The organism is Parabacteroides sp. ZJ-118 (genome assembly GCF_011038785.1).
Taxonomy (GTDB): domain Bacteria; phylum Bacteroidota; class Bacteroidia; order Bacteroidales; family Tannerellaceae; genus Parabacteroides.
Map to the genome: position 1 here is coordinate 1 of NZ_JAAKDT010000005.1, position 57,671 is coordinate 57,671.

Sequence of the window (57,671 nt, forward strand, 5' to 3'; positions counted from 1 at the left end):
TCACGGATATAGTAGAACCGCTGAAGCCCGCTGATGTCTAACATAGCACCTCCAGCTTCTCTACCAGCGATAGAAGCTTGCGGTAGCTTAGGCCCTTCTGGAAAACATGTAACCCATTGGACATCCGGATATCCACCGTTATCCGGAGCGAGGAAGCCCCTGCCGGGACCACTTCCTCTACAGCCTCCTTTGACGAGGATACGTCCGCCTCCCCGAGCTGTCCTTCCGGACGGCCGGTAACAGCCACTTCCTTTATACGATGACGGGTATCGCGGTACCATTTGTTGAACAAGTTCCAGGACACCTTGTTGCGGATGCAATATTCCTGGATGGTGATCTTCTGCGGAAGACCCTCCGCCTTGTAGCGAATGTAAAAGTTTTCAAAATCTTCGTTGCTGTAATACATAATTTATCAAGATTAATGTTACAGCCGCGAATGTAGTCGGTTTTACTCAGGCTGTGCTTGGACGCTTACTACCCTTTTTCGTACAAACGTACGTTACTCCTCCTCTAAATCGTCTTCCTTCATATTGTGGAATACATTTTGAACGTCTTCGTCTTCCTCCAGCTTCTCGATAATCTTCTCGATAGTCTCACGCTGTTCCGGAGTAACCTCCTTCAGATCGTTCGGGATGCGTACGAACTCACTGCTCAAGATCTCGAAACCATTCTCCTCCAAATATTTCTGGATCGCTGAATTCTGCGCGAACTCACCATAAAGAACGATCTCGTCCTCGTCTTCCTCGACCTCGTCCACGCCGAAGTCGATCAACTCCAACTCCAGGTCTTCTAAAGAGAGATCCTCCTTTTTGGCGATATGGAATACGCATTTATGCTCGAACAAGAACTCCAAGCTACCGGATGTTCCCAAGGAGCCACCGTTCTTGTTGAAATAACTACGGACGTTGGCTACCGTACGGGTCGTATTATCCGTAGCGGTCTCAACGAAGATGGCGATACCGAAAGGACCATATCCCTCGTAGTTCATCTCCTTATAATCCGTGAATTCTTTCGATACGGCACGCTTAATGGCACGTTCTACGTTCTCCTTCGGCATATTCTCCTTTTTGGCGTTCTGCATCAACACACGTAAACGAGGATTGTTCTCAGGCTCCGGGCCACCCTGTTTTGCCGCGATCGTGATTTCCTTACCTAACTTCGTGAATACGCGGGCCATATTGCCCCAACGCTTAAACTTTCTCGCTTTACGAAACTCAAACGCTCTTCCCATATGTTTATCAGTTTATCTTTGTTTGTATGTGATTAAATTCTTATCTCAACTGAGCACCTAGCTTTTGTTCCAGATTCGTCTGGATCTTCTTCATGATCGCGTCGATCTGCCTATCGTTCAAAGTCTTGCTCTCATCTTGCATGAAGAAGCTTACGGCATACGACTTCTTGCCCGCCGGAAGGTTCTTGCCCTCGTAAACGTCGAACAAAGATACCGCCTTCAATAACTTGCGATCGCTATCCCTGGCGATTCTCTCGACCTCGCCAAACGGTACGCCCTTATCAAGCAACAATGCCAAGTCTCGTTTAACAGCCGGGAACTTGGATATCTCGGAGAAGGTTACTTTCGCCTTCTTGATCTCCTTCATCAATTGTGTCCACGACAACTCAGCGTAATAAACCTCCGTATCGATATCCAACATCTTACAAAGTTTCTTGCTTACGATACCCATCGTACCCAACTGACGTCCGGAACCGGTCGTGATGCTTAAGCCCGAAGAATAGATATCATTCGCCAAGTTACCGAAAATAACCCGTTTCATATCCACGCCCAAGCGAACCAAGGTATTCTCTACGCAAGCCTTCAACTCATAAACGGAAGATTTCTCGTTCGGATGCGCCCAGTTGTTTTCCACCCGGTTGCCGGCTATCCAAATACCGAGACGGTAATCCTCGCTGAATCGCGCCAAGGTCTCATCTTCCTTCTTGTTGTCCATGTCATAATCATAGCAATTGCCGAACTCATAGAAACGGACATTGCCATTCTTACGCCTCATGTTATACTCGATGTTCTCCAAGCCTCCGAATAACAAGGTCTGACGCATGCAGTTCAAATCCGCGCTCAACGGGTTCATCAACCTGACACAACGCGCTTCCGGATAAGTGGACAAGTCCGCATAATAAGCGGAACGCGTCAAGGAGTTGTTCATGACCTCATTGAAACCACAACCGCAAAGTTGCTCCGAGATCAAGTTCTGCAATTTCCAGCTACGATCCGTAGGAGTCCGATAACTTAAATTAGACTTCACGTTATCGCTGAACTCCACGTTATTATATCCGTAGATACGAAGGATGTCCTCGATCACGTCTACATCACGCCGCACATCGATACGATACACGGGAACGTGCAAAGTCAAGCCCTCGGCAGTCTCGGAAACGATCTCCATCTCAAGGCTTGCCAAGATACTTTTCACGGTCTCTACCGGGATCTCCTTACCGATCAACGCATTGATCTTCTGATACGCCAACTCGACCGTATACGGTTCCGCCACGGTGGGATAAACATCCTGCACGGCCCCCGTGATCTTGCCTCCCGCCAACTCTTGGATCAACAAGGCGGCGCGTTTCAATACATACATCGTATTGTTCGGGTCCAAACCACGCTCGAAGCGGAAAGAAGCGTCCGTATTCAACCCGAAACGACGGGCGGTCTTACGAATCCACGTCGGATGGAAACAAGCGGATTCCAAGAATACGTCGGTAGTCTCCTCCGTCACGCCAGAATCCAAACCGCCGAACACACCACCGATACACATCGGCTCCTCGACATTACAAATCATCAAGTCTCGATCGGTCAACGTACGCTCCACGCCATCCAAAGTAACGAATTTCGTACCAGCCTCAACCGCCTTGACGATCACTTTGTTCCCTTTGATCTTACCCGCGTCGAAAGAGTGCAAAGGTTGCCCCAACTCATGCAAGATAAAGTTCGTTACATCTACTACGTTATTGATTGGACGAAGACCGATCACACGCAAACGGTTTTGTAACCACTCCGGACTTTCCTTCACCGTAACACCCTTGATCGTAACACCGGAATAACGGGAACAAGCCTCCGTATTCTCTACCACGACCTCTACGCCCGGTGTCGTCTCGTCGTCGATCTTGAAAGCGTCCACCGAAGGGCGTCTCAATTCCGCGGACTTGCCATTTTGCTTCAAATAGGCGGCCAAGTCACGGGCGACACCGAAATGGGAAGTAGCGTCTACACGGTTCGGGGTGATGTCCACCTCCAACACATAGTCGCTCTCTACGTTATAGTAGTCTTTAGCTAACGTACCTACAACAGCGTCGGCGGGAAGTACGATAATACCGGTATGGTCTGTACCGATACCGATCTCATCCTCGGCGCAAATCATACCGTTGGACTCGACACCACGGATCTTGGATCGCTTGATAGTGACGCACTCATCTCCATCGTACAGTTTCGTGCCGTTCACGGCTACGACCACTTTTTGTCCGGCAGCCACGTTCGGGGCGCCGCATACGATTTGTAAAGGAGTCTCACCACCCACATTTACGGTCGTGATATGTAAATGGTCAGAATTCGGGTGTTCCTCACAAGTTAACACTTCTCCGATAACCAGTCCCTCAAGTCCGCCCTTAATCGTTTGAACTTCCTCTACCCCACCGGTCTCCAAGCCAATAGAGGTAAGCGCCTCAGCCACTTCTTCTGGCTTCAGATCGAAATCAAGATACTCTTTCAGCCAATTGTAAGATATATTCATCGCTATAAAATTTATTCCCTAAAGAGACGACCTCTAGTGATGCCGCCAAATTGACGGACAAAAGTACGAATAATAATTCAAACGATACAAAAAATCCGCATGAACTTCTACGAACTCTTCCGTCCGCCGCTCCGCCCGCCTTGCTACGGGAGATACGCTTACGTCTGTCGGACATATCTTCTTAATTTCTATCGCGAATTATAGATAATGAAGACCCATTTTACGATGAGTCGGAATAAAGATGTACCTTCGCGGGAGATTTTAACGTTACAACTACTTTTTATGCGTATAGATATACTTACCATACTTCCCGAGATGATCGAGGGGATGATTAATTGCTCTATCGTCAAGAGGGCGCAAGATAAGGGATTAGCGGAGATTCATTTACATAACCTACGGGATTACACCACTAATAAATGGCGGCGGGTGGATGACTATCCGTTTGGTGGCGAGGCCGGGATGGTGATGCAAATCGAACCGATAGACCGGGCGATCTCAGCGTTGAAAAACGAACGGGAATATGACGAGGTAATCTATACCTCACCGGATGGTGAGACTCTCAACCAGTCCATGGCCAACAGCATGTCTTTACTGAATAATCTGATCATCCTCTGCGGACACTATAAAGGGATCGACTATCGTATCCGCGAGCATTTGATAACGAAAGAGATATCCGTAGGAGATTATGTCCTTACCGGAGGAGAACTGGCCGCCGCTATCATAACCGACGCCGTGGTACGCTTGATACCGGGAGCTATCGGCGACGAGCAAAGCGCCCTCTCCGACTCCTTCCAAGATGACCTACTGGCTCCTCCCGTCTACACACGTCCGGCCGATTACAAAGGCTGGAAAGTACCCGAGGTACTATTATCCGGACATCAACGCAAGATAGATGAATGGCGCTTGCGACAAGCGCAAGAACGCACGGCACGTCTCCGGCCGGATTTACTGGAATAGCGGCGTCATAAAAACAAGGCCGGGGGATCATCCCCAGACGATACCCCGGCGGCTTCCCTTGTCCACAAACAATCAGGGCTGCGACATCACTCTTATTTATTGAAACGTTCTTTCAGCTTAGCTAACATGTCTTTTGTCATGGCATCCAAATCATACTCCGGCTTCCAGCCCCACTCCTGGCGGGCGCAAGTGTCATCCAAGGAGTTCGGCCATGACTCGGCGATAGCCTGACGCAACGGATCTACCTCATACTCCATTTGGAAGTCCGGCATATATTTCCTGATATTATTAAAGATGATCTCCGGATCGAAACTCATCGAGGCGATGTTGAAAGAGTTGCGATGAACGAACTTCGTAGAATCCGCCTCCATGATCTCGATAGCGGCACGCAAGCCGTCCGGCATGTACATCATATCCATGAAAGTACCGGCCGCGATCGGGCAAACGAATTTCTCGCCCTTAGCGGCAGAATAGTAAATATCGACCGCATAATCCGTCGTGCCACCACCCGGAGGTGTTACGTAAGAGATCAATCCGGGGAAACGAACCGAGCGAGTGTCCACGCCGAAACGGATATTATAATAATCACTTAACAACTCTCCGGATACCTTCGTCACGCCGTACATCGTACGAGGATTACGGATCGTATCTTGAGGCGTCTTGTCTTTCGGGGTATTGTTACCAAAAACGCCAATAGAACTCGGAGTAAATACAGCGCAGTGCATCTCGCGAGCCACCTCAAGCACATTGAACAGCCCTCCCATTCCGATCTTCCACGCCAACTGGGGTTTAGCCTCCGCTACAGCCGACAAAAGAGCAGCCAAGTTGTAGATCGTATCGATATTATATTTTGATACCGTCTCAGCGATCTGCTGCTCGTTCGTGATATCCACGATAGCGGAAGGTCCCGACTCTAGTAACTCGCCTTTAGGTTCCGCGCCCGGGATATAACCCGCTACTATGTTCCCACCGTATATACTTCTTAATTTCATGGTTAACTCTGATCCGATCTGACCGGTAGAACCAATTACCAATACATTCTTCATCGCGTTTAATGAGATTTAAGTTTTTTCTGTCGGCAAAGGTATGGAGAATAAAATAGTTTCGGCATGAATTTCTTATTTTTTAGTATTAAAATTCAAAAAAAAAACAGACCTTTGTCTGTCGCTTTGACAACGAAGCTACTACTCATATCTGAATACTAATAAAAAAACGAGGTTTTTATGTACGGAAAACTTAAAGAATTCTTGACAAATGAACTTGAAGGCATCAAAGCCGCAGGTTTATACAAGAACGAGCGTATCATTACTACGCCGCAGAGAGCCGACATCAAAGTAAATGCCGGAAGTGATGTTTTAAACTTCTGCGCCAACAACTATCTTGGTCTGTCCGATAACCAACGACTGATCAAGGCCGCGAAAGAAGCCATGGATACACACGGTTATGGCATGTCGTCCGTTCGTTTCATCTGTGGAACGCAGGATTTGCACAAGCAATTGGAGGCAGCCATCTCCGACTATTTCAAGACTGAAGACACGATCCTTTACGCCGCCTGTTTCGACGCTAACGGCGGTTTGTTCGAGCCGTTGTTTGGCGAGGAAGACGCTATCATCTCGGATGCCTTGAACCACGCCTCTATTATCGACGGCGTTCGTTTATGCAAGGCAAAACGTTATCGCTACGCTAACGCCGACATGGCGGACTTGGAGCGTTGCCTACAAGAGGCGCAAGCTCAACGTCACCGTATCATCGCCACGGACGGCGTGTTCTCCATGGACGGCAATGTCGCTCCGATGGACAAGATTTGCGAGCTTGCCGAGAAATATGACGCATTGGTTATGGTGGACGAGTCTCACTCTGCCGGTGTCGTAGGACCGACCGGTCGTGGCGTAGCCGAGCAGTTTGATGTTTACGGACGTATAGATGTCTTCACGGGTACGCTGGGTAAGGCATTCGGTGGTGCCATGGGTGGCTTCACGACTGGAAAGAAGGAGATTATCGATATGTTACGCCAGCGTTCTCGCCCCTACTTGTTCTCTAACTCCGTGGCTCCGGCCATTGTAGGCGCAAGCTTGGAAATGTTCAAGATGTTGAAGGAGAGCGACACTTTACATACGAAATTAATGAACAACGTAAGTTACTTCCGTGACAAGATGCTGGCAGCCGGTTTCGATATCAAGCCGACTCAGTCCGCGATTTGTGCCGTTATGTTGTACGACGCTAAGTTGTCTCAAGATTTCGCCGCTAAGATGCAGGAAGAGGGTATTTACGTAACCGGTTTCTATTACCCGGTAGTACCGAAGGGACAAGCCCGTATCCGCGTACAATTGTCCGCCGGCCACGAGACTGAGCATCTGGACAAGGCTATCGCCGCATTTATCAAGGTAGGAAAAGAGCTGGGCGTTATCAAATAACACCTCTCTCATTCACCATACAAGGCCACATCCGGGTAAGATGATCCGGATGTGGTTTTTTAATCACCAAGAACAATCATGCAACTCAGTAATTACCATAGTCATTGTACTTTTTGTGATGGGAGAAGCATTCCGGAGGATTTCGTGAGATTCGCCATAACACACGGGTTCCGTGCGTACGGTTTTTCCTCCCACTCACCGCTTCCGTTCGAGACCTTCTGGAATATGTCTAAAGACGATATGCCAGAGTATCTGCAAGAGATAAAACGACTGAAACAAAAATACAGCGATCAACTGGAGATATATGCCGGTCTGGAGATTGATTATCTGGACCAGACCTATAATGCCTCAATCCCCTATTTCCAAGAGTTGCCTTTGGACTACCGGATCGGTTCCATCCATTTCCTGCCCGTATCAGAACATCTGGTCGAAGAGAACATGGTCTGTATAGACGGCTCATTCAGGGAATACGCCCACTCTGTGGAACGTCATTTCGAGGGAGATATCCGGTTGCTTGTCAAGCGTTATTTCGATACCACGATGAAAATGATAGAGGCCGGAGGCATTGATATCGTCGGGCATATGGACAAGATCTATATGAACGGACAGAAATACGAAATCTTCAATTTTGAGGAGGATTGGTATCGGAAGCCTTTTGAGGCTTGTCTGGATCTGGTTAAGGAGAAAGGATTGATGGTCGAGGTCAACACTAAGAACTGGACCAAGAAAAAAGAGCTTTATCCCCGTACGGAATATCTCTCACGGATGCGGGAAATGAATATCCCTGTCTTGGTGAACTCCGATTGCCATTATCCGGATTTGGTGAACGACGGTCGCGGGGAGGCTTTTGAGCTGCTAAAGCAGGCTGGCTTCAAGTCTACCCGCGAGCTTGTGAAAGGCGAATGGCAGGATATCGCCCTCTAGGGTTTCTTTTCCCGCTTGTACAAGAAGGATTGCCAACGTTCCTCGGCGTTCCCTTGATGAAACAGGTCATAACGTGCCATCGTAAAGAACAGATCCGATAAACGGTTCACAAACGCCATGATGCCGGCAGGAACCGGGTCTTTCCGATTCAATGTCCACAAACGGCGTTCGGCCCTACGGGTTATCGTGCGGGCCAATTGGAGGTGGGCCGATACAGGTGTGCCCCCCGGAAGAATAAAATATCCGTTATCCTCCATTTGGTCGGATAGATCATCTATACGGGACTCACAAAAGAGGACCAAATCATCAGGGAGCGGGTTCGGATTCTTATCACGGATCGCCGAGGGTGTCGCCACATGAGACATCACGGTCATCATCTCCCGCTGTATCCTGCCCAACAACTCCTGCCATGCATGATCGGGAGGCAGCAACGTGCGGACAACGCCGATCTCGGCGTTCAACTCATCCAACGTCCCATTCGCCTCGATACGGATATCATCCTTATTGACACGCTCACCGCCATGTAAGCTGGTTTTTCCTTTATCTCCTCCGCGAGTATATATTCTCATAGGAAATTCATTTTATGACGTGTGCGTTAGTCAAAGAGGTGCTTAAACCTACTGAAGATTTTCTCTTTCATCGTCTTATCAGGCTGGAAGTTCGGTGAATTCTTCAATCCGTTCAGTGTCTCTTTCTCCGTAGACGACAAAGTCTCGGGGATATATACACTCACGTTCACCAATAAATCGCCCGTACCATAACTATTGATGGAAGGAAGCCCTTTATTACGCAAACGAAGCACCTTTCCCGGCTGTGTACCCGGCTCGATCTTCAATTTCGCCTTTCCATCGATGGTCGGGACCTCTACCGTGGCTCCCAAGGCTGCTTGCGGGACACTCAGCAGCAGGTTGTATAACAGATCGTTCTCATCACGAATCAACTCCGGATGCGGTTCCTCCTCGATAAGGATCAATAAGTCGCCGTTGATTCCACCATGTCGTGCGGCGTTGCCTTTACCATTCATGGAGAGCTGCATGCCCTCGGCTACACCGGACGGGATATTGATCGTGATAATCTCATCGTCACGAACGACACCCTCACCGTTACACTCCGTACATTTCTTGACAACGATCTTACCCTCGCCACCACAAGTAGGACAAGTCGTCTGCGTCTGCATCTGTCCTAGGATCGTGTTGGCAATACGGGTAACGACACCGCAACCTTTACACGTATCACATGTCTTCACACCATCCGAGCCTTCCGCCCCGCTACCGTGACAATGCGAACAAGGCACATACTTCTTTACCTTGATCTTCTTTTCCACGCCGTTCGCGATCTCTTTCAGGTTCAGCTTCACCTTCACACGCAAATCCGATCCACGGTTCACACGGCGTCCTCCGCGAGAACCGCCGAACCCACTGAAGCCTCCGAAACCACCAAAATGTCCACCAAAGATATCGCCGAACTGGGAGAAGATATCCTCCATGGACATTCCGCCACCGAAGCCGCCGCCTTGTGAAGCCCCGCCGACACCCGCATGACCGAATTGGTCATAACGCTGACGCTTTTGCGGATCGCTCAACACGTCGTATGCCTCGGCCGCCTCCTTAAAGTTCTCCTCCGCTTGCTTATCGCCCGGGTTCTTATCCGGGTGGAATTGTATCGCCTTCTTGCGATACGCTTTCTTTATCTCATCAGCTGAAGCATTCTTCTCAACACCCAGCACTTCATAGTAATCCCTTTTAGCCATCCTTGTATTTGTTATTTGCGATATTCCGATTATTCTCCCACTACTACTTTAGCGTGACGTATTACCTTGTCAAATAGGGTATATCCGGTTTGTACACAGTCCAACACCTTGCCCTTCAGATCCGATTCCGGGGCGGGGATCGTAGCGACGGCCTCAAACTCCTCCGTGTTGAACGGCTTGCCTACGGCCTCGATCGGCTTCACGCCCTGCTGAGACAGATAGCCTGCGAACTTACCGAAAATCAAGTCCACACCTTCTTTAACGGCCTCTACATCCTCGGCCGTTCGGACATTCTGTAAGGCACGCTCGAAATCATCGATAATGGGAAGAAGGTTCTTTAACGCACCCTCGCTGCCAGTCTTGATCAAATCGGCTTTCTCACGCATCGTACGTTTACGGTAATTGTCAAACTCCGCCATCAAGCGCAAGTGGGAATCGTTTAATTCATTATATTTCTTTCGCAGGGCTTCCAGTTCGCCCGACACATTGTCAGAACCGACAGTTTCATCTGCCGCGTTTGCCTGTTCTTCCTGCAAATTTGTCGCTTCTTCATTATTCACGTTCTCGTTTTTGGAAGCGTTTTCTTTTTTCTCGTTCGGATTCATCTTGCTCATAATCTATCTGATTTTCTTCATTACTAATTAATTGTAAGCGAAATACGATACCCTATAAACACCATTAAAAGGTATATACACAGCATCCCTATCAAGTTCGTACACTAGCACAGCTGCAAATATATTGCCAACTATTCCATCGCATCAAAAATATCTTTACCTTTGCCTATGTTTTAAACGAAACAGTTTTTTAGCGTAAATAAAATTCCAGAATATGATGAAAAGTGTGATTTTGCCAACGTTGCTATTCGTATTAGTGGTCTGTACGGCTTCCGCCCAAAACAGGAATGCATCCATCTGCCGACTAGGCTTCACATACGATATCAGCCAGAGCAAGAACTGGGGAAATAACAAGCCTGTCATTAAAAGTGTCATCCCTTATTCATCCGCCGAGCAAGCAGGTATTAAGAAATATGACGTGATCGAGGAGATCAACGGGGTTCCTGTGACAGAGATCTCTGTCGATGAGATCCCTCAACTGCTGAATCCCTCCGGAAGAAACGATGTCCTATTGACCATCAGCAACCTTTCCTCTCCTTCTAAACAAGTATTGGTAAAGAAGGATTGCAAGAAAAGTAACGCCATCACGGAAGACCAGCTGGCGTCCGCCTACTCGATGTACAGCCTGGAGACTACCCATGAGCAAGAATTCGTATGCCCGTTCAAGACTACCGTCACATCCGACAGCGTAGATTTCAGCGGCTTCAAGACATTCGCCTTCTCGACCATCGATGAGAATAACCGTAAATTGGAAACGGTCATCAACGAATGCATCGAGAACGAGTTGACCAAAAAAGGACTTACAGTTGATATCGCGAGGCCGGATCTATTGATACAGACTTTCTACTTTTTCGACAAGAACCCGAACTATCTGGGAGCGAATAAGGTGTTAATAAAAAAGGAACCGACTTACCGGTACAACTTCTCGCACAGCAAGATGGAGAAGTTCCCGTTCTTGAATTACGCCGCCGCCGAAGCGGAAGCCGAATATCTGCTGCAATTCGGTATCCGTATCATCGATCAAAAAGATATCCCCGGACGTGTGCTCTGGGAATGTGAGGCGAACGAGTTGCTGGAAGACTCTTATCGTTTGGACGAATACGCCCGGGTGCATGTCCCGTTGATGTGTATGCAATACCCATACACGAAATACGGACGTAACGTACCGTTCAAGGTGAGCAAGAAGACCTATAATTATACGGGTATCAGTTACGATATCGATAAATTGGATCAGGTGGTTGACGTAGATCGGAACTCTCCCGCTTACGCGGCAGGCATCCGCCCTCGTGACATTATAGAAAAGATCGGCCGTCATAAGATGGATCATTCGGCAGAGGAGTTCTCGTCCGCCTACAAACGCTTCATCACGAGCACGATGCCATATCGTGATCCGAAGACGATGTTTACGGACGCGAACGGTTTCAAGTACTGCATGTTCTGGGACGTATTCAAATATCCCCAAATCGCGGATGCGTCTCAAAGCTCCGATTACTTGCCGGCGTTCTCTTATTTATACTATTTCGCCCCTTATATTAATCCATCCGGCAACAACGCCTGTACATTTAATGTAAAGCGTGGCAAGACAAAATTAGAAGTAATTATCCGCCCTACCATTCGCGCTGAAGTGACGGTAGAGATCAAATAAAGATTTTACAAACACGTGATATATCCACAAAATTTTGAGCAAAAGACGGGATTTGATAAGATCCGTCACTTAATCACAGAAAAATGTTTAAGTCCGCTCGGAGAAGAGCGGGTAGCGGAGATGGGATTCTCCGATGAGTTCGAAGTCGTATCCAAGCGATTGGAACAAACCGACGAGTTTATCCGTATCCTACATGGAGACACGGAATTCCCCGCCAATTATTTCTTCGACGTGCGTTATTCCTTAAAACGGATTCGGCCGGAAGGTACTTGGCTGGATGAAAGGGAGTTGTTCGACCTTAAACGTTCCCTGCAAACGATCAATGACATTGTACGCTTCTTCAAGCCTACGGACGATCCGGAAACCAAATATCCAGCCTTGACAGAATTGGCGGGGAATGTCTTTGTCTTCCCCCAATTGATTGGAAAGATCGATAGCATCCTCGATAAATTCGGCAAGGTCAAAGACGGTGCTTCCTCCACCCTATCGCAAATCCGCAGGGAGATAACGATCACGGTGAGCGGTATTTCCCGTAGCCTGCAATCCATCCTCCGTGCGGCGCAATCGGACGGGGTTGTCGACAAGGACGTGACACCGACCCTGCGCGACGGCCGTTTGATGATCCCGGTAGCCCCGGCCTTCAAACGAAAGATAAAAGGTATCGTACATGATGAGTCCGCCAGTGGCAAGACGGTCTTTATAGAGCCGGAGGTTGTCGTGGAAGCAAATAACCGCATCCGGGAACTGGAGGGGGAAGAACGCCGAGAAATCATTAGAATATTGACAGAATTTACGAACGTGATCCGGCCTTTAGCCCCGGATATCCTGCGATCATACGAATTTCTTGCCGACATTGACTTCATTCGCGCGAAAGCGTTATTCGCGGAGCAAGTCAAGGCGATCAAGCCGATCGTGGAGGATAAACGACAAGTGGATTGGGCACGTGCCGTGCACCCGCTCTTATTCCTGTCTTTACAGAAACAGGGCAAGCAGGTAGTCCCCCTCGATATCGAGCTGACCGAGGGAAAACGGATCTTGATCATATCCGGTCCGAACGCCGGTGGTAAATCCGTTTGCCTGAAAACGGTCGGATTACTTCAATACATGTTGCAATGTGGTTTATTGATCCCTCTGCATGAGCGGTCAAGAACCGGGATCTTCGAGCATATATTCATCGATATCGGTGACGAGCAAAGCATCGAGAACGATTTGAGCACCTACAGTTCTCACCTTACCAACATGAAATATTTCGTGAAGAATTGCAACGAGCGGAGCATTATCCTAATCGATGAGTTCGGTAGCGGTACGGAACCCCAGATTGGCGGCGCCATCGCCGAGGCTTTATTGGATCGCTTCAACCGGAACCATAGCTTTGGCGTAATCACGACCCACTACCAGAACTTGAAGCATTTCGCCGAGGATACGGAGGGCATCGTAAACGGTGCCATGTTGTACGACCGCCATTTGATGCAGCCCCTGTTCAAGCTATCTATCGGAAACCCGGGTAGCTCGTTCGCCGTAGAGATCGCACGCAAGATCGGTCTGCCCGAGGAGGTGATAGCCGACGCTTCCGCGAACGTCGGAGCGGATTACATCAATATGGACAAATACCTGCAAGATATCGTGCGTGACAAACGGTATTGGGAAAGCAAACGGCAGAATATCCGTCAGCAGGAGAAAAAACTGGAAGAGGTCACCTCCCGTTACGAACAAGATCTGGAAGCCGTAAACAAGCAACGGAAAGAGATCATCCGAGAGGCAAAGACCGAGGCGCAACGTATTCTGGCGGAGGCCAACGCCAAGATCGAGAATACCGTCCGTGAGATCAAGGAAGCCCAAGCGGAAAAAGAGCAGACCAAACTGGCTCGCAAAGCTCTGGAAGACTTCAAGAACTCCGTCATGGAGACCGAAGAAGAGGACGATAAGATCGCACGCAAGATGGCCAAGCTCAAGGAACGAAACGAACGGAAGAAACAGAAACAAAAAGTGACGGCCCAACCAATATTCGATAAAGAGGTGATAGCGGCTGGCGACAATGTACGCCTGAAAGGGCAGGTTGCCGCCGGAACCGTTATGGAACTACAAGGGAAGCAGGCCGTAGTGGCATTCGGGATGATCAAAAGCACGGTTAAACTGGAGCAGTTGGAGAAGGTTAGCAAAGGTCAGATCAAACGGGAAATCCAGAAAAGCACGTTTGTCAGCTCCCAGACCACTGAAAATATGCATGAGAAGAAGATAAACTTCAAGCAAGAAATCGATGTGAGGGGAATGAGGGGTGATGAGGCATTGCAAAGCGTGACCTATTTCATCGACGATGCCATTCAAGTCGGGGCAAGTAAGGTTCGCATCTTGCATGGAACCGGTACAGGTATCTTACGTCAGCTAATCCGGGATTATCTGCGCACGGTTCCCGGTGTCCGCCGTTTTCAAGACGAGCATGTGCAGTTCGGAGGCGCCGGTATCACCGTTGTCGAGCTTGATTAGAGAGATCCCCCCGACTCACCGACAGATGGTTAAAGTCTTACCAAAAATGATTATCAAGTAGACACACGCACGCCGTGATGGAAACATGAGAAACAGGAAAGGAATCCATGTAAAATAAGAAAGCGCCGTGAGAACCGGGGAATATCCGCCTGGAATAGGGAGGCTAAGTCACTGGAATCCGTCTCGCGTTCCATTGACTTGGCGCCGTATCTCAATGGTTTTCCGGTCGGGTCTCAATGACAAAAAACGGGAGAGGCAGGTATCGCGGCGCTCTCTTGAAAATGGAAAGCGCGGGCATTCTTTACCTGGAAGACACCCGCGCTACCTTATTAAAGACTAGAAATTCATCTTATACTTTTTCACCTCGTCTGCGGGTTTGGAAAAGGACTTATCTTTTTTGCGATGAAAAACACATAGCCATAGAAAGCCTTATACTTGTGATACAGCTCATCCTCGACGGATTGAAGCGCACTGAATTCCTCGGCGATTTGATTTCCCGCATATTTATCAAGAAAAATCTTTTGGGCTTCGATCTTCAAGGCCAGGTAATGTTCTGTCCAGCAATTTTCCGGTAATATAAATGTAGCGACCGGAAGATAACCCGCTTTGTGTATCTTGGCTACTTGATTGGGAATCGTATCTATCTCAGGATACGCGTCCATCCAGAAGTCATTGATTTCCTTAGGACGCTCGTCGGTAAACCACGAGCTTTCGGAAACAGCGATATATCCTCCGGTCTTCAAGTACTTACGCCACTCGTTCAGCCCCCGCTCAAAGCCGATGTTGTAAATGGCCCCTTCCGACCAGATCAAATCCAATTCCTCTTCTTGAAAAGGAAGATTATCCATTGAGCCGACAATACCTTCTACCCTATCTTGCAAGCCTAACTTCCTCACGTTACGATTGAAGATATTGATAAAGCCAGGAAAAAGATCCAACCCGGTAACCTGCCCCCGTACATGTTGAGCCAATACCATGGTTTGGCCACCCGTCCCGCAACCGATGTCGGCTATCAAGGATTTATCGGTGAGGTTATCTATAAAACTCAGCGCTTTTAATGTCGCTTCAGGGCTTCCGGGTCCTTGCCGTTCCATACTGGAGAAAAAGTCACAAATTAAATTAAGTTCGAAATCGTGAATTGTTTTATTTTCAGTATTCATTTTCTTACGCTATTTCGCGTACACGGAAAGCCTTACAATGCTTTCATCGTACGCGGATTAAACTAAATTTTAACAACAGAAAAGCACTCCCGAAAAGAGCTATCCGAGAGCAAACGAATGGACAATCCGCGCCAAAAGCACAGATTGTTTACAAAACCAAATCCGATTTAAATGTCTTTGTCATGCGGCAAAGGTACATAATTATTTTACGTGTTGGAGGATTTGCCATGTAAAATATTTTCCGGACTACAAGAAGCCGGGAATCCGCACGCTCCATGACCGAGCGATCTTAATGCCAATGTAACATATATTTCATTTCTCCGAAATAAGAATATCCGTTCTTTGTCAAAAATAAATTATATTTGTACGTGGAGAGCCGTAAGGCCCTCTTTTAAAGACAGAACAGCTTATGGTAACAACTCGTATTCTTGTAGTGGATGATGAAGAGGATTTGTGTGAGATCCTTAAGTTCAACTTAGAGATAGAAGGTTATGAAGTGGATACCGCCTATAGCGCGGAAGAGGCCTTGAAAAAGGATCTGACCGCTTACAATTTATTATTGTTGGATGTAATGATGGGAGAAATCTCCGGTTTCAAGATGGCACGTATCCTGCGACAAGATGAGAAGACGGCCAATATCCCTATCATCTTCCTCACGGCCAAGGATACGGAGAACGATCTGCTCACGGGATTCAATCTCGGGGCGGATGACTATATCTCCAAGCCTTTCTCCATCCGCCAAGTAACGGCGCGTGTCAAGGCCGTGCTAAGAAGAACTTCCGAGCCATCGAGGGAAAAAGAGATCGAGAGACTCGAGTATGAGACATTAGCCCTGGACACGAAACGCATCAAGGCTACGGTAGACGGGGTGGAAGTCTCTTTGACCAAAAAAGAGTTTGAGATACTAAAACTTCTGTTGGAGAATAAAGGGAACGTCTTCTCCAGAGAGGAAATACTATCTCGCATCTGGAAAGACGAGGTATATGTCCTGGACCGTACAATCGATGTCAACATCACCCGGTTACGTAAGAAAATAGGTCCTTATGGAAAGAACATCGTAACTCGTTTGGGTTTCGGTTATTGTTTTGAATGTTAACATTGTCGCTGAATCATGGTAAAGATAGATGGTGAGAAAAGGCACCGGATACCGTTTAGCCAACGGCTTTTCTGGTCGGTTTTTTTTATGTTCCTGGGCTTTACGGTCTGTTTCCTGCTGTTCCAGTATCAGCGGGAAAGGGAGTGCGCGCAAGAAAAGTTGAACAATGTGTTGAGTAACTATAATTACCAATTATTCCGTAGATGCCAACAAAACACGGACATCAACCAGACCGTAATAAGTTTCATGGACGACATCCCTCAAAGGGACTTACGGGTAACCATTATCGATCCGTCCGGCGACGTATTGTTTGACAATAGCGGGACGGACGAGTTTAATAATCATAACGACCGGAGCGAGGTTCACAAAGCCCGGTTGTACAATGAAGGATTCGCTATCCGTTCCTCGGAATCCACGGGAAAAAGGTATTTCTATTCGGCATCGAATATCGGAGGTTATATTTACCGCTCAGCCCTGCTCTATGATCCCTATGTGAGAGGGATATTGACGGTAAACAAGGACTTCATTTATTTCATGGCATTGATGACCGTGATTTTCTTCTTCGTGCTTTCCCGTTTTACTTTCAGCATAGGCAGGACAATAGCCAAACTGAGGGATTTCGCCTTAAACGTAGAGAAAGATCAAATGCCCGCGGTCGATTATGTCTTCCCGAATGATGAGCTAGGTGATATCTCACAGAACATCGTAACTTTATACCATCGACAACAAAAAGCGAAAAACGAGTTATCCATGGAACGGGAAAAACTCATCAAACATTTCCAATATTCCAAGGAAGGCTTCGCCGTGTTTACAAGCGAAGGGCGGGAAATTCTCTCTAACATCCTATTCATTCAATTCATAAATGTCATATCCGACACCCAGATCCACCAAGCGGAAGACGTTACCGATATAGCCGAGCTAGAACCTATCCGGACCTTCTTAACCAAGAATATCCGGAATCTGAACCGGAAAAAGAAAGTATTAAGAGAGTCCGTGACTATTGACAAGAACGGTAAGATATTTTTGATCGAATGTATTTTATTCCTCGATAACAGTTATGAGATCTCTATTAACGATATATCCCGTCAAGAAGAGGAGAGCCGGATGAAACGACAGCTTACGCAAAACGTCTCTCACGAGCTGAAAACACCGGTCAGCAGCATTCAAGGGTACTTGGAGACAATCCTGTCCAACCCGGACTTGAGCCCGGACAAACGTCAATTTTTCTTGGAGCGCTGTTACTCCCAAAGTACCCGCCTCACAGGATTGTTACGAGACATCTCCGTATTAAACAGGCTCGACGAGGCATCCGAGATGTTCGACCTCATGGAAGTAAATATCACGAAGCTTATCGCCGAGATACAAAAAGAATGCTCCAAAGAGATGGAAGAAAAACACATCACATCGGAAATCACCCTCCCGGGGGATCCGACCGTGTCGGGGAATAACTCCCTACTCTATTCCATATTCCGGAATCTATATGACAACGCGATCGCTTACGCCGGAGAAAACATAAAGATTACCATCAACTGCTATAAAGAAGATCCTAAATATTATTACTTCAGCTTCTCTGATAATGGAGTGGGTATCCCGGAAGAACACATCAATCGCATATTCGAACGCTTCTACCGGGTGGACAAGGGACGCAGTCGTAAGATCGGAGGAACCGGATTGGGATTATCCATCGTCAAGAACGGGGTCAATTTCCATAAAGGACAAATATCCGCGAAGAGCAGTCCGGGAAAAGGGGTTACCTTTTTCTTTACCCTGAAAAAGAAACTATAAAATCCCGAAAATTCCATAACATACGCTTGACGTTTACTATTAAAAATGTATCTTTGTATTAAACGCCATACAATGTCATGAGAAACATCTATTTCGTATTATCGGTCTATTTAATGATCCCCCTGTTTCCTTTAGCGGGAAACACCTATACTACCCAACAAAGGGAAGATAGTCTTTTATCCCTATTAGAGTCCTCGCCAACCGTAGATGAACAGATCGAGTTATATAAAAGTTTAGCGACAATGTACAGGCAGACGCCCAAGGAGATTGTTTACCTGAACAAAATGGCGGAGGTGGCAAGCTCCACCTCGGAAGATCACGCCTCTTTGTATTACGCATGGGCCAACTTATCCCGCCATTATTACAATATACAAAACAGGGATAGCCTGATTTATTGGTCGAATAAGATAGATTCGTTGGCCGCGGACGTGGATGAGATTCCGGACGCGTTATTCGACGCGCGAGGATTCATCTGCCAGATGGATCTATGGGACGGCAATTATGAGTTGGCGATGAACGGGGCGATCAGCCTATACAACTATGCCCGTGATACAAAAAATGAATATGGATTGATTTGCTGCAACGAGAACCTGGGCTTAATCTATCAAGAGATCCATCGGGACAGCGACGCGATCGTAGCGTACCGGGAGGGTCTCGGCTTATTACAGAAACGGGGCGACAACCCGAAATTCGAGATGCAATACATGGGAAATCTCATCGAGTCTTATCTGCGAACCAACCATTTCACCGAAGCCAAGGAATTATTAGCTCGCTACGATGAAATGATCCGAGACAGGGAAAGGGAGAATAAAGAACAAGGGACCGCGTTCCCCGTGGATCGTTGCCGTGCGCTGATGTATATTTTCTACGCGGATATGTATGTCCTTAAAGACAAGCCCAAGGAGGCATTGGAGGCCTTGTCGAAAGCGACACCGATCCTAGAGGCCGGAGATGATTATACGAAATTCTGCTACAACTTCGTTTTCGCCAAGTATTACTATCTGACAGGTAAGTATGAAAAGGCGCTGAACATCATAGACACGAACAAACTAACGGAAGAAGATATACGAACCACGGAGCTGAAAGTCGATATACTCGAAGCGTTGGGACGTTATAAGGAAGCGCTCGCGTTTGGCAGAAAAGTCGTGGAACATGCCCAGATGCTGCATGACGAGGCCTTTAACCGGCAGATCAATCAGCTCCGGACATTGCATGACCTAAACAATCAGGAGATGCAGGCGTACGAGCTACAGCTACGCGAGCAACAACTGCATGCCCAAAAGTTGTTAGTGATTATTCTACTCGTAATATCGATCGTTCTCTTGGTGATGCTATACATCGTACACAAGTTCTATCGCTCCGCGCGCCATTACCAACAGGAACTCATGAAGGACAAGGATACTTTATTAGAGTCCGAGCGTCAACTTCGTACAGCCAAAGAGATGGCGGAACACGCCAACCGGATGAAAAGCACGTTTATCGCCAATATCAGCCATGAGATCCGTACGCCGCTGAACGCGATCGTCGGCTTCTCGGAATTAATATCCGATGAATCTATCTCGGCCGGCGAAAAGAGAGAGTTCTTCTCGATCATCAACAACAACTCTTACTTATTGCTGAATCTGATAAATGACATTCTTGACCTTTCTCGCCTGGAATCCGGGAATATGAAGTTCACTATAGCGAAGTGCGACTTATCGGATTGTTGCCGGAACGCCCTGGCGAGCGTGGAGCACCGGGTCCTCCCGGGTGTTCGATTGACCTATACGCCGGCTGAGGATCCCTTGCATATCCAGACCGATTCGATACGTCTCCAGCAATTATTGATAAACCTGTTGACCAACTCCTGCAAATTCACGAAAGAGGGAGAGATCAACCTATCTTATCAAACGGATGAGGACAAGCGGTATGTACGCATCTCCGTGACCGACACCGGATGCGGGATACCGGAGGATAAGCAGAAAGTCATATTCGAGCGTTTCGAGAAGATCGATGAGTACGCGCAGGGCACGGGTTTGGGATTATCCATCAGCCAGACGATTATCGAGCACTTAGGTGGCTCCATCCGATTGGACCCGGCCTATAGGCATGGAGCCCGGTTCGTCGTACTCCACCCCTACGATCACCCGCTCGATAATCCATCCTGAGGCAGACCGGCCTTAATAAGCGGATCAGCACTTGATGCTCAACTGCCGCAGGACCTCACGGATCTTCTCATACGTGACGATACGCGTAGGGACCAGGGGCAGGCGGAGCTTGTTCTCGATAAAGCCCATCATGTTCAGCATGCTCTTCACCCCCGCCGGGTTGCCGTCGACAAACAACAGGCTGAACAGCTCCGTGAAGCTATGGTGGATGGTACGGGCGCTATCGTAATCGCCCGCCAAGGCCAGGCGCACCATACGGCTGAACTCGCGCGGGAAGGCGTTGCCGATGACGGAGATCACGCCGACCGCCCCCAAGGTGATCAGCGGGAAGGTAATCCCGTCGTCGCCCGAGATCACGCTGAAGCTCGCCGGCTTGTGCTTGATGATATCATCCATCTGGGTGATATTGCCGGAAGCCTCTTTCACGGCGACCACGTTCTTGAACGCGCGGGCGACGCGCAGCGTCGTCTCGGCCGTCATGTTCACGCCGGTGCGCCCCGGCACGTTGTAGAGCACGATCGGCAAGTGGGTCGCGTTGGCGATCGCCTTGTAATGTTGGAAAATCCCCTCTTGGGAAGGTTTATTGTAGTAGGGTACGACCGAGAGGATCGCATCGATCCCCTCGAAAGGATCGCTCCTCAGCTTCTCGACAACAGACCGCGTACAGTTGCCTCCCACGCCTAATACGATCGGGACGCGGCCGCGTACGCGAGTCACCACCAAGTTCACGATGTTTCTCTTCTCCTCTTCCGTAAGCGTAGGGGTTTCCGCCGTGGTTCCCAGCACGACCAGGTAATCGGTACCGTTCTGCACCTGGTAATCCACCAGCTTGCCCAACGCCTCGTAGTCTACGCTCTCGTCTTCCTTGAATGGCGTGATCAACGCTACGCCCATTCCTTTTAAGTTTATGTCTGCCATGTTATTAATTGACAATTGGTAATGGACAATTGACAACTGCTTGGTGCCAATTGCCGATAGTGGCGCAAAAATAAGGAATTTATATCATTTTGAACGTATCGCCCGCAAATAAAATAATATATGTTCAAACAAACGTCCGATATCTTCACGCACTGTTAGCGATATGGACAGATCGTACAGGTCGATGCCCTCCTGCTTCGCCCCTACCTTGAACCCGCAGGGATGCTGTAGCATGAGGTATAGCATCGGGTAGCAGCCGGGGCGCGTCAGGTCGATCAGGATATCCGCCTCGACCGCCTTGAAGCGCTCCAGGAGGGCGTCGGAAGGGAACTGCCAGAGGCTCACGTCTCGCTTGGCATGGACCGCGAGGCAGGAGGAGTCGGGCTCCGGGCCGCCGGTCACGTAGACACACGTCTCGACCGCCTGGCCCCCCTCGCGCAGGCGGGCCAAGCAGGGCTCGACCCGCGCGGCGTCGGCCGCCTCGTAAAGGACCAGGACGCGGCGGGCGTCGTCCAGCGGGCGGGAGGCATGCCGGCGTCCGGCCGCCAAGGCCGCCAGGGCGCACACCCGCTTCTTGATGAAATAATCCGTCAGCCTCATTCCGCTATTAGGTTTAAAAATTCCTCCTCATGGATGATCCTCACACCCAGCCTCGCCGCCTTCTCCAGCTTGGCCGGCCCCATGTTCTCGCCGGCCAGGATATAGTCGGTCTTCCCGGAGACGGAGCCGCTGTTCTTCCCGCCGTGCCGCTCGATCATCGCCTTGTACTCATCGCGCGAGTGGCGGGCGAAGGTCCCGCTGATCACGATCGTCAATCCTTTCAACCGCTCGGAGCGGTCTGCCAGCCGCTCCTCGGAGACCGCCATCCGCAGGCCTTGTTCCTTTAACCGGCTTACCAACGTACGGTTCTTCTCGTCCGAGAAGTAGCGCGACACGCTTTGGGCGATCCGCTCGCCGATCTCGTCCACGGCTACCAAATCCGCGGGGGAGGCCTGCGCCAGCGCCTCGATCGAGTGGAAGGCCGCAGCCAGCCGCTTCGCGACCGTCTCGCCCACGAAACGGATCCCCAGGGCGTAGAGCACCCGCTCGAAGGGGACTTGCCGGGATTCCTCCAGGCTCGCCATCAGGTTGCGGGCGCTCTTCTCCGCCCAGCGCTCCAGGCGCGACAGATCCGCCACCGTCAATGTATATAGGTCTGCCGCGTCTTTCACGTAGCCGGCGTCGTACAGATCCTCCACCGTCTCCGGGCCGATATTGATGTTCATCGCCTTGCGGGTCACGAAATGCACGATGCGCCCCTTGATCTGGGGCGGACAGCCCGACTCGTTCGGGCAGTAGTGCGCCGCCTCCCCCTCGAGGCGTACCAGCGGCGTACCGCACTCGGGGCAGGAGCGGACGAAACGCACCTTGTCGCCCGCTAGCAAGCCACGCGCCTCGATGTCGACCCCGACGATCTTCGGGATGATCTCGCCGCCCTTCTCCACGTACACCCGGTCGCCCAGGTGCAGGTCGAGCCCTTCGATGATATCGGCATTGTGGAGCGACGCCCGCTTGACGGTCGTCCCCGCCAGCAAGACCGGCTCCAGGTTGGCCACCGGCGTGACCGCCCCCGTCCGTCCCACCTGGAAGGAGACCGAGTTGAGCCGCGTCGCGGCCCGCTCCGCCTGAAACTTGTAGGCGATCGCCCAGCGCGGGCTCTTCGCCGTGAACCCCAAGTGGCGCTGCTGGCGCAGCGAGTTCACCTTCAAGACGATCCCGTCCGTCGCCACCGGCAGGTTCTTGCGTTCCACATCCCAATAGGCGATATAGTCATAAATCTCCTCCAAGCTGCGGCACAGGCGGATCACGCCGGGGATCTTGAACCCCCACGCACGGGCCGCCTCCAAGTTGTCGTAGTGAGTCTCCGCCGGCAGCTCCTCCCCCAACAGGTAGTAGAAGTAGGCATCCAGCTTGCGCGCCGCCACCACCGCCGGGCTCTGCTGCTTGAGCGTGCCCGAGGCGGCGTTGCGCGGGTTGGCGAAGAGCGGCTCCTCCTGCTCCTCCCGCTCCCGGTTCAGGCGGTCGAACTCCGCCCAGGGGAGCAGGATCTCCCCCCTCACCTCGAAGGCCGCGGGGAAACCTGAGCCCCAGAGCCGTAACGGGACCGAGCGGATGGTCTTCACGTTGGCCGTCACATCGTCGCCGCGGGTCCCGTCGCCGCGGGTCACGGCACGGATGAGGCGTCCCCCCTCGTAGGTGAGCGAGATGGAGGTACCGTCGTACTTCAGCTCGGCGACGATCTCGAACGGCTCGTTCAGGTCGCGGGCGACGCGCGTGTAAAAATCCCTCACCTCCTCCTCCGAGTAGGTATTGCCCAGCGAGAGCATCGGATATTTGTGGACGACTTGCTCGAACGCTCTCGAGAGGTCGCTCCCCACCCGCCGGGTCGGCGAATCCGGGTCGGCCAGCTCGGGGTGCGCCGCCTCCAGCTCCTGCAGCTCCCTCATCATCCGGTCGAACTCGAAGTCTGATATCGTCGGCGCCGAGAGCACGTAGTAATTGTAATTGTGTTGTTCCAGCGCCTCGCGCAATGTTTTGATTCTGTTTTCTACTTCCATAAGCTTTGAAAAAATTGATAATTGACCGGCAAGACGCCAAAAGGCCTCGGAAATCTTGCCGACAGGTGTCGCGAACCCTCCCGAGGCCTCGGGAGGGTTTTTAATAGACCAGCTCCACGTTATCGATCCACAGCGTGTTGCCCGGCGAGCCGACATAGGCGCCGCCGTGGCTGGAGGTGAACTGCAACACCATGTGCGTGGGTGTCTCGCCCGGCTCCGCCCAGCCTACCTCTTGGATCGGGACGCTTTTCCCCTTGCTGTTCGACGTATAACGTTCCTCTACCTGTATGCGCATGTAGGGCCTGTACTCGGGGCTGGAGGTTATGTCGCCGTAAAGGATCGGGCAGGTGGCGCCGTTTACCCAGCCGGGGGTGGATTCCGTATAGCGTCGCACCATCGTGCCGACCCGCTTGGAATAGACATTCCCCGCCGCGTCTTCCCAGCGTTTCTGCAGCAACAGGATCACCGCCAAGGAGTCCTGCCCGGCCACCGTGCTCTTGCGGCTGAAACCCGTACTGCGCACGCGGTGCTTCTCGGGAGCGGCCTTCACCTTGTAATCGAACCGCAGCGCTTTCGGCTTTTGGGTGAAAGGCACGCCCGACCGCAACATCGCCTGGGGGTTCCTGGTCCCCCGGATCGGCTCGTGTACCTCGCCCAAGAAGATGGAACCGGCGGCGATCACCTCGATGTCGACCAGGCCCAACACCTTCATCCCCTCCATCCGCGTCTCCATGCGGGCGCACCAGCCGTCGCCTCGCCGCTCCGGAAAGACGGAGGTGTTGGTCTTCACCACGCCCGCCACTTTCGCCATCACGTTGGAGGTAGCCCACGGAGACCCGCCCCTGTTCCGGAAGGCCGTATTACCGACAATCGTATCCGAGGGGCCCAGCTCGTACAGCAACTTCGTGTTCCCCCCGATGATACCCGACTCATGAATCTCGCGCACCACCCAGTGGTCCATGTCGCCGAACGGCACAGGGTGCCGTTGGCAATGGACAATGGACAATTGACAATTGACAATTATCAAAAGGCCCAAACACCTCAATTTCCATTTCATTTCCATCTCCATTTCCAGTTTTCCATTCACGCGTTCCAACTTTCCATTTACCGCTCTCCCAATTGTCAATTGTCCATTGTCAATTATAAGGAGTATCCCCACTCCCTGAGCGCCATGCCCCAATTCTCCTCCACGAGGCGCACCGTGCGGTCGTCGTACTTGTATTGGTTCTTCCTGTAGCCCTTCTTCTTGCCCAGGTAGCGCTCGATATCCGCCTTGGCCGCCGCGAAGCCGGGGAGGTCCAACCGCTTGTAGATATCCTCGGTCATGGCGAAGGCGTCCTGCTCGAAATCCTCGAACTTCACCTCCACCAGGTTCCCTTCGGGTATCAGGTGCTTCTCCTCCTCGTACTTGTCGTACAGGCGGCGGTAGACCTCGATGAGGTTCGCCTCGATCTGCTCGTTCGTAATCTCCTGCAGACGCAACGGCTGGATCGTATTCGTGAAAAAACTGCGGGTACTCTCGAACACCGTGTAGGGGTTTCGCTTCAAGTAGATGAACTTGGCGTCGGGGAACATCTCCAGCAACGTCTTCACGCGCCCCGTATGGGGCGGGTTCTTGCTCAGGTACTGCGTACCGCCCGTGTTCCAGAGGGAGACCTTGACCAGCTTGAGGAAGGTCGCCTTGAATACCTCCCGCTCCGGCTCCGTGATGCCGTTGAACAACAGGTAACGATCGCAATATTCCATCCAGCGTCTTGGGAAGAACCAGAAATTGTAATAGGTATAAGGCATCATGTTCGACAAGGCGAACTCCTCCTCTTGCGGAAGATCCACCTTCAACTCCATGTTATCGGTCGGACGCTTGTCCGGCATCAAGAAAGCCATGTTCTTCTTGAAGAAAGGCTGGCCCCAGAGCATCAGGTGCGGAAATACCGTCTGGTAAGTCGTGGTATAACCGAAATGCTTGTCGCAGGCGAAGATGTTATGCACGAAGGTTGTTCCGCTGCGCCAATGGCCCAAGATGAACAAGGGGTCCATCTCCAGCGGCTTGTCGGCCAGTTTCTTGAACCGCCGGTCCTCGATCGGCTTCAAGGCGCTCAACAGGCGGCAGACGCCGGTCGTGAGGCGATACTTGCCCTTGAAGCCCTTGTCGATCCGCTGCCGGGCCGTCACCTTCCTGAAGGTATCCCAATCCGCGCCCACCAGGGTGTTGATCGGCAGTTTGTCAAATTCCAGTAATCCCATATCGTATTCAATTGACAATGGACAATGGACAATGGACAATTTTAAAAGAGCCATTGCTGTTGTCCGGGTTCTATTTTATCTTTTCAGTTTTATCGCTTCAGTTCAACTTTGACCCCCTGTCTCTCGAGGGCTTCGCAGGCTTTCTCTATCGCCTCATAATGCTCCGTCCCGATACCCAAAGCGGGGAGGTCTAATTGACAATTGACAATGGACAATTGACAATTACCGGCCCCCTCTTCCATTGTCCATTGTCCATTGTCAATTGTCAATTGCTCCACGATCATGCCCACGGCGGAGGTGTTGTTCGTGATCGGGTCGATCAGGATGAACGAACCGGTCCGCTTGTTCCTCCGGTAGGGGTCGAAGAAGAGCTCATGGGCGGTCGTAAAGGCCACGCGGCCGATCTCGTTCAGCCTCATCGGCAGCGTGTCCGCCGTCAATCGTCCATTGTCAATGGAAAGATGTTCCATCGTGTTCACGTTCACCTTATAGCGGATACGGTCCACACGGGCGCGGGTCGTGTGCGAGGTCTGCTTGATGTAAAACTGCTTGCTCATGTCCATCGGCTCCTCGTCCATCCACACCAGCATGGCTTCGAAACGGCGGTCGCGGATCGGCAGGTTATCCGGGTGGACCAGCATCTCCCCACGGGAGAGGTCGATCTCGTCCTCCAGGGTGATCGTGACACATTGGGGAGGGAAAGCCTCCTCTATCTCTCCATCGTATGTCACGATGCTCTTCACTTTGGACTGCTTCCCGGAGGGCAACGCCATCACCCTGTCTCCCTTGCGCACGATGCCGCTCGCCACCTTGCCGCAGAAGCCGCGGAAGTCCTGGTTCGGGCGCAGGACATACTGCACCGGGTAGCGGAAATCCTCGAAGTTGCGGTCCCGGTCGATCGGCACCGTCTCGAGGAGCTCCAGCAGCGACAGCCCTTCGTACCAGGGGGTACGGCCGCTCTTCTCCACCACATTGTCGCCATCCAAGGCGGAGAGCGGGATGCAGGTGATATCGGGGATCTCCAACGGGGCAACAAACGCCTTATAGTCGGCGACGATCTTGTCGAACCTCTCCTTGTCGAAATCCACCAGGTCCATCTTGTTGACCGCCAGCACCACATGCTTGATGCCCAAGAGCGACACCAAATAGGTGTGGCGGCGCGTCTGCGTGATCACCCCCGTACGGGCATCCACCAGGATGATCGCCAGATTCGCCGTCGATCCGCCGGTGATCATGTTGCGGGTGTACTGCTCATGCCCCGGCGTGTCGGCGATGATGAACTTGCGGTTGTTCGTGCTGAAATAGCGGTAGGCCACATCGATGGTGATCCCCTGCTCGCGCTCGGCCTTCAGCCCGTCCAGCAGCAGGGCGTAGTCGATATGGTCGCCGGCATTCCCCATGCGCTTGCTGTCACGCTCGAGGGCGTCCAACTGGTCCTCATATATCTTCTTGCTGTCATACAACAACCGCCCGATCAGCGTCGACTTCCCATCATCCACCGACCCCGCGGTCAAAAACCGGAGCAGGTCCTTCTGCTCATCCCGGCGAAGAAACTCATCAATTGTCAATTGATTATCTTGTTCCTTGTTATCCATTATTATTATTTTATTCGTTCTACATACTATCAGCATCTCTTGAATTGTCCATTGTCAATTGTCCATTCAAAAATAGCCTTCCCGTTTCTTCTGCTCCATGCTCGCGTCTTGGTCGAAATCGATCACGCGGGTCGTGCGCTCGCTCTTGGTAGTGGTCATCATCTCCTCCACGATCTTCTCGATCGTGTCCGCCCCGCTCTCCACGGCGCCGGTCAGCGGCCAGCAACCCAACGTGCGGAAGCGGACCCTACGCATCTCGATCCGGTCGCGATACTGCTCCGGCAAGCGGTCGTCGTCCGCCATGATCAGGTTGCCGTCGATCTCCACGCAGGGGCGCTCCTTGGCGAAATACAACGGTACGATGGGGATCTTCTCCAGGCGGATATATTGCCAGACATCCAGCTCCGTCCAGTTCGATAGCGGGAACACGCGGATGCTCTCCCCCTTGTGGACACGGGCGTTGTAGATGTCCCACAACTCCGGGCGCTGGTTCTTCGGGTCCCACTGGTGGAACTTGTCGCGAAACGAGAAGATGCGTTCTTTCGCCCGGCTCTTCTCCTCGTCGCGGCGGGCGCCTCCGAAGGCGGCGTCGAACTTGTGTTTATCCAAGGCTTGCAGCAGCGCCTGCGTCTTCATCAGGTCGGTATGCACCTTGCTGCCGTGCGTGAAGGGACCTACGCCCGCGCGGAAGGCCTCCTCGTTGGACTCCACGATCAGGTTCCATCCGAACCGCTTCGCGTAGCTGTCGCGGAACTGTATCATCTCCTTGAACTTCCATCGGGAATCGATGTGCATCAGGGGGAAAGGGACCTTACCCGGAGCGAAAGCCTTCTCGGCCAGACGGACCATCACGGAAGAATCCTTCCCGATGGAATAGAGCATAACCGGATTCTCGAACTCGGCGGCTACCTCCCGGATGATGTGGATAGACTCGGCCTCCAGCTCCTGCAAATGACTTAACTTGTAATCGGACATATCTTTTTTCAGTGTTTGATTTCTACTTTCGGTACGATCAACTCCAGCAACCGGCTCACGGATCGCTCCACGCTCAACAGGGAGGTATCCAGCGTCAGGTCGGGATGCGGGGGCGCGTCGAACGGGGCGGAAACCCCGGTAAACTCCTTGATCTCGCCCCGGCGTGCCTTCGCGTACAGGCCTTTCACGTCACGCCGCTCGCACTCTTCGATCGGGGTGCTGACATAGACCTCCAGGAAGTTCTCCCTCCCGATGATGGCCGCCGCCATCTCCCTCAACTCGTCGTTCGGGCTGATGAAAGCCGCTAGGGTGATCACACCCGTATCGACAAACAGTTTGCCCACCTCGGCGATCCGGCGGATGTTCTCCACCCGGTCCTCCGGCGAGAAGCCGAGATTATTGTTGATCCCGCTACGGATATTATCCCCGTCGAGGACGCGGCAGAGCAATCCCCGTTTATGCAACTCGCGCTCCAGGGCGACAGCGATCGTACTCTTCCCCGAGCCACTCAGCCCGGTAAACCATACCATCAAGCCCCTTTGCCCCAAAAGCGCCTCTTTCTCCTTTCTCCCCATCATCCTATCAAAAATAGGATAAATATTATTCAGTCTTTCTTCCATTATCAATCATCATCTTTAATTGTCAATTGTCCATTGTCAATTGTCCATTGTTTAAAACTCCCACACCATCGGTATCACGAACACCGAGATCAAGAAGGTAATCAAGTTCAGGGGCAGGCCCACCTTCACGAAATCCGTGAACCTATAGCCCCCCACGCCCTGTACGATCAGGTTGGTCTGGTAGCCGATCGGCGTACTGAAACTAGCCGACGCCGCCATACAGATCACGACGAAGAAGGGCGTCGGGTCTACGCTGAGCTGCGTGGCGACCGACAGGGCGATCGGGAAGCTGAGCGCCGCGGCGGCATTGTTCGTGATCAGCTCCGTAAAGATATTGGTGATGATGAAGACGATCGCCAGCAACGCGTACGGTCCCATGCTGCTGGACATGCCGATGATGTGACGGGCGATCAGCGCGGCGAAACCGGAGTTCTCCATGGCCTTGCTGATAGCGAAAGCGCAAGCGATCGTGATCAAGATATCCCAAGAAATGTATTTCGTATATTTTTTAGGTGGGAAAAGCTTCGTCCACGCCATGATGATCGTCGTAATGCTGACAAAGAAGAACATATCCAAGCGCATGCTTGGAACGGCCTCTTTCACGACGGGCAACTCCCCTACCGTAGCCCCCGTGATCATAAAGATCAGCAGGCCTAACGCCAGCCAACGTTTCTTCCTCGATACCGGTTCCGTTGCCTCATTCCCATTCGCCAACATCAAGAAGACACTGGACTCACCCCATGTAGGGATGAAAGAATCGTCCGCCCACAACACCAAGGTATCGCCCTCATGCAATACCACCGTATCCAGGTTGCGGGTAAAACGCTGTCCGCCGCTCTTCACCTCTTTCACGATCGCCCCGTAATGGCGGGTAAAGTTAAACTCCCCCAAGGTCTTGTTGATACCCGGGAAGCGTGCGCCCAGCACGGCCTCCACCCGGTGGAAGTTCCCGGGATTCTCATCCTCCCCCTCCTCGGATATCGTATCCGTCCTGGAGTCGGGGAGCAGTCTGTTCGAGAAAGCGAACAGATACAAAATACCGGCGATCGCGATAAAAACACCGACTTTCCCCAGCTCAAACATCGTAAAGCCCTCATATCCCGCCTCCAGAATCATACCGTGCACCACCAGATTCGTAGAGGTACCGATCAAGGTACATATACCGCCCAATATCGTGACATACGAGAGCGGGATCAAGAATTTCGTGGCCGGAAGCTTCACCGCCTCCGCCCAGCGCTTGATGATGGGGGCGAAAATGACGACAACGGGGGTATTGTTGAGGAAAGCGGAGACAAAAGCGACCGGCGGGAGCATCCTCGCCTGCGCCTTGAAGACGGTGGTCTTCCCCTCGGGAAGCAGTTTCTTGATCAATTGGCCCAAAGCCCCGCTCTGCCGCACTCCCTCACTGACCAGGAAGAGCATGGCCACGGTTATCATCCCTTTATTGCTAAAGCCCTCCAACATCTCCTTGGGAGTGAGGATGCCTACACAGAGAAAAAACACGACCACCGTCAGAAGAACCATCCCCGGCCGCATCTTATCCCATACCAAGGCCGCGATCATACCGATCAGCGCCAGCAACACAAACACTATATCAAAATTCATGCACGGTACTTTTAAGGACACAAAAGTAATAAGAATACTCAAGTGCGCACTCCTTTCGCCAACCTATTTTTAAGATTATGTGGAATATAGACCAATAATTGTTGATTACGGGCCAACCCGGTATCCCAACAAGGCAGCCTCCTCAATCGCGTTCATAACGTGGGGATATACCTATACCGAGACCCGCGGGGAATCCGGAAAGGCGTCATCTTATGTTTTCTTTACCCAAACGGCAAGATTACGCGCGTCTACGGAAAACGCTCCATTTCCCTCCTCATCCAAGGTCACCTCATCCGGAATGCTTCCGGTAATCTCACGCCACACCTCACCTGCATGTTCTTTCCCTAAACACATCGTTTTACTCCCCGCCTCATCATTCGATATTAAAAACACCAAGCCCGAATGCACATGCGCCTCATCTCCTGTACGAATGAAACCTATGGTTGATGGATGGTCGAAATAGTCCATTTGATCTCCATACGCGTACTTTTTCCTCGCGTTTAGTAAAATATCTATAATCTTGGCATGTGGCGATTTCTCTCCTTTTATCCCATAATAATCACCATAGAACAAACAGGGATAGCCATCCTTCATCATAAGGATAAGGCCATATGCCAATGGCTTGAACCAATCTTCGACCTGTGACTCCAAAGAACTCCCATGCTGCGAATCATGATTATCGACAAAAGTCACGGCAAATTCGCGACAGCGCTCCACCAGCGTATTCCGCAGGATATTCCGCAAATCGTAATCTTTTCCTTCTTGCGACGCCTGAAACATATTGTAATGCAACGGGACATCAAACAAGTCGACTTTATGCCCCACCGCTTTCAGGTAATTATCCAATGTCTCCAAGTTACGGCTCCAATATTCTCCCACGGCATAGAAGTCATCACCTCTCTCACTTCTTACCGCGTCCAGGAATCGCGCGACGAACTGGTCTTTCATGTGCTTAATGGCATCCAAGCGCATTCCATCAAGATCAAGTTCGTTCGCGACCCATTTGCCCCAGCTATTCAGTTCGGCGACCACGTCAGGGTGATCCAGGTCAATATCATTACACAGAAGGAAATCGTAATTGCCATTCTCTCCATCCACGCCGTCACTCCAGGCTTTTCCTTCTCCTTGAACCTGAAATATACCGCTTCGCTTTCGAGCATCGTCAAATCCCGTCCCGGAAAAATGATAATAATGCCACTTAAAATCCGAATACTTATCCCCTCGTCCCGGAAAGCTATATCCGGTACATCCCTGTATCTCATACGGTTCCCCCAAGGCTTTATTTCTTTGGTCAGGATCTACCTCCACCACCATGAACGTTTCCCTGAAATCACCACCCGCTTTATGATTCAACACGGCATCCAGGTATACGGCAATCTGATGTTCGTGAAGTTCATCAATCATCTTCTTCAATTCATCTTTCGTCCCGTATTTAGTCCGGGTCGTTCCTTTTTGCTCAAACTCACCCAGATCATACAAATCATAAGTAGCATATCCCTCATCTTGTTGTTCATCCGCTTTGTAGGCAGGTGGTATCCAAACAGCTGTCACACCCATTTCGCGCAGATGCGGCGCGTCCGCTCGCAACTGTTTCCACAACGTTCCGTCATTCGGGAGATTCCACTCAAAATACTGCATCATTACCCCATTTTCCATCGCTATTTCATTTAAAGTTGACGATTAGATTAACAAAATAAACAACGAGATGGTTCCCGCTGTACCTGTCAATTATCGCTCGCGATGTTTTCAACTCCCTTCGATGGGATACCACAAATAATCTTAATAATTCTTTTTATACACATAATTCACTTGGTAATGAATCATACTTTTCCCTCATCTGTTTGTTTTTATATCATCCAAGATCAAGGAAATCCCAGACACGCTCAAACTTGATACAACTGTTTAATTAAAAAAAATTCGATTATGCTAGAAAGAGAAATCCAGGGAAATACTTTAGAAGATTGGGGTATTTCCATACTTATTATTTTAGGAACAATTGTTTTGATGAAGCTACTATCATTCTTCAGCAAAAAAATACTCAATCCGTTTATCACCCGTACCCATAATCGTTTGGATGATATCATCTATTATTCGTTGGAATCGCCCGTCAGGTTCGCGATCATGTTACTCGGTATTTGGATAGCCATTCACAGGCTGGTTTATCCGGATCGCTTCGTGGAAATAGTGGATAACGCCTACAAGATACTGATTGTTTTAGACATCACTTGGATATTGGCCCGCTTGTCCGGCCGTTTGTCGCAAATGTACTGGGGGCGCCAACCGGACGGGCAAACCAATAAGATGATGCCGATTATCAGACGGGCGATACTGGTCATCGTGTGGATAACCGGTCTCGCCATGGCCTTGAGCAATGTTGGAGTCAATATTGGCGCGCTGTTAGGTACGCTGGGTATCGGAGGTATCGCATTTGCCCTGGCGGCTCAAGACACCGTGAAAAATGTGTTCGGCGCTTTCACGATATTGACCGATAAGCCTTTCAATATAGGTGATACGATTCGTGTGGATAATTTCGAGGGTACCGTAATCGACGTCGGGGTCCGGAGCACGAAAATCATGGACTACGACAAGCGCGTCATCATTTTCCCCAATTATAAAGTCACAGACGCTTCTATCATAAATATCTCTTCCGAACCGATGCGCCGGGTCGTTTTGAAACTGGGGTTGACCTACGGCACGACCTCCGGAAAAATGAAAGAAGCCCTGCGTATACTGAAAGCCATTCCCGAGAGGATAGAAAACGTATCTCCCAAGCCATCGGATACCATAGCTGTCTTCACAGAATACACAGACTCCTCGCTGAATATCATGTACATCTATCATATAGAAAAGCAGGGAGATATCTTGGGGGTGACCTCAAATGTGAATCTGGAGATCCTGGGCGCATTCCATGAAGCGGGCATCGATTTCGCGTTCCCGACACGAACGATTCACATTCAGAGGGAGGAGCCTCCCCTCACTTCACGATAAACCACGGATTACGCAAATCTTCCTTGTTGTAGCGAAGCGGGGTCTTGCCGTCAATGTGATAGATGTCGCAACCGGCAGACTTGGCGATGGCGTGGCCGGCGGCGGTATCCCACTCCATCGTCGGGGCGAAACGGGGATAGATATCGGCCGAGCCTTCCGCTACCAGGCAGATCTTCAGGCTGCTGCCGCTACTGATCAACGTGACGGGCTTTCCCTGCTTGCGGAGATTATCGATGAAGGCGCTGGTCTCCTCCGTCTGGTGAGACCGGGACGCCACCACCACGACTCCCTGATGCGCCAGCGCCATCGGCAAATGGATCGCTCGCTGTCTCATCTCGTCCATCGAGGGCTGGTTGCTGCTATCGATCCTCGTAAACTTATAAGCCCCCACGGAGGAAGAGCCGAAATACAACTCCTTCCGGACAGGCACGTAGATGACCCCCAGCACGGGCACGCCCTCCTCCACCAAGGCGATATTCACGGTAAACTCACCGTTTCTCTTGATAAACTCCTTGGTACCGTCCAGCGGATCCACGATCCACAGCGTCTTCCATTCGGAGCGCTCCCGGAACGGGATCTCCCTCCCCTCCTCGCTCAAGACGGGGAACGGGGTGACGGACAACGCGTCTGTTATCAATCGATGGGCCGCCTTGTCCGCCTTTGTCAACGGCGAGTTGTCCGCTTTTCTCTCTATCCCGAAGTCTGAGCCGGGATCGTTGTAAATATCCATGATCGACTTGCCCGCGTCTACCGCGGCGCGGATCGCTATGTAAAGATAATTGGCGTAGTTCATCATCACTTCTCGTTTTATGATTTTGTCAATGAGCAAATATAGGAAAAAAAACAAATTGAGGGGCCTCCCTCTCCGATTATCCTCCGACCGACGCGGTTATCCCGCGAGCGGCGAATTGATCGATACACCTTCGCAAGACCGCTTCGGAGGGGGTGGATAGCGGGAGGTTCGCGGGGTTGTAGAGGGTCCCTCGCTTATCGTGCTTGCCTTTCCCGATGTCGTGATACGGGAGGAGGTTGACGACCTTCCGCCTCCACGGCAAGGAGGCCAGGAAGGTGGCGGAGCGGGCGATATTCTCCTCGTCCGCGTTGACACCCTCGATCAAGGGGACGCGGATGAGGAAGTCCGCGCCGGCCTCGGCGATCATCCGGAGGTTGGAGAGGATAGGCTCGTTCGGGACCCCCGTGAAACGACGATGGCTCCCGGAATCCATATGCTTTAAGTCCACCAGGAAAAGGTCCGTGCGCGCCATGACCCTCCGGACGGTATCCGGCGAGGCGAACAGGGTCGTATCCACCGCGCGATGGATTCCCGAGGCTCCGCAGCGATCCAGCAGGGCGACCAGGTCCGCGGGATGCGACAACGGCTCTCCGCCGCAGAAGGTGACGCCCCCCTCGGAGCGATCCATGAAGAGTGTCTCCTTCTCGATCTCGCGCATGATCTCGTCGGCGGTATACGCGCGGCCCGACATCTCCGCCGCCAAGGTGGGGCAGACCGCGGCGCACCGGCCGCACGCGCGGCACGAGGCGCGATCGGCGAGGATCCCCGCCTCCGTCAAGGTCAGCGCCCCGGCGGGGCAGGCATTCACGCAGGCCCCGCAGCCTATGCACCTCTTTCTCGTATACAGCCGCTCCGCCCGGGGCGATATGCCCTCCGGGTTATGGCACCACACGCAGGCCAGCGGGCATCCCTTCATGAAGATCGTGACGCGGATGCCCGGCCCGTCGTTTATGGCGTATCGCTTGATATCGAACAACAGCATGGCCTCAGAAAGTCTCTTGCTCCGTGCGCGCGATCACGTCCGCTTGCAGATCGGCGTTCATATCGTTGAAATAGTCGCTATAGCCTGCCACGCGGACCAGCAGGTCCCGGTAGTCCTCCGGACACTTCTGGGCGGCGTGAAGCGTCTCCGAATCCACGATATTGAATTGGATATGATGACCTCCCAGGGCGAAGTAGCTACGTATCAGGGAGGCCAGCTTCGACAGGTCTTCCTCCCGTTTCAGCAGGCTCGGCAGGAAGCGTTGGTTCAGCAGCGTGCCGCCGCTCTTCACCTGATCCAGCTTGCCGAGCGACTTGATCACGGCGGAGGGCCCGTGGGTATCCGCCCCGTGCGAGGGCGAGGTACCGTCGGAGATCGCGCGCCCGGCCAGGCGGCCGTTCGGGGTGGCTCCCATCACCTTGCCGAAGTAGACGTGGCAAGTGGTGGAGAGCATATTCAGGTGGAAACACTCCCCTTTCGTGTTCGGCTTGCCCTCGATCGCGTCATACAAATCGTCGAAGACCTTCACGGCGATCTCGTCGGCGTACGGATCGTCGTTGCCAAAGAAGGGCGTGCGGTTCAGGATCAGCTGGCGCATCGGCTCATGCCCCTCGAAATTGTCGGCCAGCGCGCCCAGCAGCGCCTCCATCGTGAAGCTCTTGTCGTCGAAGACATGTTTCCGCAAGGCGGAGAGGCTGTCGGTGACCGTGCCCAATCCGGTACACTGGATATACGTGGTGTTGTAGCGGGGCCCGCGGTCGTAGTAGTCCCGGCCCTTCGCGATACAATCGTCGATAAACAGGGAGAGGAACGTGGCGGGGGCGTACTTGGCGAACATGCGGTCGATGTAGTTGCTGACCCGTACCTTCATGTCCACGAAATAACGCACCTGGCGCATGAAGGCCTCGTAAAGCTCCTCGTACGTCCGGAAGCCGCGGGGGTCGCCGGTCTTCAGGCCGACGGCGCGGCCGCTTACCGGGTCCACGCCGTCGTGCAGCGTCACCTCCAATATCTTCGGCACGTTCAGGTAACCGGTCAGCACGTAGGCCTCCTTCCCGAAGGCGCCCACCTCGATGCAACCGCTGCAACCGCCCTCGCGGGCGTCGCGCAGCGACTTGCCTTGCCGCATCAACTCCTGCACGTAGACATCCGGGTTGAATACCGACGGGTAGCCGTGGCCTTGGCGGATCACCCGGCACCCGGCGCGGAGGAACCGCTCCGGCGTACGGGCGCTGACGTGGATGGCGCTGCCGGGCTGGAGGATGTGCAGCTCCTCGATCGTCTCCAGCATGATATAGGAGACCTCGCTCACGCCATCGCTGCCGTCCGCCCGGATACCGCCGATGTTCAGGTTCGTGAAATCGTTGTAGGTCCCGCTCTCCTTCGCCGTGATACCCACCTTGGGCGGGGCGGTGTGGTTGTTCACCTTGATGAAGAAGCAAGACATCAGCTCCTTCGCCTCGTCGCGGGTCAAGGTACCGGCGGCGACCTCCCGCTCGTAGAAGGGGGCCAGGTGCTGGTCGAAATGCCCCGGGTTCATGGCATCCCAGCCATTCAGCTCCGTGATCGTGCCGAGGTGGACGAACCAGTACATCTGGATCGCCTCCCAATAGGTACGGGGCGCGTGGGCAGGCACCCAGCGGCATACCTCGGCGATCTTCCTCAGCTCGGCGGCGCGGCGAGGATCTTTCTCGGTGAGAGACATCTCGTCGGCCAGGTCGGCGTGTCGCTCGGCCAGCAGGATGGCGGCGTCGCAGGAGATCGACATGGCCGTCAGCTCCTCCTGCTTGTCGGTGGCCTCCGGATCGTTCATGAAATCCAGGGCGCCCAGCTCTCCCTCGACGCGTCTCTTCAGGTCGAGCAGGCCATATTGGTAGACCTTGCCGTCCAGCGCGGTATGCCCGGGGGCGCGTTGCTCCATGAACTCGGTGAACATGCCCACCTCGTAGGCCTCTTTCCAAGCCTTGGGGACGTGGCCGAAGATGCGCTCGCGCTGCGTACGGCCTTTCCAGTACGGGATCACCTCCCGCTCGTAGGTATCGATATCCGCCTGGGAGATGGTGTAACGCTGCAGCTCCCGGGTATTCAGGATATGCAGGTCCTCCACGCTATGGCAGGTAAGCTCCGGGAAGGTGGGCACGGCCTTGGGACGGGGTCCGCGCTCGCCGACGATCAACTCGTCCTCGCCGATATAGATCGTCTTCCGCTTGCAGATCTCCAGGAAGTTCAGGGCACGCAGGATAGGGATCGGATACTTCCCGTAATTCTCCCGGTAGAAACGGGTCTCGATCAGGGCCCGCTCGATCGAGAGGGAGGGCTGGGCCTCGAAGCTCCGCCGGCGCAGGCGCTTGACGCGGTCGTTCATGCCCAGGTTGTTCGCGCCCGTAGAAGGGATCGCCCGATCGTGTACGCACGAGGGCGCATGGCTAGTCGTATTCATAATAACTTGTTCTTTTAAAAGGATAACGTAATACATATAGAATGTGTACACACCGCCGTGCGACACATAACGCTTGTTCGTCTTTGAAGCGCGATGGCAAAAGTAAGGGAATTTATCGACCGATGAACCTCCGGAAGGGAAATAATTTCAACGAATTTAGGGCTCCGATACCCTCCCGCGCTTTCGCGGCCTCATGTAAACCGCGTCCCGGTCATCCGATGGACAGCCCCGAAACGGCGAAAAATCGCCCGGTCATCCGATGGACAGCCCCGAAACGGCGAAAAATCGCCCGGCCATCCGATGGACAGCCCCAAAACGGCGAAAAACCGCCCGGTCATCCGATGGACAGCCCCAAAACGGCGAAAAACCGCCCGGTCATCCGATGAACAGCCCCAAAACGGCGAAAAACCGCCCGGTCATCCGATGGACAGCCCCAAAACGGCGAAAAACCGCCCGGCCATCCGATGGACAGCCCCAAAATAGCCCGACGCGAAAATATATTTCGGGAAATAACCATGGATATTCCACTAAAAAGCCTTATATTCGCATGGTTTTAAAATCGCTATTCACTCACTTTAATATTTACCTATAAAAACAAACAAAGAGACATGGCAGAGATAAAAGTTTACAACACGGCTGTCGCCCGTCAAGAAGAATCCTTCGGCTTCCACAAGCTGGCCGTAGCGGAGATGAGTAAATGTACGGACGAGAAGTTCGTCCCCGCGTACCAAGCCTACGAGACCGCCTACGAGGCGTTCGACGAGGCGCTGAAGCAGAGCGGCGGCGAGCACGTCCTCAGCAAGCCCATCGAGGCGCAAGACGATATCTGCGACAAGCTTTACCGGGGATTGAACAGTCAAGTCGCCACCATGGAGACCTTCTACGACCCCGACATCGCCGAGGTGGCCCGCGAGGCGCGCGTCATCCTCAAGAAATACGGCAACCCCACCGGCCTTCCCTACCTGGAGGAGGCGGGCGTGTTGCACAACCTGATACAGGAGCTGGAGGCGTTCGACGGTGTATCGGACTCGGGATCGCCCGATGAGCTCTCCCTCCTCTCCACGGACGTGAAGAGGATCGCGTCGAACCGCCTCGCCGCCCTCCATATCGACGGCTGGGTAAGCCAATTGAAGGCCGAGACGGCTCGCTTCCTGGAGCTGTTCGCCGAGCGGAACACGCAGAAATCCAGCGTAGTGACCGGCGCGACCAAGGCCGCCCGCAAGGCGACCGACGAGGCGTACCGATCCGCGGCGAAACGCCTCAACGCCCTTGCCGAGGTGAACGGCGACGCGGACTACATCCACGTGATCAACGCCCTCAACGTCCTCATCGACCGCCAGAACGCGATCATCAAGGCACGCGCCACGAGGAACGCGAACAAGCGGAAGGAGGAGGAAGAAGAGGGATAGATTTTTTTTCTTGTCATACATTTTGAGGATTGAGGGGAGGCTGTCGTGCGACACCCTCCCCTCTTATTTCGCCCCCCGGCTGTGTCCATCCACCCCCCGGGGGAGAGTCTTCTCCGCGCGAAGATCCTAACGATACGATTCCCCCATATTACCTCCGCCAAAAGTCTTCCATCTCCTCCAGCGTCCTCCCTTTCGTCTCGGGGACGAACCTCCAGATGAACAACGCCGCCAACAGGCCCATCACGCCATAGATCCAATAGGCCATACCGTGATTGAACGTATCGGTCAGGTATTGATTCTTATCCAGCATCGGGAATGTCCATGACACCAGGAAGTTGGCGATCCATTGCGCCGCCACGGCGATACTCATCACCGTGGAGCGGATCGAGTTCGGGAAGATCTCGGCCAGCAACACCCAGCAAACCGGGCCCCACGACATCGCGAACCCCGCCGTATAGACCAGCATGCAGGCCAACGATCCCATACCCACCGAATGGGTATAGAACGTAGTGCCCAGGACCAGCATGGATACCGCCATGACAAGCGCCCCGATCATCATCAACGGGCGGCGTCCGAACTTATCCACCGTGAAGATGGCCAATACGGTAAACGACAGGTTCACCGCCCCTACCACGATCTGCTGCAGAAGGGCGGCGTCCGTAGCCGCTCCCATCGTCTTGAAGATCTCCGGGGCATAGTAAAGCACCACGTTGATCCCCACGAATTGCTGGAAACCGGAGAGCAACACGCCCACCAGGATGATCAGCGCGCCAAACGACCGGATCGGGAACAGCAAGGCGACGCAGAAGCTGGCCAACAAGGCGATCTCCAGCGCGCTCGTGTTGCCGGCCCACGACAACAACCCGTAGCCCGCCAGGAACAACGCCAGCCAAGTCCCTATGAACCGGAAGTAGGGCTTCATCGACGGAGCCTTCTCCTTGAAACTATCCCGTATGTCCTCCAGCTCGCGGCCGGCGGACGCCGGGTCCATCAGATGGCTCAAGACCGCCAACGCCCTCTCCGTACGCCCGCGCATCACGAGGTAACGAGGCGTCTCGGGCACGAACATCAAGAACGAGAGGAACAACAGCGCCGGAATGATCTCGGAGGCGAACATCCAGCGCCAGCCCGTGGCGTGCAGCCAGGCGGCGTCTCCCTGGAGGGCGATCGTGTAATTCACGAAATAGACCACCAGCATACCGAAGATAATGGCGAACTGGTTCCATGCCACCAGGTTCCCCCGGCGATCGGCCGGAGCCACCTCGGCGATATACATCGGCGATACCATGGAGGCCAGCCCCACGCCGACCCCGCCCAAGATGCGATAGGCCACGAACGCGTACATGAATGTATGGTCCCCGCTCCCGGGCCTGCCGACAAACAACTCCGGCCAGGCCGAGCCGACGGCGGAAAGCAGGAAAAGGACCGCGGCCAGGATCAGCGTCGGCTTCCTGCCATAACGCTGGCTGATCCACCCGGCGAACGAGGCGCCGAGGATACATCCGATCAACGCGCTACTCACCACGAACCCCTCCAAGGCGTTCGCCTGATCCAACGGAAGCCCTTGCGGCTCGATGAAAAACGCGCGCAAGGACTCCACCGTGCCGGAGATCACCGCCGTGTCATACCCGAACAACAAGCCGCCCAGGGTGGCGACCAGGGTAAGAGCGAAAATATACGTGTTGTTATTTCTCATGAATCACCGAATCGACTGGTTGACGATCATCTCGTAAAGTTCCTGCTTGCCGCTGATCTGTTTCGGCTCGCCGTCACGCAAGGCGATCGTACGAAGATCCTCCAGCGTCAGCTTGCCATCCTCGAACGCCTTACCCTCGCCGGCGTCGAAACTGGCGTAACGCTCGGCACGCATCTTGCGGTAGTCTGAGTGCTCAAGGATATCGGCGGCGATCATCAAGGCACGGGCGAAAGCGTCCATACCACCGATATGAGCGATGAAGATATCCTCCAGGTCCGTGGAATTACGGCGGGTCTTGGCGTCGAAGTTCGTACCGCCGGTAGTCAGGCCGCCTCCCTCGAGGATCACCAGCCAAGCCTGCGCCAGCTCATAGATATCCATCGGGAATTGGTCCGTATCCCAACCATTCTGGTAATCGCCGCGGTTCGCGTCGATACTGCACAACATGCCGGCATCGGCGGCGGCTTGCAACTCATGCTCGAAGGTATGCCCGGCCAAGGTCGCGTGGTTCACCTCGATATTCAGGGCGAAATCCTTGTCCAAGCCATAATGGCGGAGGAAGCCGATCACGGTCTCCGAATCCACGTCATATTGGTGTTTCGTCGGCTCCATCGGTTTCGGCTCGATCAGGAACGTACCCTTGAAACCGTTCTTACGGCCATAATCGCGGGCCATCGTCAGCATCATGGCCAAATGCTCCTTCTCCCGTTTCATGTTCGTGTTCAACAGGCTCATATAGCCCTCGCGGCCGCCCCAGAACACATAGTTCTCACCCCCCAGGGCGATGCAGGCGTCGATAGCGTTCTTGATCTGCGTGCCGGCGCATGCCACGGCCGGGAAGTAAGGGTTCGTAGCGGCGCCGTTCATATAACGCTTATGCCCGAACACGTTCGCGGTAGACCATAGCAGCTTCTTCCCGGTAGCGGCTTGGTGCTCCTTGGCGTGCTCCACCATCGTCTGCAGGCGTTTCTCGAACTCGCCCAGCGTAGGAGCCTCGTCAACCACGTCCACGTCGTGGAAGCAGTAGTAAGGAATATCGCATTTGGTCATGAACTCGAAAGCGGCGTCCATCTTGTACTTCGCGCGGGTGATGGCGTCCGTACGCTCATTCCAAGGGAATGATTTTGTTCCGCCACCAAACTGATCCCCCCCCTCGGCACACAAGGTATGCCAATAGGCCATAGCGAAGCGTAGATGATCCTTCAGCGTCTTACCCATCACTACCTTATCCGCGTCATAATAGTGAAATGCCAACGGATTTTTTGACTCGCGTCCCTCAAACTGAATCGATCCGATTCCCGGGAAAAACTCTTTCTCTCCTTTAAAGTAACTCATAATGATATATATATTAAAAATGTAACCAACTCAGCCGTTAAATGGACCGTTCCAATCGCTCTTTCCACGTCTCGAACGCCCCGCAATACGCGTTCGCCTTGAGGCCGTCCGGCTCGATCACGTTAATCTTCTTCAAGGAGGCGAACGCCTCCTCCGCGTTCTTGTAGATGCCGGCGCCTATACCGGCGCCCTTGGCCGCTCCTACCGCGCCGTTCGTATCATACAGCTCGATCACCGTACCCGTCACGCCCGCCAAAGCGTCCCGGAAGATCGGGCTTAGGAACAGGTTCGCGTTCCCCGCGCGGATCACCTGAATATCGATCCCCATCTCATTCATGATGTCCATGCCGTACTTGAAGGCAAACACGATACCCTCTTGCGCCGCCCTGGCCATGTGCGCCTGGGAATGTATGTTGAAGTTCAATCCATGCACCGAGCAATCGACCTGCCTATTCTGCAACATACGCTCCGCCCCGTTTCCGAACGGCAAGATCGAAAGGCCGTCGCAGCCGATGGGGACCGTGGCCGCCAAATCATTCAACGCGTCGTAGCTGATGCCTTCCGGCGCGATATTCCGCTTGATCCAAGAATTGAGGATACCGACCCCGTTGATGCACAACAAAACGCCCAAACGGGTCTGCTCCGTCGTATGGTTGACGTGGGCGAACGTGTTCACACGGGAAAGCGTATCGTAATTCACCTTGCCGTTCACGCCGTACACGACTCCGGAAGTCCCTCCGGTAGCCGCTATCTCGCCCGGGTTCAATACATTCAATGATAAAGCGTTATTCGGTTGGTCGCCCGCGCGATAGGTGACCGGCGTACCCTTCTTCAATCCCAGCTCGGCCGCGACGGAGGCGGTAACCTCGCCCTGCAAACCGAACGTCGGACGGATGTCGGCGATCAGCTCCTTGCTGAATCCATAATAATTCAGCAAATCCTCCGATAAGGCGTTCTGCTTGAAGTCCCAGAAAATCCCCTCCGACAGACCGGAAACCGTAGTCGCGATGTCTCCCGTCAGGCGCATCGCCACGAAATCTCCCGGCAACATGATCTTATGGATACGGTCGTAAATATCCGGCTCGTACTCCTTGATCCAAGCCAGCTTGGAAGCGGTAAAATTACCCGGCGAGTTCAGCAGGTGGGAGAGGCACCGCTTCTCGCCTATATTCTTAAACGCGCGCTCGCCGTAAGAAACGGCGCGGCTATCACACCAGATAATCGACGGACGAAGCACCTCCATCTTCTTGTCCACCACCACCAAGCCGTGCATCTGGTACGAGATGCCGATCGCCTTGATCTCCTCGCCTCTCACCTTCGCCTTGCTCATGGCGCCTTTCATGGCGATCTTCACGTACGACCACCAATCCTCCGGATCTTGCTCCGCCCACCCCGGGCGCGACGCCTGGATCGGGGCCTCTTCTTTGGGATAAAAATCCGCACCTATTGTTAACCCGGTCTCCTCATCGACAATAGAGACCTTGATGGAAGAACTTCCAATGTCACATCCTAACAGACACATAATCGTATGGTTTTATAACTTATTAAACTTCGAACGTTGCTGATTGTACTTCACCTTATCGAACCGGTAATACCGCGCGGCGCGATGGGCGACCCCGTCTTGCCTATCGTCCGTGGGCACCACGTAGTTCAAGGAATTCATCTTCTTATGGAAATTGCGCACGTCCATCTCGCGGTTATAGATCACCTCGTACGTGCGCCTAAGCTGGAACGCCGTGAACTTCATCGGCATATAGTCGAAAATGATGGCGGGTTCCTTCTCCACCCAATTACGGATCTCTTGTATGGCGGCCTCGATGATCTCTTTATGGTCGAATGGCAAACGGGGAAGCTCGTTGATCGGGCACCAGCGGATCGAGTCGGATTTATCGGCCGGACAGCTCTTCCTGGCGTTCTTGCACAAGGCGAGATAAGCGACCGTGATCAAGCGCCCGATCTTCACCTTGGAGGTCGCCTCCAACCACATCACGTCCAGCCGGTTCGAGGTACGGGCGGGGGAACCGAAGCAACGGAATTGTTTCAATTGGACGCGCTTCAATCCGGTCGAGTCGTTCAGTATCCGATAGGCGGCGTCATCCAGATCCTCGTTCTCATAGATCAGGCTGCCGGGTAATTTATAGCCGATCAACTCGCCCCCCTCGCTTTTCCGCTCCGCCAGCAGCACGGTGAGCTTGTCATCATTGATGCCGAGCAGAACGCAGTCTACGGAAACATACGGGGAAAGCATCTCTCTATTCTCGTTTTGTGTATCCATGATATCGGTAATCAGATTTGCGCGAATATAAGTGTTTTTCTTAATAAAGCTATCATAAAAGAGTTTTTTTACACCTCCTAATCGATTATTCTTCTGATATTTCAGTATCGTACATCGTACAATATGCTATACAACACATAATGTAAGCGAAACAATTAGTATGAGAACAAATAATGAAGGCGCTTTCACAGACCTCTAACTTTTATTTCCTACCTTTGTTCTATCTATAAGACATCGGACATGAACCTAAAAAACATATACTTCTCTTGGCTGATTTATTGGGGTAAAGTGAAGGGATTGTTGAACGGGATCGCGGAAGCGATCATCCTACTCGCCTCCTTAGCCTCTTTCTTCGTGCTGATCTACCAATCCGGCTTTGTACAGACACCCGATTCCGTCCATATCCTGGAGAGCTCCCGTCCATTCATCCTGCTGGCTTTTTTCACGGGCATAACACTCCGGTACGTGGTGAGGTTCCAAGAAATCATACAGGAGAAAATGTTGTATCTCGACATCAGCATCTATTTCCTTTTATTCGCCGTATTATCCGGCAAGCTGTTTTTCAAGGATGCCATAGCGCACGCCTTGCCTTACTTGTCTTTCTTTACGAGACCTCTCTTCGTATATGTCTTATTATTGCTGCTTAGCACGATTCACTTGTCCCGGCAGACCTTCACCCTGGTGCAGACACGGATCAAGCCCTCGTTGCTTTTCTTGCTCAGTTTCGTGTTCGTGATATTGATCGGGGCCGGGCTGCTGTCGTTGCCGAACGCCACCACGCGCCGGATTCCGTTTATCGACGCTTTGTTTATCTCCACGACCTCGGTATGCGTAACCGGACTAACCAGCGTCGACGTAGCCACCAGTTTCACGCATATCGGACATATTATCATCCTGATCTTGATACAGATCGGCGGTATCGGAGTCATGACATTTACCTCTTTCTTCGCTCTCTCCTTCATGGGGAAATCCTCTTTTACGAGCAAGATGATGCTGAAGGATATGTTGAACGAGGATCGGACGGGAGGATTGTTCCGGGTCATCCTGAATATTCTTTTCGTGACCTTGTTTATCGAGGGGATCGGCGCCTATTTCATTTATATGGACATACGGGGAAGCCTGCCGGGAGGTATACGGCAGGAATTATTCTACGCGATGTTTCACGCCGTGTCCGCTTTTTGTAACGCGGGGATCTCTACCTTGAGCGGCAATATGTACGATCCGTTAGTGGCGGATAAATACAACCTCCATCTCTGGATAGCCCTGCTGATCATTCTCGGAGGCTTGGGCTTCCCGATCGTCTTCAATTACCTGAAGCTCTTGCATCACTTGCTGATGAATGGTATCAAGATATGGATCGGCAAGCAAAAGCATTATATCCATACGCCCCGTATTATCAACGTGCATACGTACATCGTTGTTATCTCCACCTTGATCCTGTTAACCGCCGGAACGGCCTCCTACCTCTTTTTCGAGTATGACAACACCTTGGCCGACCTTCCCCTGCGGGGGAAACTGGCAAACGCGTTCTTAGGCGCCGTCACGCCCAGGACGGCAGGATTCAACGTGGCGGATATGACGGCGCTGGCTCCTCCTACCCTAATGCTGACGTTGATCCTTATGGTAATCGGGGCCGCCCCTATGTCCACCGGCGGCGGATTGAAAGTGACTACCGTTTTCGTAGCTCTGGTTACGACCCTGAACGCCGCGCGTGAGAAAGAGAAAGTGGAAGTGAGAAAACGGGAGATCGCCCCATTCGCCATCCGCAGGGCATTCGCTATTATCATGATGTACTTCATGTGGGTGGCGATCGCTACGTGGGTATTATCCTATACGGAAAAAGGAGCACCCCTGTTCTCCCTATTGTTCGAGGTTGTTTCCGCCTTGAGTACCGTAGGCCTGAGCATCGATTATACCCCTCACCTCACCCCTGTCGGGAAAATCATCATTATCGCCACGATGCTGGTCGGACGTATCGGGGTATTGGCCTTCCTCGTAAGCTTCTGCAAGGAATATACGAAAAAGAATTATACATATCCACAAGAGAATCTATTAATGTAAAAACAAGATAGCATGAAATATGTAGTAATCGGATTAGGAAATTTAGGACGTGCGATAGCGAAGGACTTGACACGTGTCGGCAATGAGGTGATCGGCGTAGACATGGATCTGCATCGTGTCGATATGCTGAAGAACGACATAGCGGGGGCGATCGCCTTGGACTCTACGGACAAAGAGGCCCTGAACACCCTCCCATTGAACGAGATGGATGCCATTATCGTAACATTTGGCAAGGATTTCGGAACTTCCGTTCAGACCGTCGCTCTATTGAAAAGCCTGGACGCGGGCAAACTGATCGTGCGGGCGATCTCCTCGATCCATGAGACTGTGATCCGTGCGATCGGGGTAAGCGAGATTATCACCCCGGAAGAGGATTTCTCTACGATGTACACCTCCCAAGCCTCCTTAGGCGGCCTGTTCCGGCATTGGTATAAAGTAACCGATACCGAACATCTCTATAAGATCAAAACGCCGGCCACGCTTGTCGGGCAAACAATCAAGAACATTGATTTCGAAGAGAATTTCGGCATCCATCTGGTAGCGATCGAACGTCCTTACGAGAAAAAGAACCTGATCGGGCTCACACAAACAGAACACAAGGTTATCAGCCGCATCACCGAGGAATTGGTGATCGAGGCGGATGATCTACTGATCTTATTCGGGAAGATGGAGCTATTGAGAAAAATAGCCAACATCTAAAACCAAACATAGGCAGACGACCGCGATAGAATCAGCGTCGTCTGCCTACGGCAAGTATCAATGGGGCGATCAAGCCCCCGCTATCTCTATCGTATAGGAGGCATCGAAAGCCTCTCCCGGTTCCAAATGCCATACCCAATCCCGGTCTTTATACTCACCCGTATAATCCATCCGGTCGCAACGCCCATACCAAGGTTCGATACAGACAAACGGAGCGTTTCTCGTAGGCGGAGACCATAAGCCTACCACCGGAGCCGTAAAGGTGAGCGACAGGTACGTACGTTTCTCGACATCCAATAAATCCACCCGCTTAACCTGGCTGTCCTCCAAGATAAACGTATCGATATCGAACGTATGGATATTCAACGGCAGCAAGCCGTCCGCGCTTAAAGGTACCGGACGGACCACGTCGCCTACACATCCTTTCTCCACCAGCGCACGGTATACGAGATCTTTTTTCACATCGAAAGCGAAATACCCCCGATCCGGTTGGTCCACCTCATAATTCGGGTACAGGAAAGCCGGATGAGCGCCGATCTGGAAATGCATCGTCTGATCGCCCGTATTCTTCACACGCCAAAGCACCTCGACCTTATTACCCTCCAAACGATACCCGATCTCCAAAAGGAAAGGGAAGGGATAGACTCTCAGCGTATCCGGGGTGCTTTCCAACGCGAAACGCAACTCGTTCTCCGCCTCACCGATCAACGTAAAATCCATATCCCGTGCAAAACCATGCTGCGACAATGGATACACGATTCCCTCGTTTCGATACTCGGCATTCCATACGCTCCCGACGATCGGGAACAATACCGGGGAATGACGTTTCCAGAAAGCGGGGTCCGCTTGCCAAAGATATTCCTTTCCCGTAACGTTCGCTACGATACTGCTCAACTCCGCTCCATGTTCGGAGACACGGATCGTTAGTTTTTGATTTGATATTGTCTTCATCCCTTATGAAAGTTTAGTCGTACAATCTGTTTTTGCCTCGCAAGGTAGAAAAATATTATCATAACCGATATGCCTTCCGACAAGAATTTATCTTATTGTGTGAGATTACCACAACCCAGGCCGCTGTAAAAAGACAAAAAACACAGACACTTGCCCTGCATATCAAAATAATCATTACCTTTGTTCGGAGTAACAAGCGAGTAAAAAAAACGTGCCGTAAATCAATTATAAACCAACATAATATACAATTATGAAACGTCGTGATTTTTTAAAGACCAGTGTCATCGCAAGCGCAGCTCTATCCTTGAATTTTGAAGGTCTGCAGGCGGCCCTTTCCACGAACACCGTAGCCGTAGAGAAGGCTCCCGATATGGTAGCCGTTATGGGTGGGGAGCCGGAGGTGATGCTAGACAGAGCCTTGGAAGCCCTTGGCAGTATCGGAAACTTCGTAAAGAAAGGACAAAAGATCGTGATCAAGCCGAATATCGGCTGGGACCGCTCTCCGGAATTAGCCGGTAATACAAATCCTAAATTAGTGAAAGCCTTGGTCAAGAAATGCTTGGAGGCCGGCGCCTCTAAAGTGACCGTATTCGACCATACGTGCGATAACTGGCAGAAATGCTACGAGACGAGCGGAATCGCCGAGGCCGTAAAAGAGGCCGGAGGTATCATCATGCCCGCCAACGATGAGAAATATTTTAAGGAAGTATCCATCCCGGGAGGCGTGAACCTAAAAAGCGCGAAGATCCATGAGGCCCTGATCGAGGCAGACGCATGGATCAACGTCCCCGTATTGAAGAACCACGGTGGGGCGAAGATGACTTGCGCCATGAAGAACTATATGGGAATCGTATGGGATCGCCGTTTCTTCCATCAAAATGATTTGCAACAGTGTATCGCCGATATTTGCACTTGGGAAAAGAGACCGGTATTGAACATCGTGGACGCTTATCGTATCATTCACCAAAACGGCCCGCAAGGAAAGAGCGCAGCCGATGTGGCTACCTTGAAATCCTTGATCGCCTCCCCGAATATCGTCGCTATCGACACCGCCGCCCTTCGCCTGTTCAACCAAGTGAAGAAGCTGGATATGGCGGCCGTAGGTCATATCGGTAAAGGCGAGGCTTTAAAGCTGGGTGCGACAAATCTAGATAATGTCACGATCAAACGTATTAAGATATAATCGAGGATGAAGAAGTTTAATTACTTAAAGGGACTGCGGGTCATACTTGCGATCCTCATCTTCGTACCCATACTTTTATTCTTCGTTGATTTCGCCGATGTATTTCCGGACAACCTGCACGCATTGTTGCATCTCCAGATCATGCCCGCTGTTTTAGGGGGAATGGCGGGATTGATAGTCTTCCAATTCGTATTGGCTTTATTGTTCGGCCGGATCTATTGCTCGGTTATTTGTCCGGCGGGCGTATTGCAAGATATTATCAACCGGATTTTCTGTATCGGAAAGAAGAAAAAGAAAGGAGTACGCAGATTCAGCTATCATAAGCCCATGAATATCTTACGGTACTCTATTCTCGGGCTTACATTCGTGCTGGCTGTTTTCGGGATAATCGAATTATGTACATTGCTGGATCCGTACAGTAACTTCGGCCGTATAGCGAACAACCTGTTCCGTCCGGTCGTCATATGGGTCAACAACCTGCTGGCCGATGGATTGGCACGGATGGATAACTATACGCTTTACCACGTCACGATCAGCAATGTGACGGTATTCGGCGTGATATCCGCTTTGGTTGTGTTACTCGTATTCATCATCATGGTTGTATTCCGGGGAAGGTTGTTCTGCAATACGCTTTGCCCGGTGGGAACGTTGTTGAGCCTTATCTCCCGGTATTCGTTTTTCCGGATCTCCTTTGACAAGGAAGCCTGTACGCATTGTGGCAATTGCGAGCACACTTGCAAAGCGGAAGCGATCGACAGCAAGCGCCTTACCGTGGATACATCCCGTTGCGTAGATTGCTTCAACTGCGTCTCCTCATGCGCTAAAGGAGGATTGCAATATCGTTTCAAGCCTTCCTTCAAGAAAGAAGCCGAGACAGTCTGCGTGCAAACGGGCGTGCCCCAGCAGGCTACCGCTCCGAACAGCCGCCGTACGTTCCTCACGGCAGGAGCTACCGTAGCGGCCTCCCTCCCGATCGTATCCACCATTGCCAAAGGAATAGAAAAAGGGCAGGGCAAAGGGCGGCACGGACAAGGCAGGCACGGGCAAGGCAGGCACGGCAAGAAATGGCCCCCTATCGTGCCGCCGGGAGCGATCAGCTTAGAGCGTTTCAAGGATGTATGTACCGGATGCCAGATTTGCGTGACCCAATGCCCGAGTCATGTACTACGTCCCACAGGGTTGGAATATGGCTTTGATTATATGCTGAAACCCCGTGTCGCTTACATCGACAGCTATTGCAATTACGAGTGCACGGTCTGCTCGGAGGTTTGCCCCGCGCACGCCATAAAGCCGCTTACCAAGGAAGAGAAAGCGACTACGCAAGTGGGTATCGCCACCTTCTTCATCAACCGTTGTATCGTAAAGACGGAGGGGACGGACTGCGGGGCTTGCTCGGAGCACTGCCCTACCCAAGCCGTGCATATGGTTCCTTACAAGGGCACGCTGACCATTCCGCAAGTAAACCCCGATCTTTGCATCGGTTGTGGCGGCTGCGAATCGATCTGTCCCGTACGCCCGATGAGAGCGATCATCATCAGGGCGAACGAGGTTCACAAGTTCGTGGAGAAACCCAGGGAGGAAGAGGTGAAAAAGGTAGAAATAGATGACTTCGGATTCTAAGAGAAAAATGCTACCTTTGTCACAAATTTTTGATGCATGACATTTGAATTACAGTATAACGATACGGAATCGAACGCCAGGGCGGGCTTGATTACTACCAGTCATGGGGCAATCGAGACGCCCATTTTTATGCCCGTGGGTACGCAAGGTACGGTAAAGGGAGTACACATGACCGAGCTGAAAGAGGATACGAAAGCGCAGATCATCCTAGGCAATACCTATCATCTGTATCTTCGCCCCGGCATACAGATCTTGGAACAGGCCGGAGGCTTGCATAAGTTTAATACATGGGATCGGCCGATATTGACCGATAGTGGGGGGTTTCAGGTATTCTCCCTTTCCGACAATCGCAAGCTTCATGAGGAGGGCGCCGAGTTCCGCTCGCATCTCGACGGCTCCAAGCATATGTTCACGCCGGAGAAGGTGATGGACATCGAACGCTCGATCGGCGCAGATATTATCATGGCCTTCGATGAGTGTTGCCCGGGAGATGCCGACTATAATTACGCCAAGCAATCACTGGAGCTGACCGAGCGTTGGCTGGACCGTTGTTTCGCCCGCTTCAACAGCACAGAACCGAAATACGGCTATCAACAAAGTCTCTTCCCAATCGTACAGGGATGCGTCTATACGGACTTGCGGCAGAGGGCAGCGGAGAACGTGGCCCGGAAAAATGCTGATGGAAACGCTATCGGGGGACTGGCCGTTGGCGAGCCTACCGACAAGATGTACGAGGTGATCGAGATCGTGAACGAGATCTTGCCGAAAGATAAACCTCGTTACTTAATGGGTGTAGGAACCCCGATCAATCTACTGGAAGGGATCGAACGGGGTATCGATATGTTCGACTGTATCATGCCGACCCGTAACGGGCGCAACGGCCAACTCTTCACCCGCTTCGGCACCATCAATATGCGTAACAAGAAATGGGAGAACGATTTCTCGCCGGTCGATCCGGACGGACATTCCTACGTGGATACCTTATACAGCAAGGCTTATCTGCATCACTTGATCAAGGCGAAAGAAATGCTCGGCTTGCAGATCGCTTCTATCCATAACCTCGCCTTCTACCTATGGTTAGTGAAAGAGGCGAGGACACATATCATCGCTGGCGATTTTACCCAATGGAAAAGAGGTATGGTCCGTCAATTAGCGAACCGGTTATAAAAAACGAGACAGATGAAGTTTAAACTAAAACGGATCGATTGGTATATCATCAGGCAGTTTCTGGGTACGTACGTATTCGCTATCGCCTTGATTATCTCTATCTCCGTCGTTTTCGATATAAACGAGAAGATCGATAAGTTCTTGAATCCGGATGTTCCCTTAAAAGCGATCATCGTGGATTATTACTTGAACTTTATCCCCTATTTCGCCAATTTGTTCAGTCCATTGTTCACATTTATCGCCGTGATCTTTTTCACGTCGAAGCTAGCGGATCGTTCGGAGATCATAGCGATGCTTGCCAGCGGTATGAGTTTCCGTAGGTTAATGCTTCCTTATGCGGTCTCGGCTACGATTATCGCTATCGTGACGTTTATCCTAAACGCTTACATCATTCCCCCGGCAAATGAGACTCGTATCGATTTCCAGAACAAGTATATCCGCAACAAGAAGGTAGACTATGTGAAGAACGCCCAATTGGAGATCGAGCCGGGTGTTATCGCTTATTTCGATAGTTATGACGCTCGCTCGAACATGGGATACCGGTTCTCTCTAGAGCATTTCGAGGATAAGAAATTGATCTCCCGTCTGACCGCCAAGTCGATCAAATACGACTCGCTTTATCAATGGACCGTTATCGATTACATGATCCGTGATTTCGATGGCATGCGGGAACATATTTCCCAAGGCTCCCGTAAGGATACGACCTTGACCATCGTGCCCTCGGACTTCCTGATTTCCGTGAATGATTGCGAGACGATGACAACGCCCGAGCTAAATACGTATATCAACCGGCAGAAAAGAAGAGGCATCGGAAATATACAGACCTTCCAGATCGAGTATCATAAACGCTTCGCCACGATCATGGCGGCGTTTATCTTGACTTCTATCGGAGCGTCATTGTCTTCCCGGAAAATAAAGGGAGGTATGGGCCTGAATATCGGTATCGGATTGGCATTGAGTTTCTCGTACATCCTGTTTATGACGGTTACTTCCACCTTTGCTATTAATGGGTATGTGAGTCCTGCCGTGGCGGCTTGGATACCGAATATAGTTTATACATTTATAGCGATATTCTTATATCGGAAAGCGCCAAGGTAATTGATCAACTCCTATATCGGTATAACCCCGCCAAATTCCATCCAGGTTATGGAGACGGGGACCCGTCTCCATAACCTGGGATTTTCAATTATTTTGTGAAATTAAGTCCAAACTCTAACGTTTTTGCATTCGGAAGCAGTTGCAATACCATATCTACCATTTGCTGATAATTCTCCGGAACCATCGGTTTCAAGATAGGAGCTATCAGGGTCAAAACCGGTACGATTAAATCCTTATCCGCATAAAAAGTAGCCTCATTTCCATCCAACTTCATGTTAAGAGGTAGACCATAATGCCCCCCTAAATCAACCAAAAACTTCATGATCTCGTCAATAGAGATACCTGCGGCCTCCAATTTATCACCGGCAGCCTGTTGTAATAAAGTGGTCAAGAGTGTCACATAATTTTTATCCACAGCCACCATAAACTTCCCGTTTACCACACAATATTGGATACTTGCCATTTTTGTGATCTCACCGATTCCTTTATCCTCAGAAGCTCCTATAGGTCTCCAAGAGACATCAAAAATCCCATCTTCCGGTAAGTTAACATTTACAGCGCTTACTTTACCCCAAATCAAATTACTGATAGCAGGCTTTATCATAGGCACGAGGCCATCGATAGTAGAATTCCCGGTAACTATATTCGCATAAACAGCTCCAGCACCCACTTTCAAGCTCCAATTACCTACGATAGAGGAAGTTAATTTACGAGTATAAACAACAGAAGCTACGCCTCCTTTCACCGTACCATTTACTGATACCATGCAATCGCCAACCGTACTCTCGCCGGTAAACGTATAAGTGCCGTCCGCTTCCTTCAACGCAGCATCAATAACGACCGACCTATTTTCGGGAATGATATTATTCAAGGTTACGGATCCCTTCTCCGCAGAAGAAGCGGCAATCACGACCGATTTACCGTCAACAGGGATTGTCACTTCCCCCATTACCAGATTTACGTTCTTCCCCTCGTACGTTCTCGACAGATCTTGCCAGTTACCGGAAGAACTTGAATCGTCATCATCACCACATGCCGTAAAAAAAGCCATCGTGCAAATCACGGCAAATACATACAACAAACTCTTTCTCATGATTCTTGTTTTAAATTTAACATAAACAGCTATTAATGTTATCACAAATATATCCATTCCAACTTCCACTAACAACAATAATTTAATATCAGATGTTCGATTCCTGTGTTTAGATCAAAACATACCTATCAATCTCTCGCGAACAAAACCTTCATATTCTCCCATCATTTATTACAAAAGATCTGACGCCAATTCGGATAACTCGCTTCGCTCGCCTTTTATTAAGTTGATATGGGCGAACAGCTCCTGTCCTTTCATCTTGTCGATCATGTAAGCCAAGCCATTACTTTGGGCGTCTAGATACGGGGAGTCAATCTGTTGGATATCTCCCGTGAAGACCATCTTTGTTCCCTCTCCCGCACGGGTGATAATTGTCTTGATCTCATGCGGCGTGAGGTTCTGGGCCTCATCGATGATACAATAAGTCTCAGACAAGCTACGACCCCGGATAAAGGCCAACGCCTCGATCACCAACTGGTTGTTCTTCTGCATATCGTCGATCTTACGGACATCAGGATTACCCGGGGCAAACTGGGTTTTGATCACGTTCAGGTTATCGAATAGAGGTTGCATATAAGGAGCGACCTTTTGCTTCTCGTCACCCGGAAGGAAACCGAGATCCTTATTCGCCAAAGCGACGATCGGACGAGCCAAAAGTATCTGTTTATACGTGCCGGCTTGTTTCAAGGCGGAGGCCAACGCCAACAACGTCTTTCCGGTACCGGCCTTTCCGGTCAGCCCCACCAGCTTGATATTCGGATCGTTCAATACCTCGAAAGCGAAACTCTGCTCGGCATTACGGGGCTGGATACCATAGTTCGTGCCTTTGTCTACCTTCTTGATCTTATCCGTAAACGGATTGTAGCGAGCCAATACACTATTACGTGCGCTTTTCAAGATAAAGCATTCGTTCGGGTCGAGCTTAGACTTGATATCCAACGAATCCGCGTTTACGCCTTCCGGAGAGCTGTAGATTTTGTCGATCAAATCGGGGTCTATATGCTCATAGGTCTCTTGCGCACACTCGAAAATATCTACATTCACGACCTTATCCGTGATATAATCCTCAACAGGAATACCCAAAGAACGAGCCTTCATACGAAGGTTTACATCCTTGCTGACCAAGGTGGTCTTGATCTTCGGATTCTTCTCGGCGATCGTCAACGCACAAGACAAGATACGATGATCCGGTGTTTTATCCGGAAAAGAATACGCTATTTTCTCCTGGTACTTATCACCGGTCACGATATAGAGTGTACCTTTTCCCGGTCCTAGCGAGGCACCTTTTAAGAACAGGTCATTGCTGGTCAACAAGTCCAGCTCCCGAACAAACTCGCGAGCATTATAATTGATCTGCTCACTCCCCTTCTTGAACTTGTCCAACTCTTCTAATACCACGATGGGTAGATAGATGTCATTTTCTTGAAAGTTCTCGATGCACTTATAGTCATGTAATATGACATTCGTGTCCAACACAAAATTCTTCTTTGTTCCCATGGCCTTTCGATTTATTGATTATTGCTTCCAATGTAGTAACAATCCGGACACGTTGATAGTTCCGGACTGCTAAACAATGCTCTTTTGTGTGTCAAGAATAAGATCGGTTATATTCTTGTTAGTCCATTTACACGGACGCTAATAGCCCGGAATGATTAAATTTTTCTTTAACAATTTGTCAACGGACCATATTGGGGGCTTGCCATTCATTATAAATTTGATTGTAATAATAATTTATTCATAGTTTATTTCCTTTTAATCGTCTGACATTTGCGACGAGTCATTTCTTCAGCAAAAGCCTGTTCACCATGCTCTCTTATGTAACTGATACAGGCCGGACGATCGGATTTGAAAAGAATCGAGAATACCTTGCCTATAAAATTGGAATAAATCCGGCACTCTTTCACGTCAGAACTGCACGCTGCTATATATTCTTTATTTGCTTCCATATTATTCCTTAATATGTTGATGAACAAACTCCCCATTTATCCAAAAGGTGGCTTCGGTTCCGATGAAATGGAGTAGCGCATAGTTCGGATCTGTCGGACCGCCGGGGAAATGGTTGATGTACCAATCCTGCCACATTTCTTTGCGTATGCCGTCATCGGTGATAATTTCAATTGTTCCGCGCAAGGCAACACTGTCTCCATAGGAAGAGTAGCACAGGCCGGCTTTGGGATTCGCTTTGAAATCGGCAACCTTCACAGAATCGGCACCCGTAGCCATCCATACCTCGCTGCATCCTGCGGTATGCCCCTTGGCCATCGGTACGGGACGAGGAAACCCGTCAGCATTGATTGAAGCCAGTGTCACTTCATTGCAATGGGCAAGCAAAGCCACCGCTTTTTCAGCAATGCTCCTTTCGTCCTTTTGCTTCCACCGTTTCAGATTCGGGAAAAACCGGCGCATCTGCTCCTTTGCCTGTTCGGGAGTGAGATTCCAGCCTGCCTGCTCGTTCATCTGGTCGGTAAACTGTGCGCAAAACTCAATCATTTGGTTCATGTTGAAGTTCTGCGTGAACTTCCCCTCCTTGTAGCAATAGATGCAGTAATCCTCATTACGACTGCCATCCGCGTTTGTACCCTTGTTGCCGTCAGTCAGCGGCATACCACAACTC

General features: G+C 51.6%; 46 protein-coding genes (1 of these 46 running past the window's edge). 16 read left to right on the forward strand and 30 right to left on the reverse strand.

All coding sequences use genetic code 11. The annotated features are described in order from the left end of the window. Nucleotides 1-37: 37 nt before the first annotated feature. The 3 genes from G7Y39_RS02860 to pheT form a co-directional block, all read right to left on the reverse strand. Nucleotides 38-406, reverse strand: a complete 369-nt coding sequence (locus tag G7Y39_RS02860) for a hypothetical protein (RefSeq protein ID WP_165154882.1) — start codon at nucleotides 404-406, stop codon at nucleotides 38-40. A 93-nt stretch (nucleotides 407-499) separates the two neighbouring features. Further along, nucleotides 500-1,231 carry a YebC/PmpR family DNA-binding transcriptional regulator gene (locus G7Y39_RS02865; RefSeq protein ID WP_165154884.1) on the reverse strand — a complete coding sequence of 244 codons (732 nt, stop codon included), beginning with the start codon at nucleotides 1,229-1,231 and terminating at the stop codon, nucleotides 500-502. A gap of 40 nt (nucleotides 1,232-1,271) precedes the next feature. Continuing rightward, nucleotides 1,272-3,737 (reverse strand): phenylalanine--tRNA ligase subunit beta, encoded by a 2,466-nt coding sequence (gene pheT, locus G7Y39_RS02870; RefSeq protein WP_165154886.1) that lies wholly within the window; start codon nucleotides 3,735-3,737, stop codon nucleotides 1,272-1,274. 282 nt (nucleotides 3,738-4,019) lie between these two features. Between pheT and trmD the strand changes: the two genes are divergently transcribed. Then, nucleotides 4,020-4,694, forward strand: coding sequence for a tRNA (guanosine(37)-N1)-methyltransferase TrmD (gene trmD, locus G7Y39_RS02875; RefSeq protein WP_165154888.1), 675 nt, complete (start codon nucleotides 4,020-4,022; stop codon nucleotides 4,692-4,694). A gap of 92 nt (nucleotides 4,695-4,786) precedes the next feature. On the opposite strand, the gene G7Y39_RS02880 is transcribed toward trmD, so the two are convergent. Next, complete coding sequence (locus G7Y39_RS02880; RefSeq protein ID WP_165154890.1) at nucleotides 4,787-5,740, reverse strand: NAD-dependent epimerase/dehydratase family protein; 954 nt, start codon at nucleotides 5,738-5,740, stop codon at nucleotides 4,787-4,789. A gap of 177 nt (nucleotides 5,741-5,917) precedes the next feature. Between G7Y39_RS02880 and kbl the strand changes: the two genes are divergently transcribed. Beyond that, complete coding sequence (kbl, locus tag G7Y39_RS02885; RefSeq protein WP_165154892.1) at nucleotides 5,918-7,108, forward strand: glycine C-acetyltransferase; 1,191 nt, start codon at nucleotides 5,918-5,920, stop codon at nucleotides 7,106-7,108. Nucleotides 7,109-7,186: 78 nt separating this feature from the next. Then, the gene (locus tag G7Y39_RS02890; protein WP_165154894.1) at nucleotides 7,187-8,032 is read left to right on the forward strand and encodes a histidinol-phosphatase; all 846 of its coding nucleotides are present in this window, start codon (nucleotides 7,187-7,189) and stop codon (nucleotides 8,030-8,032) included. Here G7Y39_RS02890 and G7Y39_RS02895 read toward each other — a convergent pair. Genes G7Y39_RS02895 through G7Y39_RS02905 form a run of 3 tightly spaced genes read right to left on the reverse strand, consistent with a single transcriptional unit; the run spans nucleotide 8,029 to nucleotide 10,396 of the window. Then, nucleotides 8,029-8,601, reverse strand: coding sequence for a cob(I)yrinic acid a,c-diamide adenosyltransferase (locus tag G7Y39_RS02895; RefSeq protein ID WP_165154896.1), 573 nt, complete (start codon nucleotides 8,599-8,601; stop codon nucleotides 8,029-8,031). The genes G7Y39_RS02890 and G7Y39_RS02895 overlap by 4 nt on opposite strands. A gap of 26 nt (nucleotides 8,602-8,627) precedes the next feature. Then, the gene (gene dnaJ / locus G7Y39_RS02900) at nucleotides 8,628-9,782 is read right to left on the reverse strand and encodes a molecular chaperone DnaJ (protein ID WP_165154898.1); all 1,155 of its coding nucleotides are present in this window, start codon (nucleotides 9,780-9,782) and stop codon (nucleotides 8,628-8,630) included. Nucleotides 9,783-9,811: 29 nt separating this feature from the next. Next, complete coding sequence (locus tag G7Y39_RS02905; protein ID WP_165154900.1) at nucleotides 9,812-10,396, reverse strand: nucleotide exchange factor GrpE; 585 nt, start codon at nucleotides 10,394-10,396, stop codon at nucleotides 9,812-9,814. A 214-nt stretch (nucleotides 10,397-10,610) separates the two neighbouring features. Between G7Y39_RS02905 and G7Y39_RS02910 the strand changes: the two genes are divergently transcribed. Next, the gene (locus tag G7Y39_RS02910) at nucleotides 10,611-12,041 is read left to right on the forward strand and encodes a DUF4136 domain-containing protein (protein WP_165154902.1); all 1,431 of its coding nucleotides are present in this window, start codon (nucleotides 10,611-10,613) and stop codon (nucleotides 12,039-12,041) included. A 15-nt stretch (nucleotides 12,042-12,056) separates the two neighbouring features. Then, complete coding sequence (locus G7Y39_RS02915; RefSeq protein WP_165154904.1) at nucleotides 12,057-14,525, forward strand: endonuclease MutS2; 2,469 nt, start codon at nucleotides 12,057-12,059, stop codon at nucleotides 14,523-14,525. 359 nt (nucleotides 14,526-14,884) lie between these two features. Here G7Y39_RS02915 and G7Y39_RS02920 read toward each other — a convergent pair whose 3' ends face one another. Continuing rightward, the gene (locus G7Y39_RS02920) at nucleotides 14,885-15,685 is read right to left on the reverse strand and encodes a class I SAM-dependent methyltransferase (RefSeq protein WP_165154906.1); all 801 of its coding nucleotides are present in this window, start codon (nucleotides 15,683-15,685) and stop codon (nucleotides 14,885-14,887) included. 409 nt (nucleotides 15,686-16,094) lie between these two features. Here G7Y39_RS02920 and G7Y39_RS02925 point away from each other — a divergent pair, with 409 nt between their 5' ends. The 3 genes from G7Y39_RS02925 to G7Y39_RS02935 all read left to right on the forward strand — a co-directional run bounded on the left by G7Y39_RS02925 (nucleotide 16,095) and on the right by G7Y39_RS02935 (nucleotide 20,713). Beyond that, nucleotides 16,095-16,781, forward strand: coding sequence for a response regulator transcription factor (locus G7Y39_RS02925; protein ID WP_165154908.1), 687 nt, complete (start codon nucleotides 16,095-16,097; stop codon nucleotides 16,779-16,781). A gap of 15 nt (nucleotides 16,782-16,796) precedes the next feature. After that, nucleotides 16,797-18,566 carry a cell wall metabolism sensor histidine kinase WalK gene (locus G7Y39_RS02930; RefSeq protein ID WP_165154910.1) on the forward strand — a complete coding sequence of 590 codons (1,770 nt, stop codon included), beginning with the start codon at nucleotides 16,797-16,799 and terminating at the stop codon, nucleotides 18,564-18,566. 77 nt (nucleotides 18,567-18,643) lie between these two features. Then, nucleotides 18,644-20,713, forward strand: a complete 2,070-nt coding sequence (locus G7Y39_RS02935; RefSeq protein ID WP_165154912.1) for a sensor histidine kinase — start codon at nucleotides 18,644-18,646, stop codon at nucleotides 20,711-20,713. Nucleotides 20,714-20,737: 24 nt separating this feature from the next. On the opposite strand, the gene dapA is transcribed toward G7Y39_RS02935, so the two are convergent. The 10 genes from dapA to G7Y39_RS02985 form a co-directional block, all read right to left on the reverse strand. Next, on the reverse strand, nucleotides 20,738-21,631 hold the full coding sequence (dapA, locus tag G7Y39_RS02940) for a 4-hydroxy-tetrahydrodipicolinate synthase (RefSeq protein ID WP_165154914.1): 894 nt from the start codon (nucleotides 21,629-21,631) through the stop codon (nucleotides 20,738-20,740). An 84-nt stretch (nucleotides 21,632-21,715) separates the two neighbouring features. Next, complete coding sequence (locus tag G7Y39_RS02945; RefSeq protein WP_165154916.1) at nucleotides 21,716-22,231, reverse strand: hypothetical protein; 516 nt, start codon at nucleotides 22,229-22,231, stop codon at nucleotides 21,716-21,718. Further along, nucleotides 22,228-24,228, reverse strand: coding sequence for an NAD-dependent DNA ligase LigA (gene ligA / locus G7Y39_RS02950; RefSeq protein ID WP_165154918.1), 2,001 nt, complete (start codon nucleotides 24,226-24,228; stop codon nucleotides 22,228-22,230). Before ligA ends, G7Y39_RS02945 begins: the two co-directional genes overlap by 4 nt. Before the next feature lie 100 nt (nucleotides 24,229-24,328). Next, nucleotides 24,329-25,297 carry a PCMD domain-containing protein gene (locus G7Y39_RS02955; RefSeq protein ID WP_370520349.1) on the reverse strand — a complete coding sequence of 323 codons (969 nt, stop codon included), beginning with the start codon at nucleotides 25,295-25,297 and terminating at the stop codon, nucleotides 24,329-24,331. Between the two features lie 71 nt (nucleotides 25,298-25,368). After that, the gene (locus G7Y39_RS02960) at nucleotides 25,369-26,472 is read right to left on the reverse strand and encodes a sulfotransferase (protein ID WP_165154921.1); all 1,104 of its coding nucleotides are present in this window, start codon (nucleotides 26,470-26,472) and stop codon (nucleotides 25,369-25,371) included. Between the two features lie 89 nt (nucleotides 26,473-26,561). After that, nucleotides 26,562-28,067: a sulfate adenylyltransferase subunit CysN gene (cysN, locus tag G7Y39_RS02965; RefSeq protein WP_165154923.1), complete on the reverse strand. Its 1,506-nt coding sequence runs from the start codon at nucleotides 28,065-28,067 to the stop codon at nucleotides 26,562-26,564. A gap of 66 nt (nucleotides 28,068-28,133) precedes the next feature. After that, on the reverse strand, nucleotides 28,134-29,042 hold the full coding sequence (gene cysD, locus G7Y39_RS02970) for a sulfate adenylyltransferase subunit CysD (RefSeq protein ID WP_165154925.1): 909 nt from the start codon (nucleotides 29,040-29,042) through the stop codon (nucleotides 28,134-28,136). Nucleotides 29,043-29,050: 8 nt separating this feature from the next. Further along, entirely contained in the window at nucleotides 29,051-29,662 is a 612-nt protein-coding gene (gene cysC, locus G7Y39_RS02975; RefSeq protein ID WP_165154927.1) for an adenylyl-sulfate kinase, read from the reverse strand. 51 nt (nucleotides 29,663-29,713) lie between these two features. Next, complete coding sequence (locus G7Y39_RS02980) at nucleotides 29,714-31,267, reverse strand: SLC13 family permease (protein WP_165154929.1); 1,554 nt, start codon at nucleotides 31,265-31,267, stop codon at nucleotides 29,714-29,716. A gap of 210 nt (nucleotides 31,268-31,477) precedes the next feature. Beyond that, nucleotides 31,478-32,923: an alpha-amylase gene (locus G7Y39_RS02985; protein WP_165154931.1), complete on the reverse strand. Its 1,446-nt coding sequence runs from the start codon at nucleotides 32,921-32,923 to the stop codon at nucleotides 31,478-31,480. A gap of 267 nt (nucleotides 32,924-33,190) precedes the next feature. Here G7Y39_RS02985 and G7Y39_RS02990 point away from each other — a divergent pair, with 267 nt between their 5' ends. Further along, entirely contained in the window at nucleotides 33,191-34,255 is a 1,065-nt protein-coding gene (locus G7Y39_RS02990; RefSeq protein WP_165154933.1) for a mechanosensitive ion channel family protein, read from the forward strand. Here the strand turns inward: G7Y39_RS02990 and cysQ are convergent. The 3 genes from cysQ to hypD all read right to left on the reverse strand — a co-directional run bounded on the left by cysQ (nucleotide 34,242) and on the right by hypD (nucleotide 38,470). Continuing rightward, the gene (cysQ, locus tag G7Y39_RS02995; protein WP_165154935.1) at nucleotides 34,242-35,051 is read right to left on the reverse strand and encodes a 3'(2'),5'-bisphosphate nucleotidase CysQ; all 810 of its coding nucleotides are present in this window, start codon (nucleotides 35,049-35,051) and stop codon (nucleotides 34,242-34,244) included. The two genes, G7Y39_RS02990 and cysQ, sit on opposite strands and share 14 nt — an antisense overlap. Before the next feature lie 73 nt (nucleotides 35,052-35,124). After that, nucleotides 35,125-36,030 carry a glycyl-radical enzyme activating protein gene (locus tag G7Y39_RS03000; RefSeq protein ID WP_165154936.1) on the reverse strand — a complete coding sequence of 302 codons (906 nt, stop codon included), beginning with the start codon at nucleotides 36,028-36,030 and terminating at the stop codon, nucleotides 35,125-35,127. A gap of 4 nt (nucleotides 36,031-36,034) precedes the next feature. Next, nucleotides 36,035-38,470 carry a trans-4-hydroxy-L-proline dehydratase gene (gene hypD / locus G7Y39_RS03005; RefSeq protein WP_165154937.1) on the reverse strand — a complete coding sequence of 812 codons (2,436 nt, stop codon included), beginning with the start codon at nucleotides 38,468-38,470 and terminating at the stop codon, nucleotides 36,035-36,037. A 608-nt stretch (nucleotides 38,471-39,078) separates the two neighbouring features. On the opposite strand from hypD, the gene G7Y39_RS03010 reads away from it, so the two are divergent. Further along, nucleotides 39,079-39,879, forward strand: a complete 801-nt coding sequence (locus G7Y39_RS03010; protein WP_165154938.1) for a DUF6261 family protein — start codon at nucleotides 39,079-39,081, stop codon at nucleotides 39,877-39,879. Between the two features lie 148 nt (nucleotides 39,880-40,027). Here G7Y39_RS03010 and xylE read toward each other — a convergent pair whose 3' ends face one another. Genes xylE through G7Y39_RS03030 form a run of 4 tightly spaced genes read right to left on the reverse strand, consistent with a single transcriptional unit; the run spans nucleotide 40,028 to nucleotide 45,185 of the window. Beyond that, nucleotides 40,028-41,575 (reverse strand): D-xylose transporter XylE, encoded by a 1,548-nt coding sequence (gene xylE, locus G7Y39_RS03015; protein WP_165154939.1) that lies wholly within the window; start codon nucleotides 41,573-41,575, stop codon nucleotides 40,028-40,030. 3 nt (nucleotides 41,576-41,578) lie between these two features. Beyond that, on the reverse strand, nucleotides 41,579-42,910 hold the full coding sequence (gene xylA, locus G7Y39_RS03020; RefSeq protein ID WP_165154940.1) for a xylose isomerase: 1,332 nt from the start codon (nucleotides 42,908-42,910) through the stop codon (nucleotides 41,579-41,581). Nucleotides 42,911-42,947: 37 nt separating this feature from the next. After that, on the reverse strand, nucleotides 42,948-44,432 hold the full coding sequence (locus tag G7Y39_RS03025) for a xylulokinase (RefSeq protein ID WP_165154941.1): 1,485 nt from the start codon (nucleotides 44,430-44,432) through the stop codon (nucleotides 42,948-42,950). A 12-nt stretch (nucleotides 44,433-44,444) separates the two neighbouring features. Next, nucleotides 44,445-45,185, reverse strand: a complete 741-nt coding sequence (locus tag G7Y39_RS03030; RefSeq protein ID WP_165154942.1) for an NUDIX domain-containing protein — start codon at nucleotides 45,183-45,185, stop codon at nucleotides 44,445-44,447. Nucleotides 45,186-45,425: 240 nt separating this feature from the next. Between G7Y39_RS03030 and G7Y39_RS03035 the strand changes: the two genes are divergently transcribed. Together G7Y39_RS03035 and G7Y39_RS03040 are read left to right on the forward strand one after the other, a co-directional pair. Continuing rightward, nucleotides 45,426-47,246 (forward strand): TrkH family potassium uptake protein, encoded by a 1,821-nt coding sequence (locus G7Y39_RS03035; protein ID WP_165154943.1) that lies wholly within the window; start codon nucleotides 45,426-45,428, stop codon nucleotides 47,244-47,246. Between the two features lie 12 nt (nucleotides 47,247-47,258). Continuing rightward, a complete protein-coding gene (locus tag G7Y39_RS03040) occupies nucleotides 47,259-47,945 on the forward strand; it encodes a TrkA family potassium uptake protein (protein WP_165154945.1) in 687 nt (228 codons plus the stop codon). Between the two features lie 69 nt (nucleotides 47,946-48,014). Here G7Y39_RS03040 and G7Y39_RS03045 read toward each other — a convergent pair whose 3' ends face one another. Beyond that, on the reverse strand, nucleotides 48,015-48,896 hold the full coding sequence (locus tag G7Y39_RS03045) for an aldose 1-epimerase family protein (protein ID WP_165154947.1): 882 nt from the start codon (nucleotides 48,894-48,896) through the stop codon (nucleotides 48,015-48,017). A 250-nt stretch (nucleotides 48,897-49,146) separates the two neighbouring features. Here G7Y39_RS03045 and G7Y39_RS03050 point away from each other — a divergent pair, with 250 nt between their 5' ends. The 4 genes from G7Y39_RS03050 to G7Y39_RS03065 are packed head-to-tail and all read left to right on the forward strand — an operon-like array spanning nucleotide 49,147 to nucleotide 53,964. Further along, on the forward strand, nucleotides 49,147-50,079 hold the full coding sequence (locus G7Y39_RS03050) for a DUF362 domain-containing protein (RefSeq protein WP_165154949.1): 933 nt from the start codon (nucleotides 49,147-49,149) through the stop codon (nucleotides 50,077-50,079). A gap of 6 nt (nucleotides 50,080-50,085) precedes the next feature. Continuing rightward, a complete protein-coding gene (locus tag G7Y39_RS03055) occupies nucleotides 50,086-51,699 on the forward strand; it encodes a 4Fe-4S dicluster domain-containing protein (RefSeq protein ID WP_165154951.1) in 1,614 nt (537 codons plus the stop codon). A gap of 36 nt (nucleotides 51,700-51,735) precedes the next feature. Then, nucleotides 51,736-52,866, forward strand: a complete 1,131-nt coding sequence (tgt, locus tag G7Y39_RS03060; protein ID WP_165154953.1) for a tRNA guanosine(34) transglycosylase Tgt — start codon at nucleotides 51,736-51,738, stop codon at nucleotides 52,864-52,866. A gap of 12 nt (nucleotides 52,867-52,878) precedes the next feature. Continuing rightward, the gene (locus G7Y39_RS03065; RefSeq protein ID WP_165154955.1) at nucleotides 52,879-53,964 is read left to right on the forward strand and encodes an LptF/LptG family permease; all 1,086 of its coding nucleotides are present in this window, start codon (nucleotides 52,879-52,881) and stop codon (nucleotides 53,962-53,964) included. 88 nt (nucleotides 53,965-54,052) lie between these two features. Here the strand turns inward: G7Y39_RS03065 and G7Y39_RS03070 are convergent, their stop codons facing one another. From G7Y39_RS03070 to G7Y39_RS03085, 4 genes are all read right to left on the reverse strand, one after another. After that, complete coding sequence (locus G7Y39_RS03070; protein ID WP_165154957.1) at nucleotides 54,053-55,057, reverse strand: DUF4925 domain-containing protein; 1,005 nt, start codon at nucleotides 55,055-55,057, stop codon at nucleotides 54,053-54,055. A gap of 171 nt (nucleotides 55,058-55,228) precedes the next feature. Then, nucleotides 55,229-56,554 carry a PhoH family protein gene (locus tag G7Y39_RS03075; protein WP_165154958.1) on the reverse strand — a complete coding sequence of 442 codons (1,326 nt, stop codon included), beginning with the start codon at nucleotides 56,552-56,554 and terminating at the stop codon, nucleotides 55,229-55,231. A gap of 245 nt (nucleotides 56,555-56,799) precedes the next feature. Continuing rightward, on the reverse strand, nucleotides 56,800-57,003 hold the full coding sequence (locus G7Y39_RS03080; protein WP_206225141.1) for a hypothetical protein: 204 nt from the start codon (nucleotides 57,001-57,003) through the stop codon (nucleotides 56,800-56,802). Nucleotide 57,004: 1 nt separating this feature from the next. After that, nucleotides 57,005-57,671: the 3' portion of a zinc ribbon domain-containing protein gene (locus G7Y39_RS03085; protein WP_165154960.1), read on the reverse strand. The gene runs 20 nt beyond the window's last position; only the last 667 of its 687 coding nucleotides appear in the window; the start codon falls outside the window, past its right edge; its stop codon occupies nucleotides 57,005-57,007.

What these genes read in the sequence shown, in the direction of transcription:
- G7Y39_RS02860 (WP_165154882.1), bottom strand. Translation starts at nt 406, where the DNA reads ATGTATTACAGCAACGAAGATTTTGAAAACTTTTACATTCGCTACAAG.
- G7Y39_RS02865 (WP_165154884.1), bottom strand. Translation starts at nt 1,231, where the DNA reads ATGGGAAGAGCGTTTGAGTTTCGTAAAGCGAGAAAGTTTAAGCGTTGG.
- pheT (WP_165154886.1), bottom strand. Translation starts at nt 3,737, where the DNA reads ATGAATATATCTTACAATTGGCTGAAAGAGTATCTTGATTTCGATCTG.
- trmD (WP_165154888.1), top strand. Translation starts at nt 4,020, where the DNA reads ATGCGTATAGATATACTTACCATACTTCCCGAGATGATCGAGGGGATG.
- G7Y39_RS02880 (WP_165154890.1), bottom strand. Translation starts at nt 5,740, where the DNA reads ATGAAGAATGTATTGGTAATTGGTTCTACCGGTCAGATCGGATCAGAG.
- kbl (WP_165154892.1), top strand. Translation starts at nt 5,918, where the DNA reads ATGTACGGAAAACTTAAAGAATTCTTGACAAATGAACTTGAAGGCATC.
- G7Y39_RS02890 (WP_165154894.1), top strand. Translation starts at nt 7,187, where the DNA reads ATGCAACTCAGTAATTACCATAGTCATTGTACTTTTTGTGATGGGAGA.
- G7Y39_RS02895 (WP_165154896.1), bottom strand. Translation starts at nt 8,601, where the DNA reads ATGAGAATATATACTCGCGGAGGAGATAAAGGAAAAACCAGCTTACAT.
- dnaJ (WP_165154898.1), bottom strand. Translation starts at nt 9,782, where the DNA reads ATGGCTAAAAGGGATTACTATGAAGTGCTGGGTGTTGAGAAGAATGCT.
- G7Y39_RS02905 (WP_165154900.1), bottom strand. Translation starts at nt 10,396, where the DNA reads ATGAGCAAGATGAATCCGAACGAGAAAAAAGAAAACGCTTCCAAAAAC.
- G7Y39_RS02910 (WP_165154902.1), top strand. Translation starts at nt 10,611, where the DNA reads ATGATGAAAAGTGTGATTTTGCCAACGTTGCTATTCGTATTAGTGGTC.
- G7Y39_RS02920 (WP_165154906.1), bottom strand. Translation starts at nt 15,685, where the DNA reads ATGAATACTGAAAATAAAACAATTCACGATTTCGAACTTAATTTAATT.
- G7Y39_RS02925 (WP_165154908.1), top strand. Translation starts at nt 16,095, where the DNA reads ATGGTAACAACTCGTATTCTTGTAGTGGATGATGAAGAGGATTTGTGT.
- G7Y39_RS02930 (WP_165154910.1), top strand. Translation starts at nt 16,797, where the DNA reads ATGGTAAAGATAGATGGTGAGAAAAGGCACCGGATACCGTTTAGCCAA.
- G7Y39_RS02935 (WP_165154912.1), top strand. Translation starts at nt 18,644, where the DNA reads ATGAGAAACATCTATTTCGTATTATCGGTCTATTTAATGATCCCCCTG.
- dapA (WP_165154914.1), bottom strand. Translation starts at nt 21,631, where the DNA reads ATGGCAGACATAAACTTAAAAGGAATGGGCGTAGCGTTGATCACGCCA.
- G7Y39_RS02945 (WP_165154916.1), bottom strand. Translation starts at nt 22,231, where the DNA reads ATGAGGCTGACGGATTATTTCATCAAGAAGCGGGTGTGCGCCCTGGCG.
- ligA (WP_165154918.1), bottom strand. Translation starts at nt 24,228, where the DNA reads ATGGAAGTAGAAAACAGAATCAAAACATTGCGCGAGGCGCTGGAACAA.
- G7Y39_RS02955 (WP_370520349.1), bottom strand. Translation starts at nt 25,297, where the DNA reads ATGGAGATGGAAATGAAATGGAAATTGAGGTGTTTGGGCCTTTTGATA.
- G7Y39_RS02960 (WP_165154921.1), bottom strand. Translation starts at nt 26,472, where the DNA reads ATGGGATTACTGGAATTTGACAAACTGCCGATCAACACCCTGGTGGGC.
- cysN (WP_165154923.1), bottom strand. Translation starts at nt 28,067, where the DNA reads ATGGATAACAAGGAACAAGATAATCAATTGACAATTGATGAGTTTCTT.
- cysD (WP_165154925.1), bottom strand. Translation starts at nt 29,042, where the DNA reads ATGTCCGATTACAAGTTAAGTCATTTGCAGGAGCTGGAGGCCGAGTCT.
- cysC (WP_165154927.1), bottom strand. Translation starts at nt 29,662, where the DNA reads ATGGAAGAAAGACTGAATAATATTTATCCTATTTTTGATAGGATGATG.
- G7Y39_RS02980 (WP_165154929.1), bottom strand. Translation starts at nt 31,267, where the DNA reads ATGAATTTTGATATAGTGTTTGTGTTGCTGGCGCTGATCGGTATGATC.
- G7Y39_RS02985 (WP_165154931.1), bottom strand. Translation starts at nt 32,923, where the DNA reads ATGGAAAATGGGGTAATGATGCAGTATTTTGAGTGGAATCTCCCGAAT.
- G7Y39_RS02990 (WP_165154933.1), top strand. Translation starts at nt 33,191, where the DNA reads ATGCTAGAAAGAGAAATCCAGGGAAATACTTTAGAAGATTGGGGTATT.
- cysQ (WP_165154935.1), bottom strand. Translation starts at nt 35,051, where the DNA reads ATGATGAACTACGCCAATTATCTTTACATAGCGATCCGCGCCGCGGTA.
- G7Y39_RS03000 (WP_165154936.1), bottom strand. Translation starts at nt 36,030, where the DNA reads ATGCTGTTGTTCGATATCAAGCGATACGCCATAAACGACGGGCCGGGC.
- hypD (WP_165154937.1), bottom strand. Translation starts at nt 38,470, where the DNA reads ATGAATACGACTAGCCATGCGCCCTCGTGCGTACACGATCGGGCGATC.
- G7Y39_RS03010 (WP_165154938.1), top strand. Translation starts at nt 39,079, where the DNA reads ATGGCAGAGATAAAAGTTTACAACACGGCTGTCGCCCGTCAAGAAGAA.
- xylE (WP_165154939.1), bottom strand. Translation starts at nt 41,575, where the DNA reads ATGAGAAATAACAACACGTATATTTTCGCTCTTACCCTGGTCGCCACC.
- xylA (WP_165154940.1), bottom strand. Translation starts at nt 42,910, where the DNA reads ATGAGTTACTTTAAAGGAGAGAAAGAGTTTTTCCCGGGAATCGGATCG.
- G7Y39_RS03025 (WP_165154941.1), bottom strand. Translation starts at nt 44,432, where the DNA reads ATGTGTCTGTTAGGATGTGACATTGGAAGTTCTTCCATCAAGGTCTCT.
- G7Y39_RS03030 (WP_165154942.1), bottom strand. Translation starts at nt 45,185, where the DNA reads ATGGATACACAAAACGAGAATAGAGAGATGCTTTCCCCGTATGTTTCC.
- G7Y39_RS03035 (WP_165154943.1), top strand. Translation starts at nt 45,426, where the DNA reads ATGAACCTAAAAAACATATACTTCTCTTGGCTGATTTATTGGGGTAAA.
- G7Y39_RS03040 (WP_165154945.1), top strand. Translation starts at nt 47,259, where the DNA reads ATGAAATATGTAGTAATCGGATTAGGAAATTTAGGACGTGCGATAGCG.
- G7Y39_RS03045 (WP_165154947.1), bottom strand. Translation starts at nt 48,896, where the DNA reads ATGAAGACAATATCAAATCAAAAACTAACGATCCGTGTCTCCGAACAT.
- G7Y39_RS03050 (WP_165154949.1), top strand. Translation starts at nt 49,147, where the DNA reads ATGAAACGTCGTGATTTTTTAAAGACCAGTGTCATCGCAAGCGCAGCT.
- G7Y39_RS03055 (WP_165154951.1), top strand. Translation starts at nt 50,086, where the DNA reads ATGAAGAAGTTTAATTACTTAAAGGGACTGCGGGTCATACTTGCGATC.
- tgt (WP_165154953.1), top strand. Translation starts at nt 51,736, where the DNA reads ATGACATTTGAATTACAGTATAACGATACGGAATCGAACGCCAGGGCG.
- G7Y39_RS03065 (WP_165154955.1), top strand. Translation starts at nt 52,879, where the DNA reads ATGAAGTTTAAACTAAAACGGATCGATTGGTATATCATCAGGCAGTTT.
- G7Y39_RS03070 (WP_165154957.1), bottom strand. Translation starts at nt 55,057, where the DNA reads ATGAGAAAGAGTTTGTTGTATGTATTTGCCGTGATTTGCACGATGGCT.
- G7Y39_RS03075 (WP_165154958.1), bottom strand. Translation starts at nt 56,554, where the DNA reads ATGGGAACAAAGAAGAATTTTGTGTTGGACACGAATGTCATATTACAT.
- G7Y39_RS03080 (WP_206225141.1), bottom strand. Translation starts at nt 57,003, where the DNA reads ATGGAAGCAAATAAAGAATATATAGCAGCGTGCAGTTCTGACGTGAAA.